The organism is Pseudomonas sp. NCIMB 10586 (genome assembly GCF_023127895.1).
Taxonomy (GTDB): domain Bacteria; phylum Pseudomonadota; class Gammaproteobacteria; order Pseudomonadales; family Pseudomonadaceae; genus Aquipseudomonas; species Aquipseudomonas synxantha_A.
The window spans coordinates 582894-635805 of record NZ_SPKQ01000018.1 but is presented as its reverse complement, the minus strand read 5'-3'; the positions used below and the strand labels follow the sequence as shown (position 1 = coordinate 635805).

Here is a 52912-nt window from a genome sequence, read left to right as displayed (position 1 = left end):
AACCAATACTAATTGCCCGTGAGGCTTGACCATATAACACCCAAGCAATTTGACTACTCTAACGAGCATCAGATTGCGGTGTGTGAAGACGAAGATGAACCGAAAGTTCGACGCTCACAAAACACCGAAAGCTGTCACATACCCAATTTGCTGAAGCGAGGCCAACTGGTCACGACTCAGTACCCGAATTTCTTGACGACCATAGAGCATTGGAACCACCTGATCCCATCCCGAACTCAGCAGTGAAACGATGCATCGCCGATGGTAGTGTGGGGTTTCCCCATGTGAGAGTAGGTCATCGTCAAGATTAAATTCCAGAACCCCTGTTTGCTAACGCAAACAGGGGTTTTGTTTTGGGCGGTCGAAAAGTACCGAGCTATTCAATACCCACAGCTTTTTGCAAAGCCTCAAAGATCAGTCGAACCTTGCAGCGCTTCAGGGTTCACAGCAGGGGCGTCATGTATTTATCTCTATCGTTGTGTACCTACAGACACAGGTGCAACGTCTGAGCTCTTATGCAAAATAATCCCCGGAAACAGGCCGCACCGCCTGTCCGGACCCGACCACCCGGACTATCATGCCGATAGCCCAATCCCTTACCGCAAGGAGCCGCTCGGAACGCCGATGCGCCAGATCTGGAAATCTTTTCGAGCCCTTTATTTCGCCTCTTTGATGATGCTGATTGGCTCCGGCCTGCTCAGTACTTACCTGGCCTTGCGCCTGGCGGCAGACAATGTCGACAGTTTGTGGGTCGGTGCGCTGATGGCCGCCAACTATTTTGGCTTGGTACTGGGCGGCAAGATCGGGCATCGCCTGATTGCCCGCGTTGGACATATTCGTGCCTACGCGACTTGCGCCGGAATCGTCGGCGCGGCAGTGCTGGGTCATGGCTTGATTGATTGGCTACCTGCCTGGATCGTGCTGCGGATAATCGTCGGCCTGGGGATGATGTGCCAGTACATGGTTATCGAAAGCTGGCTCAATGAACAGGCGGATGCCAAGCAGCGTGGCGTAGTGTTCAGCGGCTACATGATCGCGTCCTACCTCGGGTTGGTACTGGGGCAGTTGATCCTGGTTATGCATCCTCACCTTGGGCTTGAACTGCTGATGTTGGTCGCGCTGTGTTTTGCGTTGTGCCTGGTGCCTGTGGCCATGACCCGACGCATTCACCCCGCGCCCCTGCACCCGGCCCCGATGGAGCCCCGTTTTTTTATAAAGCGTGTGCCACAGTCTCTTAGTACGGTGCTGGGCGCGGGCTTGATCGTTGGGTCGTTCTACGGTTTGGCGCCGCTCTACGCGTCTCAGCAGGGGCTGACGACTGAGCAAGTCGGCTTGTTCATGGGGAGCTGCATTTTTGCCGGCTTGGTCGTTCAGTGGCCGCTGGGATGGCTATCGGACCGCTATGACCGCGCGCTGTTGATTCGCTGCTTTGCGTTGTGCCTGGCCGTAACAGCGTTGCCGCTGGCGATCATGACTCAAGTACCGCTGGAAGTGCTGTTTGTGGCAGGCTTCTTCTGTTCGCTGGTGCAATTCTGCCTTTACCCATTGGCAGTGGCTTTTTCCAACGATCATGTAGAAGGTGATCGTCGGGTTTCGCTGACGGCCATGTTGTTGGTGACCTACGGCATAGGCGCCAGTATCGGCCCACTGCTGGCGGGCGTAGTGATGAAGTTGTTCGGCAGCCAGATGCTCTACGCGTTTTTCAGTTTGTGTGCGTTGATCCTGGTATGGCGCATCCGCCCCAAAGCAGTGACCAACCTGCACCAGGTCGACGACGCCCCGCTGCATCACGTGGCGATGCCTGACAGCATGTCCAGTTCACCGCTGGTAGCAGCGCTAGACCCACGGGTGGATGAGCAAGTGGTACAGGAGCAGATGCAGGTCACTGTCCCTGACCCGGAACCCGAGCCAGACCCGGTAACTGATGAGCCAGCCAATGAAGAGCCGCAGGAGCCGGTGGACCCGGATGAACATCCCCATGACTTGAGCAGGGCACGCCCCTGAACGAAAAACGGGCAGTTCCTATCAGGAACTGCCCGTTTTTTATTTCAGCGTCCCAACCTTAAAGATCATCGTCCTTGTCGAAGCGCCGAGCCTCGCGCTGCAGCTGGTAGACAAAACGCTCCACCTGGCGCTGCACCAAACCACTCATGTTGTGAAAGCGCACGCCAGCAAAGGTCGTGTTGATCTTGTCTTCGAAGTGCAGGTAGCGCAGTTCGACGGAGGTGGTCATGCTGCCAAAGGGCAGGGCGGCGATAAAGCGGTCATAGACCTGGCCCAACTGCAGGCGCTCGGAGATATCGCCCTCAAAGCGCAATTTGCAGCCGGTGGCGGAAATGTCCAGAAGTTTGCCGCTGATCGGTGCCTTGAGCTTCTCGCCGCCCAGTTCGATATTCACCAATTGCGCAAGTTTCAGCGCGGCGCGAAATGCATTGCGCCGCTGATGGTAAACCACTTCATCAGGCATGCTGCCGCTATAGATACGGTGGCCGTCTTTTTCGCTGATGTTCAGCGTGCCATTGCTTTCCCAGGCAACCCGTACACCTTCATGGAAGCCTTCGATACGAAAGGGTTCGCCGTTCTCGAGGTAGCGCTCACCGTCTCGGGGGATCATTTCATCCAGGGCCAGCGTTTTGCTGTCCCGATCAATATCCACCAAATAGCTTTGAAAGCGCTGGCTGCGTTCGTGGAAAGTGATGATCAGCGGATCATGGCTTTCTTGCAGCATCCGTAATGTGCTGGCGACTTCCAGAGGCGTAGTGAGCACCTTCGGTGGCTGCGGTGCATCTTCCGCATTAGGGGCGTTGAACACGGTTCTTCCATCTCCAGACAAAGTACGACTACACGCAAGAACCGGCATTTTGCCAGTATGTAGCGCTCCTTGGATAGGTCGCGCTGTAAACCGGTGTCAGGCTTGGCTGCGGGTACTTGGCTTGACCAGGCGAGAGGTGGAGCCTTGGGCGTTGTACAGGGCCGGAGGCTCACCACCGTGCAGTATGCGCAACTGATTGGCGGTCGTGGCTTGCTGAAGCTGGATTGATTGGCCGTTGAGCAGGTTGGCTTCCTGGCACTGGGCAAGCAATTGATTGAGTTCTTTGCTTTGCGCCAGTAGTTGATCACCGACCGAGGAATGGCTGGCCAGTTGTGCCAGGCCTTCGTGATCGGCAGGCAGGCCCAGGCTGATGAGTATCTGGCTGCGCTTCTTGCCGTGTTGTTCGAGCAACACAATCAGCGACTGCTTGCGCGCCAGGATTTCTTCGAGCAAGGGCATGTCCCGGCCGTACAGGGCCAGGGATTCTTCCTTGAGCAGCTCAAGCAACTGGTGCGTGGGCGTCAGATCATCAATGATCAGTTGAAGCAGATGTTCGTCGTGGTGCATGGCTGGCCTTGGGTTTTAAGCGTCCAAAAGCCCTGCGCAGGCTTTTGCCTAGCGCTCGGCTTCGAAGTTAAGCAGCTTACTGGCTACACGGCTGCTGTCGACTTTATAGCTGCCGTCGGCGATGGCCTGTTTCAACTCAGCCACGCGAGCTTTATTGACAACCGGCTGATCACGCAGCGAGTCAGTGACCTTCTGCAACTGTTGAGCCTCATTGCTCAGGTGTACCGATTCCCCGCTCTGGCTGGCGCTGGCCTGCTCTGCCTTGGCGGGCAGGGGCTGGGACTTGGCTTCTACGCTGTCCTTGGCACCGTTGGTGCGCGTATTGCCCGGCAAAGCCTGGGTGCTATTCAAACGACTGAAATCAATGACCATGGTGAAAAAAACCTCTGGGTATTTGGACGCTTGCCATGTTTTCGGCCATACCCGGGCAAACTTTAGGCTCGATTGACAATAAACCTGTACCGCTCGACATCCAATACACAGTGTAGGAAAAGCCGGGCTGTGATTCCAGTGATCTATAAAGCAACTTCGACCTGACCTGGCGCCGTGACCCGCGCCTTGATCACGCGATTGGAGTTGAGGTTCTTGACGCGAATCTGTTCGCTCATGCCGCCGTTGGACAGTGCCTCCCCTGGCATCCTTACGTTCAGCCCGCCACTGCTGGCAGAAATCACCACCTGGTCACCCTTGCGAATCACTTCGGCCTGTTCCAGATGAACCAGTGTGATGACTTGATCGGTGACCATTGGTCGGGTGAGTCTCTGCCCGATAGCCTGGTCCACTGAGGTCAGGTAGCCCTGGTTGATCAGGCTGATATCGCGCTCGCGCAGGGCCACATCCTCGTAGCCGATGATGCCGGTGCGTTTCAACGGTCGCGCGACCACTACCACATCGCGGAACAGCTTGACCTGAGCCGGCACGAATACCGTCCAGGGCGAGGCGCCTTCACAGCGAACTTTTACCGTTACGCGTCCGATGGGCTGGGCAGGGCTTTCCAGCGTGGCTGTCAATTCCTTGTCGCACATCGGCATGCGCAAGCGCGGGTCCAACTGGCTGACCTGAATTTCATAACGTCCCGGGGTCTGCGTGGTCGCCAGATAATCTTCTACAGTGAATTCAAGAAAACCCTGGGTGACGCCGATAAGGAGATCAGGCAGGGTGACATTGTCGGCGCGTGCGGTAGCGCCAATGCTCAAGGCAAGCAGCGCCATCACGGTGCTGAACAGCCTGCGGTGGCTAGGGCGTCGGGAAACTGTCGTTTTAATATCCATGTTTAATAAATAGCAAAGCTCGTGCCGTTTAGTGTTGGGTGCGCGTCGTACCCCCAGGATTTAGGAGTCAGGGCATGGCAGGTGTAATGGATTCAGTAAACCAGCGCACACAGCTGGTAGGGCAGAATCGCCTGGAGTTGTTGCTTTTTCGCCTGGATGGCAAGCAGTTGTACGGCATCAACGTATTCAAAGTGCGGGAGGTGCTGCAATGCCCCAAGCTGACGATCATGCCCAAGTCCAGCCCAGTGGTGTGTGGCGTAGCCAACATCCGTGGTGCAACTATTCCCATTCTTGACCTGGCGATGGCCACGGGCTCGGCGGGTTTGCAAGACCGCCAGAACCCCTTTGTGATCATCACCGAGTACAACACCAAGACCCAGGGTTTCCTGGTGCGCTCGGTGGAGCGTATCGTCAATATGAACTGGGAAGAGATCCACCCGCCGCCCAAGGGCACGGGGCGCGATCACTACCTGACGGCGGTGACGCGGGTCGATAACCAGTTGGTCGAAATCATCGACGTGGAGAAAATCCTCGCCGAAGTGGCGCCCACTTCGGAAACCATCTCTGTGGGTGTGGTGGATGCCGAGACTGCACACAAGGCGGTGTCTCTGCGCGTATTGACCGTGGACGACTCCTCAGTGGCGCGCAAGCAGGTCACACGCTGCCTGCAGACCGTTGGTGTAGACGTGGTGGCACTCAATGATGGTCGTCAGGCCTTGGATTACCTGCGCAAGCTGGTGGACGAAGGCAAGAAGCCCGAAGAAGAATTCCTGATGATGATCTCCGACATCGAGATGCCGGAAATGGACGGCTACACGCTCACGGCCGAGATACGCAACGATCCACGCATGCAAAAACTGCATATCATCCTGCATACTTCGTTGTCGGGGGTATTCAATCAGGCAATGGTCAAGAAGGTTGGTGCTGATGACTTTCTGGCCAAATTCCGTCCTGATGACCTCGCATCCCGGGTAGTCGACCGGATCAAGGCAGCAGATCACGGCTAGGGGATTTCCCCCGGCGATCACACGATTTAAGAGGCGGTATCATTGTCTACGGGTAATTTGGATTTCGAACAGTTCCGGGTCTTCCTGGAAAAAGCCTGTGGCATATTGCTCGGTGAAAACAAGCAGTACCTGGTATCCAGCCGTCTCAACAAACTGATGGAACAGCAGGGCATCAAGTCCCTGGGTGAGTTGGTCCAGCGGATCCAGGGGCAGCCGCGCAGCGGGCTCAAGGAAATGGTGGTCGATGCAATGACCACCAACGAAACCCTGTGGTTTCGCGATACCTACCCCTTTGAAGTGCTCAAGAACAAAGTGTTGCCGGAAGCCATCAAGGCCAGTCCTGGCCAGCGCCTGCGTATCTGGTCGGCGGCTTGTTCCTCGGGGCAGGAGCCGTACTCGATCTCGATGTCCATCGACGAGTTCGAGCGAACCAACATGGGCCAGTTGAAAGCCGGCGCGCAAATTGTTGCTACCGACTTGTCCGGCACCATGCTCACCAACTGCAAGACCGGTGAGTACGACAGCCTGGCCCTGGGCCGCGGTTTATCCCAGGAGCGCCTGCAGCGTTACTTCGACCCCAAAGGCGCCGGGCGCTGGGCGATCAAGGCACCGATCAAGAATCGCGTGGAGTTCCGCTCGTTCAACCTGCTCGACAGCTACGCCAGCCTGGGCAAGTTCGACATGGTGTTCTGCCGCAACGTGCTGATCTATTTCTCGGCCGAAGTGAAGAAAGACATCCTGTTGCGTATCCACGGCACGCTCAAGCGCGGCGGTTACCTGTTCCTCGGTGCTTCCGAAGCGTTGAATGGCCTGCCGGACCATTACCAGATGGTGCAGTGCAGCCCGGGGATCATCTACCAGGCCAAGTAAGTCGCACGCAGTTAAAGTGTGGAAGGGGGCTTGCTCCCGATAGCGGTGGTTCAGTTGATGTCTTTATCACTGATACACCGCTATCGGGAGCAAGCCCCCTCCCACATTTGTTTCTGCGGCAACGTTGAAGAAAGCGGCAACTCCCCATTGCCGCTTTACTGGCGCCACGCGGAAACCCGTTGCCGCTTTTCTGGCATAGTCGCCGGCACCTACTCTCGAAACCCTTGATATACGGGCTCCTGAAAGACTGGCACGCACCTTGCTATAACCCTGCTAACGAACAGCAGGTCAGCCTAAAGGTTTCCGCCATGAGCATCAGCTTCGATAAAGCGCTCGGTATCCATGAACAAGCCCTGGGCTTTCGCGCCCAGCGTGCCGAAGTTCTGGCCAATAACATTGCCAACGCCGATACCCCGAACTACAAGGCTCGGGACCTGGACTTCTCTGCCGTGCTCGCCGCACAGCAAGACAAGACCAAGAACGGCACCTTCGCCTTGAACATGACCAACAGCCGTCATATCGAAGCGCAAGGCCTGAGCAAGGGTGACGAGTCGTTGCTGTATCGCACGCCGATGCAGCCGTCGATCGACCAGAACACCGTCGACGCACAGTTGGAGCAATCGAACTACGCCGAGAACTCGGTGAACTTCCAGGCCAGCTTTACCCTGCTCAACAGCAAATTCAAAGGGCTGATGTCAGCCCTGCGTGGAGAATAAGCCATGTCCCTGTCCAGTGTTTTCAATATTGCCGGCAGTGGCATGAGCGCGCAGACCACGCGTTTGAACACCGTCGCCAGTAACATCGCCAACGCCGAGACCGTCTCTTCGAGCATTGACCAGACTTACCGTGCCCGTCACCCGGTGTTTGCCACCATGTTCCAGGGTGGCCAGGCCGGTGGCAGCGATTCGTTGTTCCAGAACCAGGACGCAGCCGGCTCCGGCGTGCAGGTGCTGGGTGTGGTCGAAGACCAGAGCAACCTGGAGGCCCGTTACGAGCCCAACCATCCGGCCGCGAACGAAAAGGGTTACGTCTACTACCCCAACGTCAACGTGGTCGAGGAAATGGCTGACATGATCTCCGCCAGTCGTTCGTTCCAGACCAATGCGGAAATGATGAACACCGCCAAAGCCATGATGCAGAAGGTCCTGACCCTGGGTCAGTAATAAGGGGCGCCAAATAATGGCCATCGTTGATACGTCAAACAACACGGCAGTCCAGGACCTGTTCAATTCCAAGGTCAAGGACGCTTCGAACAATGTCTCGAATGTTTCCAAAGCGGCCACTGGCAACCAGTCGCTGGGCAAGGACGCATTCCTGCAGTTGCTGGTAACCCAGCTGAAAAACCAGAACCCGCTGTCGCCCCAGGACAACGGCGCGTTCGTGGCCCAACTTGCCCAGTTCAGCAGCCTGGAAGGCATCAACACCCTGAACGACTCGGTGAATAACATCTCCAGCAACTTCAGCTCTTCGCAAGCGCTGCAGGCTTCATCGCTGGTGGGGCGGTCGATCATTATCCAGACCGACAAAGCCATGGTTGATACCAGCAAGAGCATGAACGGTTCGGTAGAGGTGCCATCGGCGGCGGGTAACGTTTCCGTCAAAATCACCGACAAGGACGGCAACGTCGTGCGCACCGTGGATATGGGCGCGCAGAGTGCCGGCAGCCAGAGCTTTATTTGGGACGGCAAGAATGACAAGGGCGAGGTCGCCCCAGCCGGCACCTACACCTTCAATGCCTCCACCAAGAACGACAAAGGTGACGCGGTGGCCCTGGCCACCTCGCTACCGGCCACGGTCACCAGCGTGACCTTGAGCAAGACCGGCGGCGAAATGCTGCTCAACCTTGCAGGCGGCATGGGCAGCGTCAAGCTGTCGCAAATTCAGACTATCGGTACATAGAGCCGGCTAAATACGGCAGAGGGAGAGAAACATGTCTTTTAATATCGGCCTTAGCGGCCTCTATGCGGCCAACAAACAACTGGACGTGACCGGCAACAACATCGCCAACGTCGCGACCACTGGCTTCAAGTCATCCCGTGCGGAATTCGCCGATATCTACGCGGCTTCCAAGTTGGGCACCGGCCAGAACAGTATCGGCAACGGTGTGAACCTGGCGGCAGTGTCCCAGCAGTTCACCCAAGGCGATGTCAATGGTAGCGGTGGCATCCTCGACATGGCGATCCAGGGCGGTGGCTTCTTCGTGCAGAAGGGCAGCGACGGCTCGCTGGAATACACCCGTAGCGGTGCCTTCCGAGCGGACAAAGACGGCTATATCACCAACAATACCGGCACCTCGCGCCTGCAAGGCTATGCCGCGGACGAGAATGGCAAGATCACCAAGGGTGGCCTGGTCGACCTGCAGCTGAACCTGGCCAACCTGCCCCCGAAGGCGTCTACCAAGGTGGACTCTTCCAGCAACCTGAACTCCTCGTCGCCGGTGATCGATCAGTCCAAGAACCCGTTTGATCCAACCAAATCCGAAACCTTCACCACGCAATACAGCACCACCTTGTACGACTCCCAGGGCAACGCGCACCCGATGGTGCAGTACCTGGTGAAAACCGATGCCAACCAGTGGCAGGCCTACACCTTGATCGATGGCCGCAATCCTGATGGTTCGGCGCCTACCGGTACCGGTGCTGACGTGAAGGCGCCTGTGCCGTCGACGTTGAGCTTCGATGGTGCTGGTAACCTCAAGAGCATCGTGACCGGCGGTGTTGCCGGTAACACCTTGACCATCAAGGATTGGGTACCTGGCACGGTGACCGATGGCGTATGGAAGGCTAACGATGCGACGGCGAACAAGGACGGCATCGCCATCAACATGGGCACCGTCACCCAGTACAACTCGGCCAGCTACCGTAACCCGCCGGTCACAGATGGTTACGCCACCGGCCAGATCACCGGCTTGAAGATCGATGGCAGCGGTGTGCTCTTCGCCACCTTCAGTAACCAGCAGAGCAAGGCCATCGGCCAGATTTCTCTGGCCAGCTTCAACAATGAGCAGGGCCTGCAGCCCGCCGGCGGTACGACCTGGAAAGAGACCTTCGCGTCGGGTCAGCCGGGCTTCGACGCACCGGAATCTGGCACTCTGGGGTCGATCAAGGCCACCTCCCTGGAGAACTCCAACGTCAACCTGACCAACGAGCTGGTTGACCTGATCAAGGCCCAGAGCAACTACCAGGCGAACGCCAAGACCATCTCCACCCAAAGCACCATCATGCAGACCATCATTCAGATGACCTGATAGGTTAGTGCTTCAAAATGTGGGAGGGGGCTTGCCCCCGATAGCGGTGTATCAGCCAAGTATCCATTGACTGACACCACCCTATCGGGAGCAAGCCCCCTCCCACATTTGCATCTGCTTCACGCTGCCAATCCAGTTATTGACCGAACCGCAGTACCGCAACAAGGGCTTTATGCCCGCCCAAGAAAAAGCCCCCGATACACCCTAGGTGTATCGGGGGCTTTTCTGCCTTAAGTGGTTAAACCCTCGGCAGGTTCAGCTTATTGGCAAGCTTCGCAATCCGGCTCGTCAATCGCGCAGGCCTTTGGCACAGGTGCCGGACCGGCAGGAGCTGCGAGAACCGAATCATCACCATGGTTGCCGCTGGAAACAGCGTTCAACTTACCGGTGTTGATGGTCGACTTCTCGGTGCTGGTTGCGGCCAGGGCACGGAGGTAGTAAGTGGTTTTCAGGCCACGGTACCAGGCCATGCGGTAGGTCACATCCAGCTTCTTGCCCGAAGCGCCGGCGATGTAGAGGTTCAGCGACTGAGCCTGGTCGATCCACTTCTGACGGCGGCTGGCGGCGTCAACGATCCACTTGGTATCCACTTCGAAGGCGGTCGCGTAGAGCTCTTTGAGTTCTTGCGGGATGCGTTCGATCTGCTGCACGGAACCGTCGTAGTACTTCAGGTCGTTGATCATGACCGAGTCCCACAGGCCGCGGGCTTTCAGGTCGCGAACCAGGTATGGGTTGATCACGGTGAATTCGCCCGACAGGTTCGATTTCACATACAGGTTCTGGTAGGTCGGTTCGATCGACTGCGACACGCCAGTGATGTTGGCGATGGTGGCGGTCGGTGCGATGGCCATGATGTTGGAGTTACGAATACCTTTTTGCACGCGGGCACGAACCGGCGCCCAGTCCAGGGTTTCGTTCAGATCAACGTCGATGTACTTCTGGCCACGGGCTTCGATCAGGATCTGTTGCGAATCCAGCGGCAGGATGCCCTTGGACCACAGCGAACCCTGGAACGTCTCGTAGGCGCCGCGCTCGTCGGCCAGGTCGCAGGACGCCTGGATCGCATAGTAGCTCACCGCTTCCATGGATTTGTCGGCGAACTCGACCGCAGCATCCGAACCGTAAGGAATGTGCTGCAGGTACAGCGCGTCCTGGAAGCCCATGATACCCAGGCCCACTGGACGGTGCTTGAAGTTGGAGTTCTGCGCCTGTGGCACCGAGTAGTAGTTGATGTCGATCACGTTATCGAGCATGCGTACTGCGGTGTTGACGGTGCGTTCCAGCTTGGCGGTGTCCAGCTTGCCGTTGACGATATGGTTCGGCAGGTTGATCGAGCCCAGGTTGCAAACGGCGATCTCGTCCTTGTTGGTGTTCAAGGTGATCTCGGTGCACAGGTTCGAGCTGTGGACCACGCCCACGTGCTGCTGCGGGCTGCGCAGGTTGCATGGGTCCTTGAAGGTCAACCAAGGGTGGCCGGTTTCGAACAGCATGGACAGCATTTTGCGCCACAGGTCTTTGGCCTGGATGGTCTTGAACAGCTTGACCTTGCCTGGGTACTCGGTGAGGGCTTCGTAGTACTCGTAGCGCTCTTCGAAGGCCTTGCCGGTCAGGTCGTGCAGGTCCGGCACTTCGGATGGCGAGAACAGGGTCCACTTGCCGTCATCGAAGACGCGCTTCATGAACAGGTCAGGGATCCAGTTGGCGGTGTTCATGTCGTGGGTACGACGACGGTCATCACCGGTGTTCTTGCGCAGCTCGATGAACTCTTCAATGTCCATGTGCCAGGTTTCCAGGTAGGCACACACAGCGCCTTTGCGCTTGCCACCCTGGTTAACGGCGACGGCGGTGTCGTTCACCACTTTCAGGAACGGTACAACGCCCTGGGACTTGCCGTTGGTGCCCTTGATGTAAGAACCCAGTGCGCGCACCGGGGTCCAGTCGTTACCCAGGCCGCCGGCGAATTTGGACAGCATGGCGTTGTCGTGGATCGCGTGGTAGATGCCCGACAGGTCATCCGGCACGGTGGTCAGGTAGCAGCTCGACAGCTGAGGACGCAGGGTGCCGGCGTTGAACAGGGTCGGGGTCGACGACATGTAGTCGAAGGACGACAGCAGGTTGTAGAACTCGATCGCACGGTCTTCTTTGTTCTTCTCTTCAATCGCCAGGCCCATGGCCACGCGCATGAAGAACACTTGCGGCAGTTCGAAGCGGATACCGTCCTTGTGGATGAAGTAACGGTCGTACAGGGTTTGCAGGCCCAGGTAGGTGAACTGCTGATCGCGCTCGTGGTTGATCGCCTTGCCGAGTTTTTCCAGGTCGAAGGTGGCCAGGATCGGGTTCAGCAATTCGAACTCGATACCCTTGGCGATATAGGCCGGCAGGGCTTTGGCGTACAGGTCAGCCATCTCGTGGTGAGTGGCGCTGTCGGCGACTTTCAGGAAGCCCAGGCCTTCGGCACGCAGGGTGTCCATCAACAGGCGCGCGGTCACGAACGAGTAGTTCGGCTCGCGTTCAACCAGGGTACGGGCGGTCATCACCAGCGCGGTGTTGACGTCGGTCAGGGCCACGCCGTCGTACAGGTTCTTCAGGGTTTCGCGCTGGATCAGGTCACCGTCGACTTCTTCCAGACCTTCGCAGGCCTCGGTGATGATAGTGTTCAGGCGGCCCAGGTCCAACGGGGCAAAGCTGCCGTCAGCCAGGGTGATGCGGATCGACGGGTGCGCTTGTACGGCAGCTTCTTCGGCCGGGGAGCGTACGGCACGTTCCTTGGCGCGCGAATCGCGGTAGATCACGTAGTCGCGGGCCACTTTTTGCTCGCCGGCACGCATCAGGGCCAGTTCAACCTGGTCCTGGATTTCTTCGATGTGGATGGTGCCGCCCGAAGGCATGCGACGCTTGAAGGTCGCGGTGACCTGTTCGGTCAGGCGGGCAACGGTGTCGTGGATGCGCGACGAGGCAGCAGCGGTGCCGCCTTCAACTGCAAGAAACGCTTTGGTGATGGCGACGGTGATTTTGTCATCGGTATAAGGAACGACAGTGCCGTTACGCTTGATCACGCGCAGTTGGCCAGGTGCGGTGGCGGACAGATCCAGATTCGAATCAGCGGCCTGCGGCACGGAGCCTTGCGGGTTCTCGCGAGTTGTGTCGGTTTGCATGGGGGGTTGTCTCCACATTCTATATTTATTTGGGCACCATCAAGGTGCCCACCGTTCCGTCCTGAAGCACTTACAGCAGGCCAGGGCCTGGCATAACAACTTCGGGACAGGAGGAAGGGAGCTCATCGCGCCGCTTCCATGCCGAAGTCTTTGGCTTGGGGCCGGGAGCCCTTCGCCGTATTCCTGCTGGGTGACAGTGGCCTGGTTCAAGCCCTGCAACACCCGTACCGTCTTCAGCCAAGCGGGCTTGAAAACGGCTGCCATCCGCGTGCGCGGTTTGGGCTTTGAAAAAATGCTTTGGCTCAACCAAACGTGAGCAAGAAAGCGCTTGAGTTTCTGGTCTGACTTGTGTTTGGTTTTTTCGCTTAAAACCCTACATGTAGGGTTTTTTTAGCGCCGAGGTACAAGATAATGCGTTTTTGGGGGGTTAGCAACGCACTACCTGTGGATAACGCTGTGAGTAAAATGTGTATGAATCGTGGAACACCCGTGTAGGCCGCATTACTACTGGATCACACCGTTTGTCACCGAATATTCCGAGGTGCAAACCGTTGGTTGGAATTTTGAGGGCGCGAACCCTATCACAAAAAAACGCCATCACCGAATGGAATTCCTGGCTTGTATTTAAGGGTTGGGGCATGGCTACAATCGGGCTTTGTTATGCCCTTAAAACATGACAAACAGGGTATGGGCGGTGGAGGCCGCGTGAGCCAAAGAATTTCTAATAATAATGAGGTGGCGCGTGGAGCAAGATGCCTGGCAGATACTGATCATCGAGGACGACGAGCGACTCGCCGAGTTGACCCGTGAGTACCTGGAAAGCAACGGCCTGCGCGTGTCGGTGGAAAGCGATGGCGCCCAGGCTGCGGCGCGCATCATCGCCGAGCAGCCGGACCTGGTGATCCTCGACCTGATGCTGCCCGGCGAAGATGGCCTGAGCATCTGTCGCAAAGTTCGCGAGCGCTATGAGGGCGTGATCCTGATGCTTACCGCGCGTACCGACGACATGGACCAGGTGCAGGGCCTGGACATGGGCGCTGACGACTATGTGTGCAAGCCCGTGCGCCCGCGCCTGTTGCTGGCGCGTATCCAGGCGCTATTGCGGCGCAGCGAGCCGGCGTTACCGGCGGCGGGGGAAAACCAGCGCCGCCTGCAGTTCGGCCCGCTGGTGGTGGACAACGCGCTGCGCGAAGCCTGGCTGCACGATGGCGGGATCGAACTGACCAGCGCCGAATTCGACCTGCTGTGGCTATTGGTCGCAAATGCCGGGCGCATCCTGTCCCGGGAAGAAATCTTCATTGCCCTGCGCGGCATTGGCTACGACGGCCAGGACCGCTCCATTGATGTGCGCATCTCGCGCATTCGGCCGAAAATCGGCGACGACCCGATCCACCCGCGCCTGATCAAGACCATCCGCAGCAAAGGCTACCTGTTCGTCCCCGAAGCCGCTGCCGACATGCCGCTGTGAATTCGATCTTCCTGCGCATCTACGGCGGCATGTGCGCGGCGCTGATCCTGGTGGCGTTGCTCGGCGCCCTGGCGTTGCATCTGCTCAACGATGTGCGCAGCGGCCAATACCGCGAAAGCCTGGCCCACGGCACCTTTGCCTTGATGGGCGATAACCTGCAAGCCATGAACGCCATCGAACGGCTGCGTGCCTTGGCGGTATGGGAGCGTTTGCTGGGCATTCCGCTGGAGCTGCGCACGTTTACAGAGGCGCAACTGGACCTGGGCCAGCGCAACCGCTTGCAACGCGGCCAGGTGCTGGTGGAACAGACCGGCCCTCATGCGGCGCGGGTACTGCGATTGGTCAGCGAGCAGGAACAGCTGGTGCTCACCGGTGAAGTGCAGCAGATCAGCGAGCAATTGGCCCGTGCAACTATCTACCTGCTGGCCGACGAACTGGTGCGTTTTCCGGTGGCTGAGCAGCCACAACGCCTGGCCGACATCAAGCAGGCCAAGGGCTTTGGTTTTGAGATGCACTTGATGGCCCTCGACCAGGCCGATATGGACGACGACCAGCGCCGTCGCGTGGCGGAAGGCGATACGGTGATGGCTCTGGGCAAGGGTGGCGATTCGATCCGCGTATTTGCCGGCATGGTCGGTACGCCGTGGGTGCTGGAAATCGGCCCGCTCTATCAAATGAACCCCTATCCGGCACAGTGGCTGATTCTGATCACCTTGATCGGCCTGACCCTGATCGGCTTGATCGTTTATCTGCTGGTGCGCCAGCTGGAGCGCCGGCTCAAAGGCCTGGAGGCGGCAGCAACGCGGATCGCCAAGGGCAACCTGGAGGTGCGCGTGCCGGCCCGGGGCGCCGATTCGGTAGGGCGCCTGGCTGCCGCGTTCAATGGCATGGCCGAGCACTTGCAGCAATTGCTGGCGATTCAGCGCGAACTGGTGCGTGCGGTGTCCCATGAGCTGCGCACGCCGGTAGCGCGCCTGCGTTTTGGCCTGGAGATGATTGGTGACGCCGCCACTCCCGAGGCGCGGCGTAAATACCTGGAAGGCATGGACGGCGATATCCAGGACCTCGATGGCCTGGTGGATGAAATGCTCACCTATGCGCGCCTGGAGCAGGGCGCGCCGGAGTTGAATTTCCAGCGAGTGGACCTCGATGCACTGCTTGACCAAGTCATTGGCGAATTGTCGCCACTGCGCCCGCAGGTCACCGTGACTCGCGGTGTCTGCCTGTCATCGGCCCACTGGGAGGACGCCTGGGTCGACGCTGAGCCGCGTTACCTGCACCGCGCCCTGCAAAACCTTGTCAGTAACGCCATGCGCCACGCCAAGGGCCAGGTGCTGATCAGTTATCAGGTCGGCCAGCTGCGCTGCCGTATTGATGTGGAAGACGATGGCCCCGGCGTGCCGGAGAGTGCCTGGGAGCGAATTTTCACGCCGTTCCTGCGCCTGGACGACAGCCGTACCCGCGCCTCGGGGGGCCATGGCCTTGGCCTGTCGATTGTGCGGCGGATCATCTATTGGCACGGCGGGCGGGCGTTGATCAGCAAGAGCAACAACCTGGGCGGGGCATGCTTCAGCCTGAGTTGGCCAAGGGATCAAGACAAACCCTGACACCGCTATCGGGACCAAGTCTACCTAGCGCCGATGGCCACCAGGCTCAACAACTGCTCCCCTTCCACCCCAAACTGGCCCTCCAACTCTTTGCCATCACCCCATTCTTCAGAAAGATCCGTGAGCAACCGCAGCCGCACATGGCCCGTCTGTGACCACTCCAACAGCTCGGCATGTTCAAAATAAAAGCGCTTTTGCACGATGGGGTAGAGCGCCTTGAACAGACTCTCCTTGATCGAAAACGTCAGCGTCACCAGCAACCCATGCAGCTCACGCGGTATGGTCGCCATACGCTGCAGCTCGTTGGCTGTCAGAATTTCCCCGGCCAGGCGCTCCGCCCGCTCCAGAGTCAGCACATTCTCCAGGTCCATGCCCAGCCCGCGCCATTGCGCCTTATGCCCGACAATCGCTGCGGCGTGCCCGGTGCTGTGGGTGATGGAACCACTGATATGCCCTGGCCAGACCGGCGCGCGGTCTTCACCGATGGCTGGAATGCAGTTGAGGTTATCCAGGCGTTGCAGCGCTTCTCGGGCGCACAGGCGCCCTGCGAGAAACTCCGCCTGACGCTTGGCAACCGAGCGCTGGATGCTCGCCGGCGGCGGCACAGCGCTGCGTTGGAAATCGCCTGCGTCCAATAAGGCCGGATCAAATCGGGTGCTCAAAAACACCGTGCCAGGTAAGGCGACAGGCAGCGGCCAACGGGCATCGAGCGGGGTGCAGCAAGAGGGTAGGGGCGTCATGCGCGGTATTTTGCCGAGTTGGCGCGCCAGTGGATAGTCCGGCGCGGTTCAGGTGTGGTTAAGAGCCTGTTCAGGGGGAGTTCAGGGGCGCCTGCGTAGTCTGAACCTCACAGGCCAAACGCATATGAGGTAATGACCATGACTGCGATCAAGAAGCTGATGTTGGCGTTAACCATGCTCGGTGCCACCGCGGGCGTGCAGGCCAGCGATGGCGCCTTTGCGGCCTTTGGCGGCGAAAAAACCAGGAAATCCGGCAACCTGATCCATCGTGTCAGCTTCGAAGACGTCGGCACCCAGGCCGCGCCGTGGGGTCAGGCCCTGGGCGTTACCGCTGCGCAACCCGACTATCGCAGCGGCTACACGCACCTGACGGGCCAGTACAATGGCATTAAACTGCGCCCGCAAGACGTGCAGGGCCGCTATGATATCCCTCTGTCGGACAGTTGAATTGCCTTGGAGAGCCTTATGAAATTGCTGGTGGTGGAAGATGAGGCGCTGCTGCGTCATCACCTGTTTACCCGCCTGACCGACAGTGGGCATGTGGTCGAAGCTGTGGCCAATGCCGAGGAAGCCCTGTACCAGACCGGCCAGTTCAACCATGACCTGGCGATCATCGACCTTGGCCTGCCCGGCATGGGCGGCCTGGACCTGATCCGCCAATTGCGTACCCAGGCCAAGACTTTCCCGATCCTGATCCTGACCGCTCGCGGCAACTGGCAGGACAAGGTCGAAGGCCTGGCGGCCGGTGCCGACGACTACGTGGTCAAACCCTTCCAGTTCGAAGAGCTGGAGGCGCGCATGAATGCCTTGTTGCGCCGCTCCAGCGGCTTTACCCAGTCCACTATCATCGCCGGGCCGTTGCTGCTGGACCTCAACCGCAAGCAGGCCTCCCTGGATGAACAGCCGCTGGCGTTGACCGCCTACGAATATCGGATCCTTGAGTACTTGATGCGTCATCATCAACAGGTGGTGGCCAAGGATCGCTTGATGGAGCAGCTCTACCCTGATGATGACGAGCGCGATCCGAACGTGATCGAAGTGCTGGTCGGTCGCCTGCGCCGCAAGCTGGAAGGCCCCGCCGGGTTCAAGCCGATCGATACCGTGCGCGGCTTGGGTTACCTGTTCAATGAGCGCTGCCGTTGATTCGCTCGCTACGTGTACGCCTGATGCTGGCGGCCGCCACCCTGGCCGTGCTGTTTATGCTCGGCCTGTTGCCGGCCATGCAAGGCGCCTTCAGCCTGGCCCTGCAGGATTCCATCGAGCAGCGTCTGGCGTCGGATGTGACCACTTTGATTTCTGCGGCGCGGGTGGAAAATAACCGCCTGCTGATGCCGGCGCAGTTGCCTGACGAACGTTTCAACCTTACCGACAGCCGCCTGCTCGGCTATATCTACGACCGCGAAGGCCATCTGGTGTGGCGTTCGCGGGCAACCCAGGAAGAAAACATCAACTACAAACCGCGTTACGACGGGCGCGGTAATGAGTTTGCGCGCATCCGCGAGGCCAATGGCCAGGAATTCTTCGTGTATGACGTCGAGGTCCGGTTGCTGGGGGGCAAGAGCGCCGCCTTCAGTATCGTCGCCCTGCAACCGGTGCGTGAGTACCAGTTGACCCTCGAAGGCTTGCGCGAGAACCTTTATCTTGGATTCGGCGCGGCCCTGCTGGTGCTGTTGACGCTGCTGTGGCTGGGCCTGACCTGGGGCCTGCAAGCCTTGCGGCGCCTGAGCCAGGAACTTGACCAGATCGAAGGCGGTACCCGCGAAAGCCTCAGTGAAGAACACCCCCGCGAACTGTTGCGCCTGACCGGCTCGCTCAACCGTTTGCTGCACAGTGAGCGCGAACAGCGTACGCGCTACCGTGACTCCCTTGATGACTTGGCCCACAGTTTGAAAACCCCGCTGGCGGTCTTGCAGGGGGTGAGCGAAGACATGGCCCAGCGTCCCGAAGAGCGCAGCCAGGCGTGGGTATTGCAATCGCAGATTGAGCGCATGAGCCAGCAGATCGGCTACCAATTGCAGCGTGCGAGTCTGCGTAAAAGCGGACTGGTGCGTCACCAGGTACGTCTGGAGCCCGTGCTGCAAAGCCTGTGCGATACATTGGAGAAGGTTTACCGCGACAAGCGTGTCACCGTCACCTTTGATCTGCCACCTGAGTGCGACGTGCCCATCGAGAAAGGCGCGCTGCTCGAAATGCTCGGCAACCTGCTGGAAAACGCCTATCGCCTGTGCCTCAAGCAAGTGCGAATCAGCTTGGTGGAAAACCTGGACGGCCTTGAGCTGTGTATCGAAGATGATGGCCCAGGCGTGCCACCGGACCAGCGCGCCCGGATCCTGCAAAGGGGCGAACGTCTGGACCGCCAGCACCCGGGGCAGGGCATCGGGTTGGCGGTGGTCAAGGACATCATCGAAAGCTATCACGCGCGTTTGACGTTGGGGGATTCAGCGTTAGGGGGGGCCGCGTTCAGGATTCATTTTCCGGCCTTGTGATCTGCACTGGCCTCTGAATGTATTCACACATCAGATTTTGTAAACCCGATCAACTGTGGGAGCTGGCTTGCCTGCGAAGAGGCCCTCCCAGGCGCTATACCTTTAACTCTCCTGCGCCCTGTAGGCCCCCGGCGTCAACCCCGTCCATTTCTTGAACGCCCGATGAAACGCCGACGGTTCGGAGAACCCCAACTGTTCGGCAATTTCCTGCAAAGACAAATCCGCCCGCCCCAGGTGGTAGATGGCGATGTCTCGCCGTAACTCATCCTTCAGAGCCTGAAAGCTGCTGCCTTCTTCGCGCAGATGCCGGCGCAGGGTTTGCGGGCTGATGTGCAAATGCTGGGCGACGGCTTCCAGGTCCGGCCAGGGCGTGCGGTCGCGGCTGAGCAAGCGGCGCAACTGGCTGCTCAGGCTGTCGCCTTCATCCGGCCGCGACAGCAAGTCGGCAGGGGAGCGCTGCAAAAAATGCTTGAGAGTGCGTTCATCCTGCAACAACGGCAGGCTCAGGTAGCGGCTGGGAAACACCAGGCTGCTGGTCGGCGCACCGAACACCAAGGGGCAGGGGAACAGCAGGTCGTACTCGCCAGCATGGTCCGGCATCGGGTAACTGAAGGTGGCCTGTTGCAGCCGGATTCGCTGGCCGATCAGCCAACTGCCCAGGCGATGCCAGATCACCAGCAGGCATTCACTGAGGAAGTGATCCGGGTCCCATAGCTGCGAGTCATCCAGGCTCAGCCGCGCCATATCGCCTTCTTTCGTCAGCTGCCAGCGCGGGCCCTGTGGGAATAGGCTATAAAACAATAAGCCGCGTTCCAGAGCCTTTTCCAGCGTGCGGCAGTGGATCAGGGCGTGGCACATCATGGCGAAGGTGCCACGCTTGCTCGGGCCTTCGGCGAACCCCAGGTATTCGTCATCCAGCTCCAGCCAGAGCATTTGCAGCAACCGCGTAAATTGCTCCGGAGCGATACGGGCGCGGGGCTCGGTCAGCAGTTCGGGGCTGATGCCCACCTGCTGCAACAGCCCTGAGTAGTCGTAACCCACACGACGCGCACCGCCGAGGGCGGCTCGGGCGTAGTGACTGGCGATGGTACGTTCACGCATGAAAGGGCCTCATCCATGGAGTGGCGGATGGTAGTCAGACCCCGGCGCGACGGCAAGGCGGATATCCGCCAAATTGTAGGACGAGACGGGGTGGGCGGGCGGAAATCCGCCACCTTGTTCCACGGCTCAAGCGCGTCAATAAACGCCAAGCCCCGATGTTGAAGGGCCTTCAGGGTGTTTAAGCAAAGTGGCACGCTGTTTGCGATAGGGATTGCAGCGCAGGCTCTCTCCTACAGGCTTCGCAAACAACAAATCCCTCCAGTGCAGGAGGGTTCGCAATTCAAGTGTCGTGGGCAATGGCGGATATTTGCCACACGGGACGATTGAGGAACTTTGCAATGACGACTCGTCAGCCAATCTACAAATCCCTGTATTTCCAGGTGATCGTTGCAATCGTTATCGGTATTTTGCTCGGCCACTTCTACCCGCAGACCGGCGTGGCCCTCAAGCCACTGGGTGACGGCTTTATCAAGCTGATCAAAATGGTCATCGCCCCCATCATCTTCTGCACCGTTGTCAGCGGTATCGCTGGCATGCAAAGCATGAAATCGGTCGGCAAAACCGGTGGCTACGCACTGCTGTACTTCGAAATCGTGTCCACCATCGCCTTGCTGATCGGCCTGGTCGTGGTCAACGTTGTGCAGCCGGGCGCCGGCATGCACATCGACGTCGCCACCCTGGACGCTTCCAAAGTGGCGGCCTACGTCACCGCTGGTAAAGACCAGAGCATTGTCGGCTTTATCCTCAACGTCATCCCGAACACCATCGTCGGCGCCTTTGCCAACGGCGACATCCTGCAAGTGCTGATGTTCTCGGTGATCTTCGGTTTCGCCCTGCACCGCCTGGGTGCCTACGGCAAGCCGGTGCTGGACTTCATCGATCGCTTCGCCCACGTGATGTTCAACATCATCAACATGATCATGAAGCTCGCGCCAATCGGTGCCCTGGGCGCCATGGCGTTCACCATCGGTGCCTACGGTGTGGGTTCGCTGGTGCAGCTGGGCCAGCTGATGATCTGCTTCTACATCACCTGCATCCTGTTCGTCGTGCTGGTGCTGGGCGCAATCTGCCGCGCTCACGGTTTCAGCGTGTTGAAACTGATTCGCTACATCCGTGAAGAGCTGCTGATCGTACTGGGTACTTCGTCTTCCGAATCCGCACTGCCGCGTATGCTGATCAAGATGGAGCGCCTGGGTGCGAAGAAGTCCGTCGTCGGCCTGGTGATCCCAACCGGTTACTCCTTCAACCTCGACGGTACGTCGATCTACCTGACCATGGCTGCCGTGTTCATCGCTCAGGCGACCGACACCCACATGGACATCACCCACCAGATCACCCTGCTGCTGGTGCTGCTGCTGTCCTCCAAAGGCGCTGCAGGTGTGACTGGCTCGGGCTTTATTGTCCTGGCTGCCACCCTGTCGGCTGTCGGCCACCTGCCGGTTGCCGGCCTGGCGCTGATCCTGGGTATCGACCGCTTCATGTCCGAAGCCCGTGCCCTGACCAACCTGGTGGGTAACGCCGTAGCCACCATCGTTGTGGCCAAGTGGGTCAAGGAGCTGGACACCGACAAGCTGCAAAGCGAGCTGGCATCCGGTGGTACCGGTATCTCCGAAACTCGCGAGCTCGATGACCTGGGTGTGGCCGAAGGCCCTGCTCCTGTGGTCAAGTAAGCCGCTGATGGCGTGATCTGACGCTTAGGCAATTGGCAAACGCCCCGACTGGTTCGGGGCGTTTGCGTTTGTGCGCGGCCACTTTTTGATTATTTTGCTTTACAGTAAACGACGATTTTTCAACGCTGGCAGGAAGGTTTGATGGACAGTGTGGATTTGAATGTCCTGCGTAGCGTCCTGGAATGGCGCCGCGCCGGGCAGCGCGTGGTGCTGTACAGCGTGGTACAGACCTGGGGCAGCGCGCCGCGCCCTCCGGGGGCGATGCTGGCCTTGCGTGGCGACGGTGTGGTCATTGGTTCTGTGTCCGGAGGCTGCATCGAAGATGACTTGATCGCACGCCTGCAGGACGGGCGGCTGGCGGACGACGGACCACCAGTGCAGCTGGTGACCTACGGCGTCACCCGCGACGAAGCGGCACGTTTTGGCTTGCCGTGTGGCGGCACGCTGCGCCTGACCGAAGAGCGGGTGGATGATTGGGCCTGGGTCGAGCAACTGTTGGCGCGCTGTGAAGACCACCAGGTCGTCGCACGTGAATTGAACCTGGCCACGGGCGCGGTAACCCTGAGCGCTGCGAGCAAGACTGATGTGGTGAGCTTCGACGGCGAACGCCTGCGCGCCATTTACGGCCCGCGCTGGCGGCTGCTACTGATCGGCGCCGGGCAACTGTCGCGCTACGTCGCCGAAATGGCGCGCTTGCTGGATTTCGAAGTGCTGATCTGCGACCCCCGCGAAGAGTTCGTCTACGGCTGGGAAGAGCAACATGGCCGCTTTGTACCTGGTATGCCCGACGAGGCGGTGTTGAACATCCACACCGATGAGCGCACGGCCATCGTTTGCCTGACCCATGATCCGCGTTTGGATGATATGGCGCTGCTGACGGCGCTGAACTCCGCTGCGTTCTACATCGGCGCCCTGGGTTCGCGGGTCAATACCCAGAAGCGCCGGGAGAACCTGGCGGCGCTGGGCTTGTCGGCGGATGCGATTGCGCGCTTGCACGGGCCGATTGGTTTGCATATCGGCAGCCATACACCGGCGGAGATTGCCCTGTCGTTGATGGCGGAAATTGTCGCGATCAAGAACGGCGTGGCACCGATGCAGAAAAAGCCCCTGGCGGTAGCGGCGCAGTGACCGTTACAGCGATTGTGCTGGCAGCGGGGCAGGGCAGTCGCTTTCGCGCCGAAGCCGGGGCGGATCAAGACAAGTTACTGGCTGCTTGCGTGGGGCTGGATGGCGTTATCCGGCCGGTCATCGAGCAGGTGCTGCGCAACTTGCCTGAGCGTGTTGTAACGCGCTGGCTGGTGACGTCGCCGGGGCGCGGGGAGGTTATCCGCCTGGCAGAGGCTTATGGCTGTCAGGTTGTACTGCTGGACTCGAGCGGGATGGGCGACAGCATTGCGGCCGCGGTCAAGGCCAGCGGTGCAGCGGATGGGTGGCTGGTGGTGTTGGGGGATATGCCGTTTATCCAGTCATCGAGTATCGAGCGGGTTATTGCCAGCGTGGAGGGCATCACTGTGCCGGTATCTGCCGGGCAGTATGGGCACCCGGTGGCTTTCGATCACACGTTTGGGCCGGCGCTGATGGCTCTGAGTGGGGATCGTGGGGCCAAGCCGTTGTTTGCACAAACACAGGTGCGAGAGGTGCAGGTAGATGATCCTGGTGTGCTTTGGGATGTCGATGTGCCGCAACGGTTGAGTTTTACTGCAGGTTAAGTGTGGGAGCTGGCATTCCAAGTAGCCATAAAAAAGCCCCGCCTGATTGCTCAGGCGGGGCTTTTTAGTGGCGGATGGAATCAGACGAGGGGTTTAGGCTCTTCTTCCACGGCCTTGTGCTCTACCGCCTGGGCAGCCGCTGCGGCAGCTGCTTCGGCTTCCTTGCGACGACGACGCACTTCACGCGGGTCGTTCGGCGCACGGCCATTTTCGGTAAGGGCGCTGGCAGGTGCAGCTTCAACCACTGGGGCTTCAACTTCAACCACGGGTGCGGGCTCCACAACCGGCGTCGGCTCAACCACTGGGGCTGGCTCGGCGACGACTTCAGCAACCGGCGTCGGCGCTTCTTCTACCGCAGGGGCAGGCGTTGGCGCTTCAACCGGGGCAGCTGGCTCAGCGGTCCACTGGAAGGCGGTCTGTTCTTCGCGAACTTCACGCACAACCGGGGCGGCTTCTTCGGCAACCGGTGTTTCTACAGCCACTTCAACCACTGGCGCAGGCTCGATAACCGGTGCGGGCTCAACAGCAACCACTTCGGTTTCTGGCTGTGCGTCGCGAACCGGAGCAACTTCCACTTGCGCAACCACTGGGGCTTCGATAGGGGTCGTGGCTTCAACAACTGGCGCTTCCACAACCGGCGCTTCAACCACTGGGGTCTGGACAACGGGTGTTTCTACGGCAGCAGTTTCTTCGACAGCGGCGGTAGCACGCTCGGCTTGCTCGTGAGCCTGGGCTTGCGCAGGTGCGCTGATGACCGAGCTGGCGACGGCAGCGGTAACGGCCAAGCCGGCAGCCAGTTCGGCGCCCGTTGGTTCGTTGCTGGCCGCTTCTGCGTTTTCGCCGGCTTCTTCCGCGCCTTCGATCACGTTGCCGTTGGCGTCACGCTGACGCTCACGACGGTTGCTGCGACGACGCTGGCCACGGGAGCGGCGGCGTGGACGATCGCCTTCGGCGTTGTCCTGGCCGTCTTCCTGCAGTTGCTCTTCGCCGGTCAGTACTTCTTCTTCGCTGGCGGCAGCGGCTTGCTCGGCGCGTGGTTGACGCTCTTCACGCGGCGGGCGCGGCTGGCGCTCTTCACGTGGGGCACGCTCTTCACGCGGCTGGCGCGCCGGGCGTTCTTCGGTGGTTGCGGCAGTGGCAGCAGCGACGGCAGGTGCCGCATCCAGCGGCTCGCGCAGTTCACGCACACGCTCTTCACGCTCGCCACGCGGCTTGCGATCTTCGCGCGGAGCACGCGGGGTACGTGGTGCGCGCTCTTCACGCGGTGCACGTTCTTCACGGGCTACGGCCGGGGCTTCTTCACGGGCTTCGCGAGGAGCGCGCTCTTCACGGGGGGCGCGTTCTTCACGCGGTGCACGTTCTTCGCGTGGCTTGCGTTCTTCGTCACGGCGGCCGTTGCGGTTGCGGCTCTGCTGGCGGCCGTTGCGACGCTCTTCGTTGCGCGCCGGGCGCTCGGTGGCAGGCTTTTCAACCACAACCGGGGCGGCAGGCTCTTCCTTGGTGGCGAACAGGCTGACCAGCGACTTCACCAGGCCCTTGAACAGGCTTGGCTCAGGCAGGGCGGCCGGTGCGGCAACCGGTGCGGCGGCTTCGGTCGGGACCGGTGCGTTGGCACGTGCCGGTGCAGTCTTGACGGCGGCTTCCTGGCGAACCAGGGTGCGGGTCGCGGCGGCTGGCTGAACTTCTTCCACTTCGGCCGCGGCAGCAGCGATTTCATAGCTGGACTGCCCGCTATGGGCTTCCGGGCTGTCATCACGCAGGCGCTGTACTTCGAAGTGCGGCGTCTCGAGGTGATCGTTCGGCAGGATGACGATACGAGCACGGGTGCGCAGTTCGATCTTGGTGATCGAGTTGCGTTTTTCGTTGAGCAGGAAGGCGGCAACCGGAATCGGCACTTGTGCGCGAACTTCGGCGGTGCGGTCTTTCAGGGCTTCTTCTTCGATCAGGCGCAGGATCGCCAGGGACAGCGATTCAACGTCACGGATGATGCCGGTGCCGTTGCAACGCGGGCAGACGATGCCGCTGCTCTCGCCCAGGGATGGACGCAGGCGCTGACGGGACATTTCCAGCAGGCCGAAGCGCGAGATACGGCCCACTTGTACGCGGGCACGGTCGGCTTCCAGGCACTCGCGGACTTTCTCTTCCACGGCGCGCTGGTTCTTGGCAGGGGTCATGTCGATGAAGTCGATCACGATCAGGCCGCCGATGTCACGCAGGCGCAGCTGGCGGGCGATTTCTTCAGCCGCTTCCAGGTTGGTCTGCAGGGCGGTTTCTTCGATGTCGCTGCCTTTGGTGGCGCGCGCCGAGTTGATGTCGATGGACACCAGGGCTTCGGTCGGGTCGATGACGATGGAGCCGCCGGAAGGCAGTTCGACCACGCGCTGGAAGGCGGTCTCGATCTGGCTTTCGATCTGGAAACGGTTGAACAGCGGAACGCTGTCTTCGTACAGCTTGATCTTGCTGGCGTACTGCGGCATCACCTGGCGGATGAAGGTCAGGGCTTCGTCCTGGGCTTCAACGCTGTCGATCAGCACTTCGCCGATGTCCTGGCGCAGGTAGTCGCGGATGGCGCGGATGATCACGTTGCTTTCCTGGTAGATCAGGAATGGCGCGGAACGATCCAGGGACGCTTCCTTGATAGCGGTCCACAGTTGCAGCAGGTAGTCGAGGTCCCACTGCATTTCTTCGCTGCTGCGGCCCAGGCCTGCAGTGCGAACGATCAGGCCCATGTCGGCCGGTGCGATCAGGCCGTTCAGCGCTTCGCGCAGTTCGTTGCGCTCTTCGCCTTCGATGCGACGGGAAATACCGCCGGCACGCGGGTTGTTCGGCATCAGGACCAGGTAACGGCCAGCGAGGCTGATGAAGGTGGTCAGGGCGGCGCCCTTGTTGCCACGTTCTTCTTTCTCGACCTGGACGATGACTTCCTGGCCTTCGCTCAGGACGTCCTTGATGTTCACGCGGCCTTCGGGGGCTTTCTTGAAGTATTCGCGGGAGATTTCTTTGAGGGGCAGGAAGCCGTGGCGCTCGGAGCCGAAATCGACAAAGGCAGCCTCAAGGCTTGGTTCGATGCGAGTAATACGGCCTTTATAGATGTTGGCCTTCTTTTGCTCGCGTGCACCGGATTCAATGTCCAGGTCGTAGAGGCGTTGGCCATCTACCAGTGCAACACGCAACTCTTCGGGTTGAGTTGCGTTAATCAGCATTCTTTTCATGTTGTACCGTCGGTTTCCGGGCTGCCGGAAACGGCGTTCGGCACACACGACTTCTCACGGTCGGTGTCAGGTGCGTCAAGAGTGGTTGGCCACTCCAGTGTCCAGCAAAACCTGCCAATTGGGCCGGTATCGCGACGGACGCGTCCTGCTCGTTAGCGGTGGTGACAAAGGCACCACTTCAACAAAAGCTAAGGTCAGGAGGAGGAATCAACCGGCGACTGTGGACGAGATGAAGCGTCTGAAACAAGCCTAGTGCTACACAGTCCGACGGTTGTGCATCTCCACCCTACACGTATCCCTGATAATTCGGGTGCTGCCGCGCGCAGAATCCGCAGCGGGTTGGCATTTACCGTGGGCTCCAATGGGGAGTCCACGCTCATGGCTAAACAAGACTAGGTGTGGGCGACTGCGCTCTCACTCAGCTCTTAACAGGCGTTGTTTCCGAAGCATCTGCCATGGTCTGGCTCAAGACTGACTGCACTTTGTGAACTGGCCGTAAATATCGGCGCAAAACGCGAGTATTCACTCTGCTTTTTGCACTCGCTTCAGGCCTCATGTCACCTGCGCTTGTTACAATCCCGAGCCTTCCAAGGTGGCCGAAGCCCCGTAGGACGGCCTCGCGTCCTGATGAATTGCGATGGTCAGGGCCGGCAATTTGCCGCATGTCCTCTGCCCAGGCCGCTTTTGGCGGCGTTCGCGACTATAGCAGCAATGATTAAGTGCTTCAATTCCATAAAAAATTGTTATCATCGCGGCCATGACGACTACCACCCCCCCGACCCCCAGCGTCCAGCTGCTTGAGGTCTCGCCGGAATATGCCGGCCAACGCATCGACAATTTTCTCCTGGCCCGGCTCAAAGGCGTGCCCAAGACCTTGATTTACCGCATTTTGCGTAAAGGCGAAGTGCGCGTGAACAAGGGGCGGATCAAGCCTGAGTACAAGTTGCAGGCGGGCGATATCGTCCGTGTGCCGCCCGTGCGCGTGCCTGAGCGCGACGAGCCTGTGCCCCTGGCCCAGGGGCTGTTGCAGCGCCTGGAAGCCTCGATTGTCTTCGAAGACAACAAACTGATCGTGATAAACAAGCCGTGCGGCATCGCAGTTCACGGCGGCAGTGGCCTGAACTTCGGCGTGATCGAAGCCTTTCGCCAGTTGCGCCCGGATGCCAAGGAGCTGGAGCTGGTCCATCGCCTGGACCGTGACACCTCCGGCCTGTTGATGATCGCCAAGAAGCGAAGCATGTTGCGCCACCTGCACACCGCCCTGCGTGGCGACGGTGTGGACAAGCGCTACATGGCGCTGGTGCGTGGCAATTGGGCCAGCTCGATCAAGAGCGTTCGTGCACCGCTGCAAAAGAGCAACCTGCGTTCCGGTGAGCGTATGGTCGAGGTGGACGAGGAGGGCAAAGAAGCCCTGACCCTGTTCAAGGTACTGCGCCGCTTCGGCGACTTCGCCACCATGGTCGAAGCCAAACCGGTCACTGGTCGTACTCACCAGATACGCGTGCACACCCTGCACGCGGGGCACTGCATTGCCGGTGACACCAAGTACGGTGATGAGGGTTTCTCCAAGGAGATCCGCGATCTGGGCGGTAAGCGTCTGTTCCTGCACGCCTACATGCTCACTGTGCCGCTGCCCGATGGTGGCGAGCTGAAATTGCAGGCGCCGGTCGACGAGATGTGGGCCAAGACCGTGGAGCGTTTGAGTGTCGCACCTTGACTACAAACTGCTGATCTTCGATTGGGATGGGACGCTGTGCGATTCCATTGGTCGGATTGTCGAGTCGATGCATATGGCTTCGACTCGCTCGGGTTTTGAGTTGTGCAGCGACATCGCGGTCAAGGGCATCATTGGCCTGGGCTTGCCTGAAGCAATCCGCACGCTTTACCCGCAAATTGCCGACGACGAGCTGATAGCGTTCCGCGAGCACTATGCCGATCACTACATTGCGCTGGAGGCCGAGCCTTCGCCGCTGTTCGACGGTGTGGTGCAGTCGCTGGAGGCTTTGCGTGCCGAGGGCTTTCAGCTGGCGGTCGCCACCGGAAAAGCCCGTCGCGGGCTGGATCGGGTGCTCAAGGCGCATGGCTGGGAAGACTATTTCGACATTACCCGTGCGGCTGATGAAACCGCCAGCAAGCCCCATCCTCTGATGCTGGAGCAGATCCTGGATCATTGCGGTGTATCGCCGCGCCAGGCATTGATGGTGGGTGATGCGTCTTTCGACCTGATGATGGCGCGCAATGCTGGCATGGACAGCGTGGCGGTCAGCTATGGCGCCCAGGCTGCCGAGGCGTTGCAGCAATACGAGCCGAGGCTCACGATTGATCATTTTTCTGAATTGCAGGCCTGGCTCAGCCGGGCCCGATAAGTCTTTGCTGGGGTTGATGGCATGAGTGACGAGTGGAAAGCGCCCGAAAAGGCCGAAAGCAGTGATGATAAAAGCTGGAAGCTGCTGGAGAAGACCCTCCTGGCCAGTGTCCAGGAACAGCGTCGTTCGCGGCGCTGGGGGATTTTTTTCAAGCTGCTGACCTTTGTTTACCTGCTTGGGATGCTGGCGCTGTTCAGTCCGCTGATGGATATGGAAAAAAGCGCTACCCGCGGTAGTCACTACACCGCCCTGATTGAGGTGCGCGGTGTGATTGCCGACAAAGAGCCCGCGAGTGCCGACAATATCGTCACCAGCCTGCGCGCCGCCTTCGAAGACCCCAAGGTCAAGGGCGTGATCCTGCGTATCAACAGTCCTGGCGGCAGCCCTGTGCAGTCGGGCTATGTGTATGACGAGATTCGCCGGCTGCGCGCACTCCATCCGGATACCAAGCTCTACGCGGTAATTTCCGACCTGGGCGCCTCGGGGGCTTATTACATCGCCAGTGCCGCTGACCAGATCTATGCCGATAAGGCCAGCCTGGTGGGCTCCATTGGTGTGACGGCGGCCGGTTACGGTTTTGTCGGCACCATGGAGAAGCTGGGGGTGGAGCGTCGCACCTACACCTCGGGTGAGCACAAGGCGTTCCTGGATCCTTTCCAGCCGCAAAAGGCGGATGAAACCGCGTTTTGGCAGAGCGTGCTCGATACCACTCATCGCCAGTTCATTGCCAGCGTCAAGCAGGGCCGTGGTGACCGGTTGAAGGATAAGGATCATCCGGAGTTGTTCTCCGGGTTGGTGTGGTCGGGCGAGCAGGCATTGCCGCTGGGCTTGATTGACGGATTGGGTAGTGCCAGCTCGGTGGCGCGGGATGTGGTTGGCGAGAAGGAGTTGGTGGATTTTACGGTCGAGGAATCGCCGTTTGATCGCTTCTCCAAAAAGCTCGGCGCCAGCGTGGCTGAGAAGCTTGCGCTGTACATGGGCTTCCAAGGCCCGACGCTACGCTGATACCCCGAGCCTGCTGTAGATCAAAAGGTGGGAGGGGGGCTTTCTCCCTCCCACATTTGGCCGGTGGTGTATTTAAGGGATTTGCACGCCCTCAGCGAGCAGCATATCCACCAGCCGAATCAGCGGCAGCCCGACAAGGCTGGTCGCATCCGGCCCTTCGGTGCTTTGGAACAGGCTCACGCCCAGCCCCTCGGCCTTGAAGCTGCCCGCGCAGTCATAGGGCTGCTCGATCCGCAGGTAGCGCTCAATACGCTCTGCATCCAGCTCGCGCATGGTTACCGTGAAAGGCACGCAGTCGACCTGGCAATGCCCTGTGTTGCTGTTGAGCAGTGCCAGCCCGGTAAGAAAGCTCACACGCTTGCCACTGGCCACCAACAACTGTTCGCGGGCGTTTTCAAAGGTGTGAGGCTTGCCGATGATCCGGCCTTCCAGTGCAGCGACCTGGTCAGAGCCAATGATTAAATGGCCAGGATGGCTGGCGGCGAGGGCGCGGGCTTTTTCTTCGGCCAGGCGCTTTACCAGTTCGATGGCGGATTCGTCCGGGCGGTGGCTTTCGTCGATATCCGGCGAGCTGCAGGTGAAAGGCAGGTGCAGGCGGCTCAGTAATTCCCGGCGATAAACCGAGCTGGACGCGAGTAATAAAGGCAGCATATACGTCTCCTCAAGGCAGTCACCGATTCTAGCGACGCGACCGGCTGACGCACAGGGCTGAATTTCCTTTGACATGGCTGGGTGCATCCCTATAATGCTGCGCCTATGTTGAATGACCCGATTCCACCTCACGTTGACCCGCGCAAATTGGCTGATCGTGGCACCACCCTTCAAGGTGAAGTGCTGCTGGCCGATTTGGAGAGACTCTGCGACCCGCTTTCCGACACTGTCGGTACGGTGCAGGCTAAATTCGTTTTTGAACGAGATGAACGTAAGTCTGTGGTAATCCACAGCTTTATCGACACCGAAGTCAAAATGGTTTGCCAGCGTTGTCTTGAGCTGGTCACCCTGCCGATCCACAGCGAATGCAGTTATGCTGTGGTGAAAGAGGGTGCGAATACCCAGTCGTTGCCGAAAGGTTATGACGTGCTGGAACTGGGCGAAGATCCATTGGATCTGCATGCACTGATCGAGGAGGAGCTTTTGCTCGCCTTGCCCATTGTGCCTGCTCATCATCCGGAAGAATGCCAGCAGCCGGAGGGTCTCGATGACGAGGCCGAGCCGAGCGAGGACGAGGTAACGCGGTCCAACCCGTTCAGTGTATTGGCGCAGTTAAAGCGTGACCCAAACGTTTAGGAGTTAATCAATTATGGCTGTTCAGCAGAACAAAAAATCCCGCTCCGCCCGTGACATGCGCCGTTCGCACGACGCTCTCGAGGCTAGCACCCTGTCCGTGGAAAAGACCACTGGTGAAGTTCACCTGCGTCACCACGTATCGCCAGAAGGCGTATACCGTGGCCGTAAAGTGATCGACAAGGGCGCTGACGAGTAATCACTTGTCTGCCCAAGTCATCGCGATTGACGCAATGGGCGGGGACTTCGGTCCCCGCAGCATTGTTCAGGCCTGCATTGCCAGCCTGTCTGCTACGCCCTCGCTGCACCTGACCCTCGTCGGTCAACCTACCCTTCTTGAAGAACTGATTGCCAGCCATCCGGCGGTGGATCGCGCGCGCCTGACCATTACCCCTGCCAGCGAAACCATCGGCATGGATGAAAAGCCGGCCGCAGCCTTGCGCGGCAAGCCCGACTCTTCAATGCGTGTGGCCCTTGAGCTGCTGCGTGATGGCAAGGTGCAAGCCTGTGTCAGTGCGGGTAATACGGGGGCGTTGATGGCCTTGTCGCGGCATGTGCTCAAGACCTTGCCGGGTATCGACCGCCCGGCGATGGTGGCGGCGATCCCGACGCAGAAGGGCTATTGCCAGTTGCTGGACTTGGGCGCCAATGTCGATTGCAGTGCCGAGCACCTGTTGCAGTTCGCCGTGATGGGCTCGGTGGCCGCTGAAGCGCTGGGCGTAGCCCGGCCAAGGGTCGCCCTGCTGAATATCGGCACCGAGGACATCAAGGGCAACCAGCAGGTCAAGCTGGCCGCCACGTTGTTGCAAGGCGCGCCGGGCTTGAACTACATAGGTTTTGTCGAAGGTGACGGCTTGTACCGTGGTGAAGCCGACGTGGTGGTGTGTGACGGGTTTGTCGGCAACATCCTGCTCAAGTCGAGCGAGGGCTTGGCAACCATGATTGCCACGCGTATCGAAGCCTTGTTCAAGCAGAGCCTGGTATCGCGCATGGTCGGTGCCCTGGCGCTGCCGTTGATGCGCCGCTTGCAGGCCGACCTGGCACCGGCACGGCACAACGGAGCGAGCTTTCTCGGCTTGCAGGGCATTGTGGTCAAAAGCCACGGCTCGGCCGGCGTGCAGGGGTTTCAAAGTGCGATTGCGCGGGCGTTGATCGAGATACAGGAAAACCTGCCGCAACGCCTGCACGGCCGTCTTGAGGATCTGTTGCCTTAGGCGAATTGGCCCGGGAGTGCTTAAATGTGACCGGCCAGTTCAATTGACCATCCAATCTGTCAGTTTCGCGCGCTCTCACCGTTGGAGTGCGCATTTTTGACGACCAGATCATTAGGGGCTTGTTACATGTCTACATCCCTCGCATTCGTCTTTCCAGGGCAGGGTTCGCAGTCCCTCGGCATGTTGGCCGAGCTGGGCGCGCAATACCCGCTGGTCCTGGATACCTTCAAGGAAGCTTCCGATGCCCTGGGTTACGACCTGTGGGCGCTGACCCAGCAGGGGCCGGAAGAGCAGCTCAATCAAACCGATAAAACCCAGCCGGCCATTCTGACCGCGTCGATCGCCCTGTGGCGCTTGTGGCTGGCAGAAGGTGGGGCGCGTCCGGCATTTGTTGCCGGGCACAGCCTGGGCGAATACAGCGCCCTGGTGGCGGCGGGCAGTCTGACCCTTGGTGAAGCGGTCAAGCTGGTCGAGCGTCGTGGCCAGTTGATGCAAGAAGCCGTTCCGGCCGGGCAGGGCGGCATGGCCGCGATCCTGGGCCTGGATGATGCGGTGGTAATCGAGGCCTGCGCCGAAGCGGCGCAAGGTGAGGTGGTCAGCGCGGTGAACTTCAACTCCCCGGGGCAGGTGGTGATCGCCGGCGCCAAGGCGGCTGTTGAGCGCGCCATCGAAGGCTGCAAGGCCCGGGGTGCCAAGCGTGCACTGCCGTTGCCGGTGAGCGTGCCGTCCCACTGCGAACTGATGCGCCCGGCTGCCGAGCGCTTTGCCGAGTCTATCGCGGCCATCAACTGGCAGGCGCCGCAGATCCCGCTGGTGCAGAACGTCAGCGCGGCCGTGGCTGCCGACCTCGACACCCTCAAGCGCGACCTGCTGGAGCAACTGTACAAGCCGGTGCGCTGGGTTGAATCGGTCCAGACCCTGGCTGCCAACGGCGCCAACGAGTTGGTCGAGTGTGGCCCGGGCAAAGTCCTGGCCGGCCTGAACAAGCGCTGCGCCGACGGTGTGTCGACCGCCAACCTCAATACCCCTGAAGCCTTCGCTGCCGCTCGCGCGGCACTGGCCTGAATCCCGTACTTAGGAGAAGCCTGCATGAGTCTGCAAGGTAAAGTTGCACTGGTTACCGGCGCCAGCCGTGGCATTGGCCAGGCCATCGCCCTGGAGCTGGGCCGTCAGGGCGCCGTTGTGATCGGCACCGCCACTTCCGCCTCGGGCGCCGAGCGTATCGCCGCGACCCTGAAGGAAAACGGCGTGCAGGGTACCGGCCTTGAGCTGAATGTGACCAGCGATGAGTCCGTGGCTGCCGTATTGGCCGAGATCACTGCACAGTTCGGTGCGCCGGCGATTCTGGTGAACAACGCCGGTATCACCCGTGACAACCTGATGATGCGCATGAAAGACGACGAGTGGTACGACGTGGTCGATACCAACCTGAACAGTCTGTTCCGCCTGTCCAAGGGTGTTTTGCGCGGCATGACCAAGGCGCGTTGGGGCCGAATTATCAATATTGGCTCCGTAGTGGGTGCCATGGGCAACGCAGGCCAAGTAAACTACGCTTCCGCCAAGGCCGGTCTGGAAGGTTTCAGCCGTGCACTGGCACGTGAAGTCGGTTCGCGGTCGATTACGGTCAACTCGGTGGCCCCAGGGTTCATCGACACCGATATGACCCGCGAACTGCCGGAAGCACAGCGTGAAGCGTTGCTGACGCAGATTCCGCTGGGCCGTCTGGGCCAGGCTCAAGAGATCGCGAATGTGGTCACTTTCCTGGCATCCGACGGTGCGGCATACGTGACTGGGGCTACAATCCCGGTGAACGGCGGGATGTACATGAGTTAAATTGTGACGGATCGCTTCAAAAAAATGTCATACGAGCTGTCTAAAATCCGTTATAAAGCTGCAACTTAATTTATAGGCAGGTGGCCGACCGGGTACAGGGTGAAGCTTTCAGTTGAAAAGCTGAAATGGCTTTCTATACACTTACCCACTGGCCAGCTGCCTGAATTTGTCCATTAGGAGTTAAACAAGGTATGAGCACCATCGAAGAGCGCGTCAAGAAAATCGTTGCCGAGCAACTGGGCGTTAAGGAAGAAGAAGTGGTCAACACTGCTTCCTTCGTAGAAGACTTGGGTGCCGATTCCCTTGACACCGTTGAGCTGGTGATGGCTCTGGAAGAGGAATTCGAGACCGAAATCCCGGACGAAGAAGCTGAAAAAATCACTACTGTTCAAGCTGCCATCGACTACGTTACCAGCCACCAGGCGTAATAGTTTGTAGTCGTCGCTTGCTGTCAGGGAAAAACCGCACTGCTGTAACGGCGTGCGGTTTTTTCTTTAGGCGGTGATGAAAAGTAAGCTGCGAATCGAAGTGTCGTCATTAGAAAAAGGAGAGTGCTGTGTCGCGTAGACGCGTCGTAGTCACCGGTATGGGTATGTTGTCGCCACTGGGTACGGATGTGCCGAGCAGTTGGCAGGGCATTCTGGCTGGCCGCAGTGGTATTGGTCTGATCGAACACACGGACCTTTCTGCCTATTCCACCCGTTTTGGCGGCTCGGTAAAGGGCTTCAATGTCGAGGAATATCTCTCGATCAAAGAATCCCGCAAGCTCGACCTGTTCATTCAATACGGCTTGGCAGCCGGTTTTCAGGCGGTGCGCAACGCCGGCCTGGAAGTCACCGACGCCAACCGTGAGCGCATCGGCGTGGCCATGGGTTCGGGGATTGGCGGTTTGACCAATATCGAAGAAACCAGCCGCACGCTGCACGATTCCGGCCCGCGTCGAATTTCACCGTTCTTCGTGCCCGGCTCGATCATCAATATGATTTCCGGCTTCCTGTCCATCCACCTGGGTGCACAAGGGCCTAACTACGCCATCGCAACGGCGTGCACCACGGGCACCCACTGCATCGGCATGGCGGCGCGCAACATCGCTTATGACGAAGCGGATGTGATGATCGCCGGTGGCGCTGAAATGGCCGCCTGCGGCCTGGGCATGGGTGGCTTCGGTGCATCCCGTGCGTTGTCGACCCGCAATGACGAGCCCACCCGAGCCAGCCGTCCGTGGGACAAGGGCCGTGATGGCTTCGTGCTGTCTGACGGCGCCGGTGCCCTGGTGCTGGAAGAGTTGGAGCACGCCAAGGCGCGTGGCGCCACCATCTACGCCGAGTTGATCGGCTTTGGCATGAGCGGCGATGCCTATCACATGACGTCGCCACCGTCCGACGGTGCCGGTGCTGCGCGCTGCATCACCAATGCACTGCGCGATGCGAAGGTCAACCCTGACCAGGTGCAGTACATCAACGCCCATGGTACTTCGACGCCGACCGGCGACCTGGCGGAAGCCGAAGCCATCAAGTCGGTGTTCGGTGAACATGCCTACAAGCTGGCGGTCAGTTCCACCAAGTCCATGACCGGCCACCTGTTGGGTGCGGCGGGCGCGGTCGAGGCGATCTTCGGTGTAATGGCGATCAAGGATCAGGTCGCTCCGCCGACCATCAACCTTGATGAGCCGGACGAAGGCTGCGACCTGAACTTCGTGCCCCACGAAGCGCAACCGATGCCGATCGACGTGGTGATCTCCAACTCGTTCGGGTTTGGTGGCACCAACGGCTCCCTGGTGTTCCGCCGGTTTGCCGAGTGATGCACAGCTGGGTCGACGGTCAGCCGGCGGGCAGCGTGCCCCTGAAAGATCGTGGCCTGGCGTATGGCGATGGGATATTCGAGACCATCGCCGTCAAGGCCGGGCAGCCGTTGCTGCTCGACCGTCACCTGCAACGCCTGGAAGAGGGTTGCAGGCGCTTGGCACTGGTGGCCGATCACGGGTTGATTCGCAACGAAGTGCTTGGCTTCGCCGCCGCGCTGGGTGACGGTGTCCTCAAGTTGATCCTCACCCGTGGCGACAGCCTGCGCGGTTATGGCATCAACCCTGGCGCCCCGGTGCGTCGTATCTTGCAGGGCAGTGCGCCCGCTATTTACCCGCCCGCCCATGCAATCGAAGGCATCCGCCTGTTCCCCTGTACCACGCGCTTGGCTGAGCAGCCGCTGCTGGCCGGTCTCAAGCACCTCAACCGCCTGGAGCAAGTGATCGCCCGTGCCGAATGGCAAGATACCGAACATGCCGAAGGCCTGATGCTGGATATGTCCGGGCGGGTGATCGAAGGCGTGTTCAGCAACCTGTTCCTGGTGCGCAACGGCTTGTTACTAACCGCTGATCTGACCCGTTGCGGCGTGGCCGGGGTGATGCGCGCCGAACTGCTGGCCCAGGCACATGCGCTGGGCGTCCCGGTGGTCGTGGCCGACATCAATATTGAGCAGTTGCAGCAGGCCGATGAAGTCTTTGTCTGCAACAGCGTATATGGCATTTGGCCGGTGCGTGGATGCGCTGCGATGAGCTGGCCGGTTGGGCCGCTCACCCGTAAACTGCAGGGTATTGTTCGCGCGCTATTGGATATTTGAGTTGATACGAAAACTGGTGTTACTGCTGCAGATCAGCCTGGTCTCGGCAGCGTTGCTCGTGGGCTTTTCGGCCTGGAAACTCGACTCTGCCCTCAAGCAGCCCCTGAAGCTGCCCCAGGAGCAGTTGCTCGACGTGCCGGCTGGCGCTACCCCGACGGGTACTTTCAATCGTCTGGAAGCCGACGGTGTACTCGACGATGCATTCTGGTTACGCCTGTACTGGCGCTTCAACCTTGAAGGCCAGCCACTGCACAGCGGCGAATACCGCATGACACCCGGCCTCACTGCCGAAGGCTTGATCGGCCTGTGGCAGCGCGGCGAGGTGGTGCAATACAGCCTGACCCTGGTGGAGGGCTGGAATTTCCGCCAGGTGCGCACCGCCCTGGCCAAGCATGAAAAAATCGTTCAGACCCTTCCTGGCCTGACTGACAGCGAAGTGATGGACAAGCTCGGCCATGCGGGTGAGTTTCCGGAAGGGCGTTTCTTCCCTGACACCTACCGTTTTGTACGCGGCATGACCGATGTCGAATTCCTGAAAAAAGCCTACAACCGCCTGGACGATGTGCTCGCCCAGGAGTGGAGCAAGCGTGCCGACGATGCGCCGTACACCGACCCTTATCAGGCACTGATCATGGCGTCCCTGGTGGAAAAGGAGACCGGCGTGCCGCAAGAGCGTGGGCAGATTGCCGGTGTGTTCGTGCGCCGCATGAAGATCGGCATGATGCTGCAGACTGATCCCACCGTGATTTACGGCCTGGGTGAGCGCTACAACGGCAAGTTGACCCGCGCCCACCTCAAGGAAGCCAACCCCTACAACACCTATATGATCGCCGGCCTGCCGCCCACGCCTATTGCGATGGTCGGTCGCGAGGCGATCCATGCAGCGCTGAACCCGGTGCCGGGCAGCAGCCTGTATTTTGTCGCCCGTGGCGACGGTAGCCATATTTTCTCGGATAACCTGGATGCCCATAATGCCGCCGTGCGCGAGTTCCAGCTCAAGCGGCGTGGCGATTACCGCTCCAGCCCGGCGCCGGTGGTGAAACCGCTGGAAGATGCAACCGCACCTGCCGAGGCACCGATTGAGCCCGCGCCGGACAGTACCGCGCCGCAAAGCCCGCAATGACTCTGACTAAGGACTGCCTGTGACTGGCTTGTTTATTACCCTGGAAGGCCCGGAAGGTGCCGGTAAAAGCACGAACCGCGACTACCTGGCCGAGCGCCTGCGTGCGCAGGGCGTCGAAGTGGTGCTGACCCGCGAGCCGGGCGGTACGCCGCTGGCCGAGCGTATACGCGAAGTGCTGTTGGCCCCGGGTGATGAGCCAATGAACCCGGACACCGAGCTGCTGCTGGTATTTGCCGCCCGAGCCCAACACCTGGCCGAAGTGATTCGCCCCGCGCTGGCACGCGGCGCCGTGGTGATTTGTGATCGGTTCACGGATTCCACCTACGCCTACCAGGGCGGTGGCCGAGGCTTGTCAGTAGAGCGTATCGCCACCCTTGAAACCTTCGTACAGGGCGATGTGCGTCCGGATTTGACCCTGCTGTTCGATCTGCCCGTGGAAGTGGGCATGGCCCGCGCCAGCGCTCGCGGTCGCCTGGATCGTTTCGAACTGGAAGGCCCGGTATTTTTCGACGCGGTGCGCAGCGCTTTCCTGCAGCGCGCCAAGGCTGAGCCGGCGCGTTATCACCTGCTCGATGCGGCGCAGCGGTTGAACCAGGTGCAACAGGCCATCGATGCGCTGTTGCCGACTCTGCTGGAGCGCACTCGTGGCTGAGTCCTACCCGTGGCAGGACAGCTTGTGGCAGCAACTGGCCGGTCGTGCCCAGCACGCCCATGCCTATTTGCTGCATGGCCCCGTGGGCATCGGTAAACGTCACCTCGCCGAGCGCTTGATGGCTAGCCTGTTGTGCCAGCGCCCGGTCAATCTGCAGGCGTGTGGCGAGTGCAAATCCTGCCTGCTGCTCAAGGCTGGCAGTCACCCGGACAACTATGTGCTGGAGCCCGAGGAAGCCGACAAGGCGATCAAGGTCGACCAGGTACGCGACCTCGTCAGCTTCGTAGTGCAGACCGCGCAGATGGGCGGGCGCAAAGTGGTGCTGATCGAGCCAGTCGAGGCGATGAACATCAACGCCGCCAACGCCTTGCTCAAAAGCCTTGAAGAACCGTCCGGCGACACCGTGCTCTTGCTGGTGAGCCATCAGTCCAGCCGTTTGTTGCCGACGATTCGCAGCCGCTGCGTACAGCAGGCGTGCCCGTTGCCGAGCGAGGCCATGAGCCTGCAATGGCTGGCGCAGGCGTTGCCGGAGTGCACCGAGCAGCAACGGGTCGAGTTGTTGACCCTGGCGGCCGGTTCACCCCTGGCAGCCGTGAAGCTGCAAGCCCAGGGCGTGCGTGAGCAACGAGCACTGGTTGTGGAGGGTGTGAAGAAGCTGCTCAAGCAGGAGCTGTCCGCCACGCAACTGGCCGAAAGCGCCTGGAAGGATATTCCCCTGCTGCTGTTGTTCGACTGGTTCTGCGACTGGTCCAGCCTGATCCTGCGCTACCAACTGACCCAGGATGAAAACGGCCTTGGCCTGGCGGATATGCGCAAGGTGGTGCAATACCTCGCGCAGAAAAGTGCCCAGGACAAAGTGCTGAACATCCAGGACTGGATTCTTGCTCAGCGCCAGAAGGTACTCGGCAAGGCCAACCTCAACCGCGTGCTGTTGCTTGAGGCGCTGCTGGTGCAGTGGGTTGGCCTGCTCGGGCGCCGTTAATTTCCGGGGCCGACAGGTGTATGGTTGGCCAGACCCTTTTCGTGAATTAAGCCCTGACTCCCTATGCTCGTAGATTCCCATTGCCATCTTGATCGCCTTGACCTTGCCCAGCACGGCGGCTCCCTCGACGCCGCCCTTGAAGCTGCACGCCAGCGTGGGGTAGGGCACTTTCTGTGCATCGGCGTCAGCGCTGAAAACGCCGGCGACGTCAAAGCCCTGGCTGATCGCTACGCCGATGTGGATTGCTCGGTGGGCATCCACCCGCTGGACCTCAAGCCCGGCGAAGCCCCGGCTCTGGATTGGCTATTGGGCGAACTCAACCATCCACGGGTGGTGGCCATTGGCGAAACCGGCCTGGACTACCACTACGAGCCTGAAGCCGCCGAGTTGCAGCAGGCCTCTTTCCGCCTGCACTTGCAAGCCGCCCGGCAGACCGGCAAGCCGGTGATCGTCCACACCCGGGGTGCCCGCGCCGATACCTTGACCTTGCTGCGCGAAGCCGCGCTGCCGCAGGCCGGTGTGTTGCACTGTTTTACCGAAGACTGGGACATGGCCAAGGCTGCTCTGGACCTGGGGTTCTATATTTCCCTGTCGGGTATCGTCACCTTTCGCAACGCCGACGCGCTGCGCGACGTGGCTCGCCAAGTGCCAGCCGATCGCCTGCTGGTGGAAACCGACTCGCCGTACCTGGCACCTATTCCCCATCGCGGCAGGCCAAACCTGCCTGAATATGTGCGTGACGTGGCCGATTACTTGGCGATGCTGCGCGGCGAGTCGTACGAGCGCTTCGCCGAGCAGACCACCGAAAACTTCAAACGCCTGTTTCCGTTGGCCCATGTAGCCGGATAGTACGGCTGAATCGCAGGCAAAAAAAACCCGGGTTCTGGGGGGTGAATCCGGGCTAAGACCATTAGGAGTAAAACAAGGGCACGCAGTCCGTCGGTACCCAGGTCGTCGCGTCACTTGGGGGAGATGTCGCGGCGACAGTTGAAGTATTGATCAGTATCCGATTCAGTCCAGTCAGATCTGATCGTTTTTTAAACAGATTTGGAATACGCCCGCTTAGCTTGAGTTCTCATTGAGCAGGTGGGCAGCTTCAGGCGGCGCGTCTATTTCTGACTGATATCGATAAAAACGTTGGCGTATTGAAAGTTAAGTGCATTGCGGGTTCACATAGACATTGCCCAACGACCGTTCAGTCGGGATAATCCCTCGCATCGGGTAAATCGTATCGCCACGTATCTGTGGCCCTGCGCAACCCTCCCTATTCCGACCTTTGCAGACTTCTTCCTCATGCACAAAGAACCCCGTAAGGTCCGTGAGTTTCGCCGCCGTGAGCAGGAAATTCTCGACACCGCACTCAAGTTATTCCTCGAACAGGGCGAAGACAGCGTCACGGTAGAGATGATTGCGGATGCCGTGGGTATCGGCAAGGGCACCATCTACAAGCACTTCAAATCCAAGGCCGAGATCTACTTGCGTCTGATGCTCGACTACGAGCGCGACTTGAACGAGCTGCTGCACTCGGCCGATGTCGACAAGGACAAGGAAGCGCTGTCTCGCGCTTACTTCGAGTTCCGTATGCGTGACCCGCAGCGCTACCGCCTGTTCGACCGCCTGGAAGAGAAGGTGGTCAAGGGGCACCAGGTGCCGGAAATGGTCGAGGAGCTGCACAAGATCCGCGCCTCGAACTTCGAACGCCTGACCCTGCTGATCAAGGGGCGCATCAGTGAAGGCAAGCTTGAAGACGTGCCTCCGTATTTCCACTACTGCGCCGCCTGGGCCCTGGTGCATGGCGCCGTGGCGCTGTATCACTCGCCGTTCTGGAGCAATGTGCTGGAGGACCAGGAAGGTTTCTTCCAGTTCCTGATGGACATCGGCGTGCGCATGGGCAACAAGCGCAAGCACAGCACTGAACTGCCTGGCCCTGAAAAAGGTGATGAGACCCCGGCTACGTAAGTTATTCGCCGTAGTGATGGGGCAATGATTTACTGCCAGGGGTATTAACCCAGGAATATACTCAGGCAAGGACCTTGCTAAAAGCTGATTTATGAGTCAGTTTTTAGTGCGCCCGAATTATCTTCTGCCGGAGTGATCCATGATCGTTGATCGTCAAGGCAGGCGTTTTCGCAATTTGCGGATCAGCCTGACCTCAGCCTGCAATTACGCGTGTACCTACTGCGTGCCTGACGGCAAGCGGCTGGTGGCTGCCCAGGACGAACTCTCGGCCGCGGCCATGGCCCGGGGCGTGGCTTACCTGATTGAAGCGGCGGGCATCGAACGCCTGCGCATCACTGGCGGCGAACCGCTGGTGAGCCCCAAGCTGGAAGCGTTCATGGACGCGGTAGGGCAGATGGGCCTCAGCGACATCAGCCTCACGACCAACGGCCAATTGCTGGCGCGCAAACTGCCGTTGCTGGTGGATGCCGGCATTCGGCGTATCAATGTCTCCCTCGATACCCTGGATGCCGATGCCTTTCGCAGCATCGCCCGTGGCGGCGACCTGGCCACCGTGCTCGATGGTATGGACCAGGCCAGCGCGGCCGGCATCAAGATCAAGGTCAACATGGTGCCATTGCGTGGCCAGAACCTGGATCAGGTGATGCCTCTGCTTGATTACTGCCTGGAGCGTGGGTACGAGTTGCGCTTTATCGAATTGATGCGCATGGGGCACCTGGCGAAAGACTCCAACGCGTTCCTCCAGCAATTTGTCAGCTTGCAGCAATTGCTCAGCCTGATCGGTGAGCGCCACGAATACCTGCAAGCCAACGCGCCCGTTGACGCTACCGCCGTACGCTACGAAGTACCGGGCAAAGGCTTCTTCGGCGTGATCGCCAACGAAAGTGTACCGTTCTGTCGTACGTGTTCGCGGTTGCGGTTGTCCTCCACGGGCTGGCTGCATGGTTGCTTGTCCTCAAGCAATCGCCACTACGTCGGTGACTTGCTTGATCAACCGCGCCATCAGGCATTGCCGGCCTTGCAGGGCTTGTTGATGAAGGCGCTGGGCGACAAGCAGGAAGTGGCCTTTTCGGGCGGCGCGACGATCATGAAGATCATTGGCGGCTAAGGTCGCGCATGCCTCAATGTGTTGTCCTTCAAGCTGGCGCAGAACCTGCATCTCACGCCCATTCGCCGGTTTTCCGTCACCGGCTTCTGGAGGATTAGGATGCGTAGTCTGGTTTTACTGCTGGCGGCGTTGGCCCTGAGTGGTTGTATGACCGTCAGCGATATGGCCGAAGGCACTCGCTATCAGATGAGCGATGCCGGGCTGCTGGACCATAGCGACACCCGGCGTACGGCCTCGGTGCGCATACAGCCGGATTCCTTTGTATTTATCGCCCAGGGCGCCTTCGTGCCGCCGGGCAGCGCGTACCCGCGACCCAACGTGGTCGCCGAGGAAGCGTTCAACGGTTTCGTCGAATATTTCCCCATGGTCCGTCGTGCCCGCCAACCCGAAGGTCTCGAGCAGGCCATGGCCGAAGCCCGCGAGGCGGGGGCTCACTACCTGCTGTATTGCCGTTTTGCGGCAGCCGATGACCGTATCGGCAATGCCGATGAGTGGACCGACCAGCAAGCTCTGGACCGCCTGGGGCTGGACAGCGGTGTGATCCAGGTCATGTTGATCGAGACCAGCACCCAGTATTTGATTGATACTGCACGTATTCGCAGTCGTGGCGGTTTACTGACGTTCCACGACACATCGCCACAAGATCTGATTGCCCGCCCCCTGGCGCAATACGCCCGAGGCTTGCTGGGCATGAGCAATCAGTAGACCTGAGGAGAACCCCCATGACCGATTCCGCCAAGGCCAATGACCTATTGGCCCAACTGCCCAAGGGCAAGGGGCCGGCACCGGTGCATCTGTGGAATCCGGATTTTTGCGGCAACATCGACATGCGCATTGCCCGCGACGGCACCTGGTTTTACCAGGGCACGCCTATCGGGCGAAAACCGATGGTCAAACTGTTTTCCAATATCCTGCGCCGAGACGGCGATGATTATTTCCTGGTGACGCCGGTAGAGAAAGTCGGCATCAGCGTTGACGATGCGCCATTTGTGGCGGTAACCCTGGACGTGCAAGGGCAGGGCGAAAGCCAGGTATTGCGCTTTACCACCAACGTCGACGAGCAGGTCGAGGCCGGCCTCGAACACCCCTTGCGGGTGGTGACGGACCCTGTCACCCAGGAACCTGCACCCTACGTGCGAGTTCGCACCAACCTTGAAGCCCTCGTGCATCGCAACGTGTTCTACCAATTGGTGGAGCTGGCGGTGACTCGTCCGATCAACGGTCAGAACTGGCTTGGCGTATGGAGTGCAGGGGAGTTTTTCCCCATCGGCCTGGAACCCTGAGGCTGATTTTGCCTTCACCCTGAAATAATCTCCTTGCTGTAAATGCCTGCTTTCGGTTATCAATTTGTACATGATTAGACATGTTCGATTTGATAAGAAAAAACGCGTCGTCGACGAGCTCATCCGCCGTATCGAAGGTGGGGTCATGGCCGACGGTTTGCTATTGCCAGGTGAGCACCAGTTGGCCGAGGAGTTTGCGGTCAGCCGTGGCACGCTGCGCGAAGCGCTGGCCGAGCTCAAGCGCCGTAACTATATCGCCACCCAGAGTGGCGTCGGCTCCATCGTCACCTTTGATGGCATGGTCCTCGACCAACGCAGCGGTTGGGCCCAGGCCCTGGCAGACACGGGGGCTCAGGTGAGCACCGACGTGCTGCGTTTCGAAGCGGTGACGCGCCCGGACTTGTTCAGCCGTTTCGGCACCGATCAATTTATTGCCCTGGATCGCCGCCGGAACACGGCCGATGGCGTTGCGGTGTCTCTGGAGCGTTCGTTGATGCCAGCAGTGGGCGGCCTGGAAAGCCTGCCCCGCATTGGCCTGATCGATGATTCCCTGACTATCACCCTGGCGGCCTACGGTTATGTGGGCGCCGAAGGTGACCAGTGGATCGGCGCCGAGCCCCTGAGCGATGAAGATGCTCAATTGCTCGGGCGCGCTGCCGGCACGGTATTTCTCAAGGCTTCGCGCACCACCTACGACCGTCGCGAACGCTTCATGGAGCATGTCGAAAGTTTGCTCGACCCGCTGCACTTTCGCCTGCATCTGCAGTTTGGAGCTGCCAAATGACCCGGGAAGACCGCGCACTCGGTGCCTTCTACGGCTTGGCCCTGGGCGACGCCCTGGGTATGCCCACACAATCCTTGAGCCGCGAACAGGTGAAAGCGCGCTTCGGAACCATCACCGCCCTGGAAGACGCCGACGCCGACCAGCCTATCGCACCGAACATGCCCGCCGGTTCCATTACCGATGACACCGAGCAGGCCATCCTGGTCGCTGAGTTGCTGGTGCAAGGCCAAGGCCAGATCGAACCTGCCGTGCTTGCCCGGCGCCTGATCGACTGGGAAGCGGGAATGCGCGCCAAGGGTTCCCAGGACCTGCTCGGGCCGTCGACCAAACGGGCGATCGATATGATCCTGGCTGGCCATACGCCGCAAGAGTCCGGACGCTACGGCACCACCAATGGTGCGGCCATGCGCATCACCCCGGTGGGCATCGCCGCCGATGTCAGCGAGACAGCCTCGTTTATCCAGGCGGTGATCCAGGCTTGCCAGGTCACCCATAACACCAGCCTGGGTATCTCCAGTGCCGCGGCCGTGGCGGCGGTGGTCTCCGCCGGCATCAATGGCGTGGACCTCGGCGAAGCCTTGAACATCGGCATTCAGATTGCCCAGCAGGCTGAAAGCCATGGCCACTGGGTGGCCGGTGGACGCATTTCCACTCGCATCAGTTGGGCTCGCACCCTGAGTGTCGGCAGCGATGACAAGGCCCTGTTTGCCGATTTGCTCTACGAATTGATCGGGACGTCTGTTGCCTCGCAGGAGTCGGTGGTGGTGTCGTTCGCCCTGGCGCAGCAAGTCGCGTCCGGCGATATGAATGCCTTCGAAGCACTGTGCCTGGCCGCCAGCCTGGGGGGCGACACCGACACGATCGCCGCGATCCTGGGGGCCATGCTCGGCGCGTGCCTGGGGATGCAGTGCTGGCCAGAGGCGCTGATCGAGCAGGTCAAGCAGGTCAATGGCCTGGACTTGCAGCCGCTGGTCCAAGCGTTATTGGCCTTGCGATAAACACGGAACTAAATGTGGGAGCTGGCTTGCCTGCGACAGCGGTTTTCCAGTGGCTGCTGGGCTGGTTGACACACCCCAATCGCAGGCAAGCCAGCTCCCACATTAAAAAGCGTTGAGTCAGGAAGACTGCATAAAGATTCGACTCGCTGCCACAACCACAACAATACAGGCACCAGGAGCACCCCTTCATGAGCAGCACCTCTAGTGGCCAAAGCGCCGGGCAGTTGGAAACACGCGGTATCGAGCCGGTCCCGGAAGGCGAGTGCAACGGCCATCCGCTGCAACTGTTCTGGGTATGGTTTGCCGCCAATATCAGCATCCTCGGCTTGCCGCTCGGCGCAACGTTGGTCGCGTTTCGGGGCCTGGCCATCTGGCAGGCGATCATCGTCGCAATCCTTGGCGCAGCGGGTTCCTTCGCGGTAGTGGGCATCATCTCCATCGCCGGCCGCCGTGGTCGCGCGCCCAGCCTGACGTTATCCCGCGCTATCTTTGGCGTACGCGGCAATATCGGCCCGACGGTGGTCTCGCTGATGTCGCGCCTGGGTTGGGAAACCGTCAACACCACCACGGCCGCCTTTGTGTTGCTGTCCTTGTGTTCGATCCTGTTCGGTTCGGCGGTAGAGGCGAAAAGCGCCCCCGTACTCACGTTGATCTTCATCGCCATCTTTGTACTGCTGACCCTGGCGGTATCCGGCCTCGGCCACGCCACGCTGCTGGTGATCCAGAAGTGGGCCACCTATGTATTTGGCGGTTTGAATATCCTGGTGGGCGGCTTTCTGTGTGCCACTATCGACTGGAGCGCGGTGTTCAATGCCACACCTGCGCCGTTGAGCGCGATGATCATCGGCGTCGGCACCATGGCCGCCGGCACCGGCATTGGGTGGGCCAACGCCGGTGCCGATATGTCGCGCTACCAGCACCGCAGCGTCAAGGCTGTGCGCCTGGTGGCCAGCGCCGCCTTTGGCGCGGGCATCCCGCTGGTGTTGCTGATTACCCTTGGTGGCCTGCTGTCGGTGGGTAACGACGACCTGGCGTCGGCCACCGACCCCATCATCGCGATCCGCGACATGCTGCCCACCTGGATGGCGGTGCCTTACCTGATCACCGCATTCGGCGGGCTGTTGCTGTCGAACAATCTGTCGGTATATTCGGCCGGCCTTACCACCCTGACCCTGGGTCTGAAGGTCAAGCGCGTGCACGCGGTGATTGTCGATATCGTGGCGATCTTCGCCGGTTCCATCTATTTCATGCTGATCGCCGACAGCTTCTATGGCCCGTTCATCACCTTCATTTCGTTGCTGGCGGTGCCGATTACGGCGTGGGTCGGGATCTTCGTGGTCGACCTGATACACCGGCATTACTACAGCCCCAAGGACTTGCTGGATGTCAGTCCGAGCAGCGCTTACTGGTATCGCGGCGGTGTGGAGTGGCGTGCCTTCGGCGCCTGGGCCGTGGCTATCGTGCTGGGGTTCTGCTTCACCACCATCGGCACCACCGCGCAAAATATCTGGTTCGCCGGGCCGCTGTCCGACTCCTGGTTGGGCCACAACGGCCTGGGCTGGGTCGTCACCTTCCTGGTCGCAGGCGGCCTTTATGCGGTACTGGGCGGCGCGGCTGATCGTCGCCCGGCTTTGGTAGAGGGTACCCATGCCTAGATTGCTGCATACCGGCCAGGTCATTGTCGACCTGGTCATGGCCCTCGACACCCTGCCGGCAACTGGCGGTGACGTACTGGCCAAATCTGCCAGTTTCGAAGCGGGCGGTGGCTTCAACGTCATGGCGGCGGCGCGGCGCAATGGGATGTCGGTGGTCTACCTTGGGCGCCACGGCAATGGCCGGTTTGGTGACTTGGCTCGCGCCGCGATGCAGGCTGAAAAGATTGAAATGGCATTGACTGCGAGCAACGAGAAGGACACTGGTTTGTGTGTGTCCCTGACCGAGGCCACCACTGAGCGTACGTTCATTTCCCATATCGGCGCCGAAGGCGAATTGAGTGCCGAAGATTTGGCCAGGATCGTCCCGCTCGCCGATGACTACGTGTACGTCAGTGGCTACAGCCTGCTCCTTGAGGGCAAGGCGCAGCCGTTGATCGACTGGCTGCTGGCGCTGCCGCGAGAGATCGTGGTGGTGTTCGATCCGGGACCGCTGGTCAAGGCGCCGGATTCAGTCTTGATGCGGGCGTTATTGCCACGTATCGATATCTGGACCAGCAATGGCCCGGAAGTTCTGGCGTTTACCGGTGCCCTTGAGATCGCCGCGGCGTTGCCTGCGTTGAGTCGACATCTGCCTGCGCAAACCTTGCTGGTCGTACGTGATGGGCCCAATGGTTGCTGGGTAGGGCGCACGGCTGAAATTGAACATGTACCCGGTTTCAAGGTGCAAGCGGTCGACAGCAACGGTGCGGGGGATGCGCACGCAGGGGTGTTTATTGCCGGCTTGGCGCAGGGCTTGAAACCTGTCGAGGCGGCGCGTCGAGCGAATGCTGCGGCGGCGTTGGCGGTGACGCGTTGGGGGCCGGCCACATCACCTGCCACTGCCGAGGTCGAGGCACTACTCAGGGAATAAACACACGTCAAAATGTGGGAGGGGGCTTGCTCCCGATAGCGGTGTATCAGCCAGCTTATCTATAGCTGGCCCACCGCAATCGGGGGCAAGCCCCCTCCCACATTTTGAATCTATGTTTAGCCTGCTTTTTTCAACGCCTGGATCAATTCATGTTTACGCATGGTCGAGCGGCCCGGAATGTTCTTGGCTCGCGCCTCCTTCATCAGGCCCTCCTTGGTTTGCGTACCCAACGAAGCCCCACTGCTGCGCGGGTGCCCCTCACGGCTAGCTGCCGCACGCTTGGCCGACTCCTGCCGGTCCTGGGATTTCTTCGCCGGCGCTTTATGCTGGCCCGAGCCGCCGGCCTTTTCACCGCCGCCGGACTGCTTGTTGACGGTGGCCCAGGCCCGGGCTTCGGCTTCTTCCTTGGACAATCCCTTGTGCTCATAACTGTCTTCGATATGAGCGGCCTTGCGTTTCTGTTCGGCGGTGTATTTGGCTTTGCTTCCACGAGGCATCGCTAAAACTCCTTCTGGCCCCGGTCGCAGGGCCAGACCAGAAATGACTTACCGAGGGCCTGCACCGTCGAGCTTGCGGGCCTCATCCACACCCGAGGCGGTGAGCTTGATCGGCAGGTTCAACGAGTATTCACCGGCGTCGTCGGTGGTCACATGCCCATCCTTGATCAGCCCGCGGTCTTGCAGAAACGCCAAGACACTGGCGACTTCTTTCTCACCGCGGTAGTTGTCCAGTACCTCCTTGCCCAAGCCCTGGGGATGAGCGTGCAGCAGGCGGGTGAGGACTTCTTTTTCAAGGTTTCTATCGACGTTCATGCGAACCTCTTCACTGGGAAATGATCGGGTGTCGGTGTTGCCAGGGATGTATCAAGGCGCTGGTTGTTTCGGTGCACCTGGCAGATTCGAGTCGTCGCCTTTATTGATCTTCGGCTCATTGACCGAGGGGCCCATTTTGCCGTTACCGACCGCAGCCGGGGCCTGGCGCTGGGTATCATGGCCCTGGGTGTGAGGGTCGGCGCCGTTGGTGTTGTCGATGATCGCGCCGCCGTTTGTATCCAGGCCAGTGCCCATGGATTTCTGCGATTCAGTCGTCGCGTCGGGCGTCGGGTCGGTGGGGCCGGTCGACGAAGTCGCCGCAAAGGCGCTCAGGGACGCAGCGGACAGCAGGCCGGTGAGGGCGAGGGCAGCAAATTTGGAGTTTTTCATGAGGGTGTCTCCATATGATTAATGTCCTTACCCTTTATTGGTCAGCCACCCTTTGCTGTTCGTGCCTTGATGGCGACGAACGGTATCAGTTCACCTGTATCACTTTATGTATCGATACTCGCCGCACGATCAAGCGCGCCACGGTGATCGACCAGTTCAGTGCGGCGATGACCAGTACGCTCAACAGCATCGTCGACAGGCCGAATTCGACAATCATTTTGCCCGCGAGCCATGGAAACCCGAAGACGCCGATAAAGTACGCCAGGCTGAACAGCAATAACGCCTGGGACATGGTGCCGCTGGGTGCTTCACTGGCCACCAGCCCATTGATCACCGAGTACGTCAGGCCATACCCGACCCCCAGCGTGGCAGCGGCCACCAGATAGCTGAAGTTACCGCTCACCTCGAACGCGAATAGCGCAACCGCGCCAAACATGACGCCGGACAATACGCACGCAGCCTGATAGGCATCACGCTTGACCACAAAGCCGGCGATCAACAGCCGGCTGGTAATCGCAGCAGTCAGGAAACCTGCGAAGAACAGTGAATAATCCAGCTGATGGGCCAGCGCATAGCTGGTCTGGAATGACGACAACCCACCAAACACGCAGCCACCCAGGCCGACCATCAAGATCGCGAACGCTGCCTTGGACGTCAGCACGCGGCGGCTTGCTGTCCAGGTAATCTTCGACGCCGGCACGTTTGCGTGCTGTTTGAACTGCGCGCCCATGCGCCAGAACATCACAACCCCGGCAAGGCTGGCCAACCCGGCAATGTAGAACGCTGTCGTCAGGGGCAAGCCCAGCGCGGTGGCGGCGCGCCCCAGCAACGGGCCGGAACCGATCCCGCTCAACATGCTGCCGGACAGCAGGGCAAAATACTTGGCGCGCTGCTGGGGTTGCACCAGCAGCGTCACGATGATCGGCCCCAGGGTATAGAACACGCCCCAGCCCAAGCCCAGGGATAACCCGAACAGCATCAGGCCCTGGCCAAACCCGGGGGACAGGGCAAACCCGAGGCAGGCCACCACCAGCATCACACCCGTGCCCGCAATCGCTCGCGCTGCGCCCAGCGCATCCGCCAGGTGCCCGGAAACGACCACCGCCACAAAAGTGCTGAGCATTGCCGTGGCAATGATACTGCCGGCGTCGTGCTCGTTGCCGCCGCGTGAATGAATCAGCAGCGACAGCAAAAAGGTCGAGCCGTAGGACAGCGACAATAAGAAACTGGCGAGGCAGAACAGCGCGAATGTCTTCGCGCCAACTGCAGACGTGGTGGGCATGAGCAGGACCTGAATGTTGGAATTATGCCGCTTGTTTACCATGGGCGCTCATGGGGATTGTTCTGTGATTACTGGTGCTGGCATTACTCTGGGGCGGAGTAAAAACACTTCGGTCGGCATGAAATTGCGCTGCAATCGGTCATCAAACCGCCTTAGTATGTGGGCTTTGAAATTGCCCAAGGCGCGCCCATGACCATCGAGATTCGCCCCGCCGTACCTAGCGATGCTGCGCAGATCCTGAGTTTCATCACCGAGCTTGCCGAATATGAGAAAGCCCGGCACGAAGTGATCGCCAGCGTGGTGGATATCGAGCGCAGCCTGTTCAGCGAGGGCGCTACCGCCCATGGCCTGATCTGCCTGCGCGACGGTTTGCCGATTGGTTTTGCCGTGTTCTTTTTCAGCTACTCCACCTGGCTGGGCAGCAACTGCCTGTACCTGGAAGACTTGTATATCAACCCGGAACAACGCGGCGGCGGAGCGGGCAAGAAGCTGTTGCGCCACCTGGCGAAGATCGCCTGCGATAACGGCTGTGGGCGTTTCGAGTGGAGCGTGCTGGACTGGAATGAACCAGCGATTGCCTTCTACAAATCCATCGGTGCCCAGCCTCAGGAGGAGTGGGTGCGCTATCGCATGGAAGGCGAGGCGCTGAGGGATTTTGCCCAAGGCTGACCGACATTCCAAACCGGCTATCAATGGCCGGTTTTTTTTGCTTTCGCTCACAATATGGGATGCAAATTTATATATTGAGATATTTCAAGGTCTGGGTTTATAGTCGCCTGCATCAGCACTCACTACCAAAAATAAAACAGGTGAAGCGATGCAGGCACAACCGTTGTCCCTACCTGCCGTGCCCGAGCCGACTTACGGCGAGCGGCTGAAGAACAAGGTGGTGATCATCACCGGCGCTGCGCAAGGTATTGGCGAGGCGATCGTGGCTTGCTTCCAGGCCCAGCAGGCGCGACTGGTGATTGCGGACATCCAGGGTGAAAAAGTCGAGAAAGTCGCCGCCTGTTGGCGCGAACGTGGCGCCGAGATTTGCGCACAACCTGTAGATATCACCTCCAAAGAGCAATGGCAGGCGCTGGTCAATCTCGCCATCGAGCGCTTTGGCCGGGTGGACGTACTGGTCAACTGCGCCGGGGTCAATGTGTTTCGCGACCCGCTGGAAATGACCGACGAGGATTGGCGCCGCTGTTTCGCCATCGACCTTGATGGCGCCTGGTTCGGTTGCCGTGCGGTACTGCCGCACATGATCGAGCAGGGCATCGGCAACATCATCAATATTGCCTCCACCCATTCCAGCCACATCATCCCCGGCTGCTTTCCTTATCCTGTCGCCAAGCATGGCCTGCTCGGCCTCACTCGCGCCCTGGGCATCGAATACGCGCCCAAGGGTATCCGCGTAAACGCTATCGCCCCGGGCTATATCGAAACCCAGCTTAACGTCGACTACTGGAACGGCTTCCCCGACCCCCACGCCGAACGCCAGCGCGCGTTTGACCTGCACCCGCCCAAGCGCATCGGCCAACCCATTGAGGTGGCGATGACCGCGCTGTTCCTGGCGACCGACGAGGCACCCTTTATCAACGCCACGTGCCTGATGATCGATGGCGGGCGTTCGGTGATGTACCACGACTAAATCGTTTTCCAATAACAAGAAAGAGGTGGTTCATGTTCAAGAAGACTCTTGGCGCTGTGGCGCTGGCGATGGTGTTCAGCGGCTTTGTATCGGCT

53 protein-coding genes and 1 rRNA gene are annotated in these 52912 nt (G+C 59.9%); 41 read left to right on the top strand and 13 right to left on the bottom strand.

Features of this window, described 5'->3' with window-relative positions; genetic code table 11:
* Positions 1-191 precede the first annotated feature (191 nt).
* Positions 192-307, top strand: a 5S ribosomal RNA gene (gene rrf, locus E4P01_RS10930).
* Between the two features lie 317 nt (positions 308-624).
* On the top strand, positions 625-2004 hold the full coding sequence (locus E4P01_RS10925; protein WP_005790600.1) for an MFS transporter: 1380 nt from the start codon (positions 625-627) through the stop codon (positions 2002-2004).
* 58 nt (positions 2005-2062) lie between these two features.
* Here E4P01_RS10925 and E4P01_RS10920 read toward each other — a convergent pair whose 3' ends face one another.
* The 4 genes from E4P01_RS10920 to flgA form a co-directional block, all read right to left on the bottom strand.
* Positions 2063-2812 carry a flagellar brake protein gene (locus E4P01_RS10920; RefSeq protein ID WP_005790597.1) on the bottom strand — a complete coding sequence of 250 codons (750 nt, stop codon included), beginning with the start codon at positions 2810-2812 and terminating at the stop codon, positions 2063-2065.
* A 96-nt stretch (positions 2813-2908) separates the two neighbouring features.
* Positions 2909-3379, bottom strand: coding sequence for a flagellar protein FlgN (locus E4P01_RS10915; RefSeq protein ID WP_216091990.1), 471 nt, complete (start codon positions 3377-3379; stop codon positions 2909-2911).
* A 48-nt stretch (positions 3380-3427) separates the two neighbouring features.
* Positions 3428-3751: a flagellar biosynthesis anti-sigma factor FlgM gene (gene flgM, locus E4P01_RS10910; protein WP_032879838.1), complete on the bottom strand. Its 324-nt coding sequence runs from the start codon at positions 3749-3751 to the stop codon at positions 3428-3430.
* A 143-nt stretch (positions 3752-3894) separates the two neighbouring features.
* Positions 3895-4650, bottom strand: a complete 756-nt coding sequence (gene flgA / locus E4P01_RS10905) for a flagellar basal body P-ring formation chaperone FlgA (RefSeq protein ID WP_032879840.1) — start codon at positions 4648-4650, stop codon at positions 3895-3897.
* 74 nt (positions 4651-4724) lie between these two features.
* Here flgA and E4P01_RS10900 point away from each other — a divergent pair, with 74 nt between their 5' ends.
* The 6 genes from E4P01_RS10900 to flgE all read left to right on the top strand — a co-directional run bounded on the left by E4P01_RS10900 (position 4725) and on the right by flgE (position 9774).
* On the top strand, positions 4725-5657 hold the full coding sequence (locus E4P01_RS10900; RefSeq protein WP_005790590.1) for a chemotaxis protein CheV: 933 nt from the start codon (positions 4725-4727) through the stop codon (positions 5655-5657).
* A gap of 42 nt (positions 5658-5699) precedes the next feature.
* Entirely contained in the window at positions 5700-6527 is an 828-nt protein-coding gene (cheR, locus tag E4P01_RS10895; protein ID WP_005790588.1) for a protein-glutamate O-methyltransferase CheR, read from the top strand.
* Positions 6528-6835: 308 nt separating this feature from the next.
* Positions 6836-7243 carry a flagellar basal body rod protein FlgB gene (flgB, locus tag E4P01_RS10890; RefSeq protein ID WP_003193573.1) on the top strand — a complete coding sequence of 136 codons (408 nt, stop codon included), beginning with the start codon at positions 6836-6838 and terminating at the stop codon, positions 7241-7243.
* Positions 7244-7246: 3 nt separating this feature from the next.
* Positions 7247-7690, top strand: coding sequence for a flagellar basal body rod protein FlgC (gene flgC / locus E4P01_RS10885; protein ID WP_005790586.1), 444 nt, complete (start codon positions 7247-7249; stop codon positions 7688-7690).
* Between the two features lie 16 nt (positions 7691-7706).
* The gene (flgD, locus tag E4P01_RS10880; protein ID WP_032879841.1) at positions 7707-8426 is read left to right on the top strand and encodes a flagellar hook assembly protein FlgD; all 720 of its coding nucleotides are present in this window, start codon (positions 7707-7709) and stop codon (positions 8424-8426) included.
* Between the two features lie 31 nt (positions 8427-8457).
* The gene (gene flgE / locus E4P01_RS10875; protein ID WP_032879842.1) at positions 8458-9774 is read left to right on the top strand and encodes a flagellar hook protein FlgE; all 1317 of its coding nucleotides are present in this window, start codon (positions 8458-8460) and stop codon (positions 9772-9774) included.
* Positions 9775-10034: 260 nt separating this feature from the next.
* On the opposite strand, the gene E4P01_RS10870 is transcribed toward flgE, so the two are convergent.
* Positions 10035-12929, bottom strand: a complete 2895-nt coding sequence (locus E4P01_RS10870) for a ribonucleoside-diphosphate reductase subunit alpha (protein ID WP_032879843.1) — start codon at positions 12927-12929, stop codon at positions 10035-10037.
* Positions 12930-13671: 742 nt separating this feature from the next.
* Here E4P01_RS10870 and E4P01_RS10865 point away from each other — a divergent pair.
* Positions 13672-14397 carry a response regulator gene (locus E4P01_RS10865; RefSeq protein ID WP_032879844.1) on the top strand — a complete coding sequence of 242 codons (726 nt, stop codon included), beginning with the start codon at positions 13672-13674 and terminating at the stop codon, positions 14395-14397.
* Positions 14394-16004, top strand: coding sequence for an ATP-binding protein (locus E4P01_RS10860; protein ID WP_032879845.1), 1611 nt, complete (start codon positions 14394-14396; stop codon positions 16002-16004). The genes E4P01_RS10865 and E4P01_RS10860 overlap by 4 nt, the downstream gene beginning before the upstream one ends.
* Positions 16005-16024: 20 nt before the next feature.
* Here E4P01_RS10860 and E4P01_RS10855 read toward each other — a convergent pair whose 3' ends face one another.
* Positions 16025-16744: a 4'-phosphopantetheinyl transferase superfamily protein gene (locus E4P01_RS10855; protein ID WP_216091989.1), complete on the bottom strand. Its 720-nt coding sequence runs from the start codon at positions 16742-16744 to the stop codon at positions 16025-16027.
* Positions 16745-16882: 138 nt separating this feature from the next.
* Between E4P01_RS10855 and E4P01_RS10850 the strand changes: the two genes are divergently transcribed.
* The 3 genes from E4P01_RS10850 to E4P01_RS10840 are packed head-to-tail and all read left to right on the top strand — an operon-like array spanning position 16883 to position 19230.
* The gene (locus E4P01_RS10850) at positions 16883-17191 is read left to right on the top strand and encodes a hypothetical protein (protein WP_005790571.1); all 309 of its coding nucleotides are present in this window, start codon (positions 16883-16885) and stop codon (positions 17189-17191) included.
* A gap of 18 nt (positions 17192-17209) precedes the next feature.
* Positions 17210-17887, top strand: coding sequence for a response regulator (locus E4P01_RS10845; RefSeq protein ID WP_005790569.1), 678 nt, complete (start codon positions 17210-17212; stop codon positions 17885-17887).
* Positions 17884-19230: an ATP-binding protein gene (locus tag E4P01_RS10840; RefSeq protein ID WP_005790567.1), complete on the top strand. Its 1347-nt coding sequence runs from the start codon at positions 17884-17886 to the stop codon at positions 19228-19230. The genes E4P01_RS10845 and E4P01_RS10840 overlap by 4 nt, the downstream gene beginning before the upstream one ends.
* A 102-nt stretch (positions 19231-19332) precedes the next feature.
* Here E4P01_RS10840 and E4P01_RS10835 read toward each other — a convergent pair whose 3' ends face one another.
* The gene (locus E4P01_RS10835; protein WP_216091988.1) at positions 19333-20331 is read right to left on the bottom strand and encodes an AraC family transcriptional regulator; all 999 of its coding nucleotides are present in this window, start codon (positions 20329-20331) and stop codon (positions 19333-19335) included.
* A 338-nt stretch (positions 20332-20669) separates the two neighbouring features.
* Between E4P01_RS10835 and E4P01_RS10830 the strand changes: the two genes are divergently transcribed.
* From E4P01_RS10830 to E4P01_RS10820, 3 genes are all read left to right on the top strand, one after another.
* Positions 20670-22001 carry a dicarboxylate/amino acid:cation symporter gene (locus E4P01_RS10830; RefSeq protein ID WP_003189258.1) on the top strand — a complete coding sequence of 444 codons (1332 nt, stop codon included), beginning with the start codon at positions 20670-20672 and terminating at the stop codon, positions 21999-22001.
* 141 nt (positions 22002-22142) lie between these two features.
* Complete coding sequence (locus tag E4P01_RS10825) at positions 22143-23129, top strand: XdhC family protein (RefSeq protein WP_078822099.1); 987 nt, start codon at positions 22143-22145, stop codon at positions 23127-23129.
* Positions 23126-23710: a nucleotidyltransferase family protein gene (locus E4P01_RS10820; RefSeq protein ID WP_032879853.1), complete on the top strand. Its 585-nt coding sequence runs from the start codon at positions 23126-23128 to the stop codon at positions 23708-23710. Before E4P01_RS10825 ends, E4P01_RS10820 begins: the two co-directional genes overlap by 4 nt.
* 80 nt (positions 23711-23790) lie before the next feature.
* Here the strand turns inward: E4P01_RS10820 and rne are convergent, their stop codons facing one another.
* Positions 23791-26913, bottom strand: a complete 3123-nt coding sequence (gene rne, locus E4P01_RS10815) for a ribonuclease E (protein WP_216091987.1) — start codon at positions 26911-26913, stop codon at positions 23791-23793.
* Positions 26914-27679: 766 nt separating this feature from the next.
* Between rne and rluC the strand changes: the two genes are divergently transcribed.
* The 3 genes from rluC to E4P01_RS10800 are packed head-to-tail and all read left to right on the top strand — an operon-like array spanning position 27680 to position 30293.
* Positions 27680-28639, top strand: a complete 960-nt coding sequence (gene rluC / locus E4P01_RS10810; protein WP_005790558.1) for a 23S rRNA pseudouridine(955/2504/2580) synthase RluC — start codon at positions 27680-27682, stop codon at positions 28637-28639.
* Positions 28626-29288 (top strand): HAD-IA family hydrolase, encoded by a 663-nt coding sequence (locus E4P01_RS10805; protein ID WP_078822096.1) that lies wholly within the window; start codon positions 28626-28628, stop codon positions 29286-29288. The genes rluC and E4P01_RS10805 overlap by 14 nt, the downstream gene beginning before the upstream one ends.
* A gap of 21 nt (positions 29289-29309) precedes the next feature.
* Positions 29310-30293, top strand: a complete 984-nt coding sequence (locus E4P01_RS10800) for a S49 family peptidase (RefSeq protein ID WP_078822095.1) — start codon at positions 29310-29312, stop codon at positions 30291-30293.
* Between the two features lie 72 nt (positions 30294-30365).
* Here E4P01_RS10800 and E4P01_RS10795 read toward each other — a convergent pair whose 3' ends face one another.
* A complete protein-coding gene (locus E4P01_RS10795; protein WP_216091986.1) occupies positions 30366-30944 on the bottom strand; it encodes a nucleoside triphosphate pyrophosphatase in 579 nt (192 codons plus the stop codon).
* A gap of 105 nt (positions 30945-31049) precedes the next feature.
* Here E4P01_RS10795 and E4P01_RS10790 point away from each other — a divergent pair, with 105 nt between their 5' ends.
* The 20 genes from E4P01_RS10790 to E4P01_RS10695 all read left to right on the top strand — a co-directional run bounded on the left by E4P01_RS10790 (position 31050) and on the right by E4P01_RS10695 (position 48694).
* Positions 31050-31580, top strand: a complete 531-nt coding sequence (locus tag E4P01_RS10790) for a YceD family protein (RefSeq protein WP_005790551.1) — start codon at positions 31050-31052, stop codon at positions 31578-31580.
* 13 nt (positions 31581-31593) lie between these two features.
* Positions 31594-31776 (top strand): 50S ribosomal protein L32, encoded by a 183-nt coding sequence (gene rpmF, locus E4P01_RS10785; protein ID WP_003179396.1) that lies wholly within the window; start codon positions 31594-31596, stop codon positions 31774-31776.
* Between the two features lie 4 nt (positions 31777-31780).
* Entirely contained in the window at positions 31781-32791 is a 1011-nt protein-coding gene (plsX, locus tag E4P01_RS10780) for a phosphate acyltransferase PlsX (protein WP_216091985.1), read from the top strand.
* A gap of 126 nt (positions 32792-32917) precedes the next feature.
* Entirely contained in the window at positions 32918-33856 is a 939-nt protein-coding gene (fabD, locus tag E4P01_RS10775; protein WP_032879861.1) for an ACP S-malonyltransferase, read from the top strand.
* 24 nt (positions 33857-33880) lie between these two features.
* Positions 33881-34624, top strand: coding sequence for a 3-oxoacyl-ACP reductase FabG (gene fabG / locus E4P01_RS10770; RefSeq protein WP_005790544.1), 744 nt, complete (start codon positions 33881-33883; stop codon positions 34622-34624).
* A 191-nt stretch (positions 34625-34815) separates the two neighbouring features.
* Entirely contained in the window at positions 34816-35052 is a 237-nt protein-coding gene (acpP, locus tag E4P01_RS10765; RefSeq protein ID WP_003175607.1) for an acyl carrier protein, read from the top strand.
* A 128-nt stretch (positions 35053-35180) separates the two neighbouring features.
* Positions 35181-36425, top strand: coding sequence for a beta-ketoacyl-ACP synthase II (gene fabF, locus E4P01_RS10760; RefSeq protein WP_216091984.1), 1245 nt, complete (start codon positions 35181-35183; stop codon positions 36423-36425).
* Entirely contained in the window at positions 36425-37240 is an 816-nt protein-coding gene (gene pabC, locus E4P01_RS10755) for an aminodeoxychorismate lyase (protein WP_032879862.1), read from the top strand. Before fabF ends, pabC begins: the two co-directional genes overlap by 1 nt.
* A 1-nt stretch (position 37241) precedes the next feature.
* Entirely contained in the window at positions 37242-38363 is a 1122-nt protein-coding gene (mltG, locus tag E4P01_RS10750; protein ID WP_032879863.1) for an endolytic transglycosylase MltG, read from the top strand.
* Positions 38364-38382: 19 nt separating this feature from the next.
* Complete coding sequence (gene tmk / locus E4P01_RS10745) at positions 38383-39015, top strand: dTMP kinase (RefSeq protein ID WP_216091983.1); 633 nt, start codon at positions 38383-38385, stop codon at positions 39013-39015.
* Entirely contained in the window at positions 39008-39997 is a 990-nt protein-coding gene (locus E4P01_RS10740) for a DNA polymerase III subunit delta' (protein WP_216091982.1), read from the top strand. The genes tmk and E4P01_RS10740 overlap by 8 nt, the downstream gene beginning before the upstream one ends.
* Before the next feature lie 63 nt (positions 39998-40060).
* On the top strand, positions 40061-40846 hold the full coding sequence (locus E4P01_RS10735; RefSeq protein ID WP_216091981.1) for a TatD family hydrolase: 786 nt from the start codon (positions 40061-40063) through the stop codon (positions 40844-40846).
* 444 nt (positions 40847-41290) lie between these two features.
* A complete protein-coding gene (locus E4P01_RS10730; RefSeq protein WP_032879867.1) occupies positions 41291-41956 on the top strand; it encodes a TetR/AcrR family transcriptional regulator in 666 nt (221 codons plus the stop codon).
* A gap of 139 nt (positions 41957-42095) precedes the next feature.
* The gene (locus E4P01_RS10725) at positions 42096-43064 is read left to right on the top strand and encodes a radical SAM protein (RefSeq protein WP_005790516.1); all 969 of its coding nucleotides are present in this window, start codon (positions 42096-42098) and stop codon (positions 43062-43064) included.
* 99 nt (positions 43065-43163) lie between these two features.
* Positions 43164-43769, top strand: a complete 606-nt coding sequence (locus E4P01_RS10720) for a DUF4823 domain-containing protein (protein WP_005790515.1) — start codon at positions 43164-43166, stop codon at positions 43767-43769.
* A 17-nt stretch (positions 43770-43786) separates the two neighbouring features.
* Entirely contained in the window at positions 43787-44347 is a 561-nt protein-coding gene (locus E4P01_RS10715; RefSeq protein ID WP_032879868.1) for a DUF1285 domain-containing protein, read from the top strand.
* 70 nt (positions 44348-44417) lie between these two features.
* Positions 44418-45131: a GntR family transcriptional regulator gene (locus E4P01_RS10710; protein WP_078822091.1), complete on the top strand. Its 714-nt coding sequence runs from the start codon at positions 44418-44420 to the stop codon at positions 45129-45131.
* Positions 45128-46129 carry an ADP-ribosylglycohydrolase family protein gene (locus tag E4P01_RS10705; RefSeq protein ID WP_078822090.1) on the top strand — a complete coding sequence of 334 codons (1002 nt, stop codon included), beginning with the start codon at positions 45128-45130 and terminating at the stop codon, positions 46127-46129. Before E4P01_RS10710 ends, E4P01_RS10705 begins: the two co-directional genes overlap by 4 nt.
* A gap of 188 nt (positions 46130-46317) precedes the next feature.
* The gene (locus E4P01_RS10700) at positions 46318-47784 is read left to right on the top strand and encodes a cytosine permease (protein ID WP_216091980.1); all 1467 of its coding nucleotides are present in this window, start codon (positions 46318-46320) and stop codon (positions 47782-47784) included.
* Entirely contained in the window at positions 47777-48694 is a 918-nt protein-coding gene (locus E4P01_RS10695; RefSeq protein WP_216091979.1) for a PfkB family carbohydrate kinase, read from the top strand. The genes E4P01_RS10700 and E4P01_RS10695 overlap by 8 nt, the downstream gene beginning before the upstream one ends.
* Before the next feature lie 116 nt (positions 48695-48810).
* On the opposite strand, the gene E4P01_RS10690 is transcribed toward E4P01_RS10695, so the two are convergent.
* The 4 genes from E4P01_RS10690 to E4P01_RS10675 form a co-directional block, all read right to left on the bottom strand.
* On the bottom strand, positions 48811-49191 hold the full coding sequence (locus tag E4P01_RS10690) for a hypothetical protein (RefSeq protein WP_032879873.1): 381 nt from the start codon (positions 49189-49191) through the stop codon (positions 48811-48813).
* Between the two features lie 48 nt (positions 49192-49239).
* Positions 49240-49506, bottom strand: coding sequence for a hypothetical protein (locus E4P01_RS10685; RefSeq protein ID WP_005790502.1), 267 nt, complete (start codon positions 49504-49506; stop codon positions 49240-49242).
* 51 nt (positions 49507-49557) lie between these two features.
* On the bottom strand, positions 49558-49896 hold the full coding sequence (locus E4P01_RS10680; RefSeq protein WP_005790501.1) for a hypothetical protein: 339 nt from the start codon (positions 49894-49896) through the stop codon (positions 49558-49560).
* Positions 49897-49981: 85 nt separating this feature from the next.
* Positions 49982-51178 (bottom strand): MFS transporter, encoded by a 1197-nt coding sequence (locus E4P01_RS10675; RefSeq protein ID WP_216091978.1) that lies wholly within the window; start codon positions 51176-51178, stop codon positions 49982-49984.
* Positions 51179-51367: 189 nt separating this feature from the next.
* Between E4P01_RS10675 and E4P01_RS10670 the strand changes: the two genes are divergently transcribed.
* Positions 51368-51847: a GNAT family N-acetyltransferase gene (locus E4P01_RS10670; protein ID WP_005790497.1), complete on the top strand. Its 480-nt coding sequence runs from the start codon at positions 51368-51370 to the stop codon at positions 51845-51847.
* Positions 51848-51995: 148 nt separating this feature from the next.
* Positions 51996-52817: an SDR family oxidoreductase gene (locus tag E4P01_RS10665; protein WP_216091977.1), complete on the top strand. Its 822-nt coding sequence runs from the start codon at positions 51996-51998 to the stop codon at positions 52815-52817.
* Positions 52818-52912 lie beyond the last annotated feature (95 nt).

Coding starts and splice junctions, on each gene's coding strand:
- E4P01_RS10855 (WP_216091989.1), bottom strand. CDS start 16,744: ATGACGCCCCTACCCTCTTGCTGCACCCCGCTCGATGCCCGTTGGCCG.
- acpP (WP_003175607.1), top strand. CDS start 34,816: ATGAGCACCATCGAAGAGCGCGTCAAGAAAATCGTTGCCGAGCAACTG.
- flgM (WP_032879838.1), bottom strand. CDS start 3,751: ATGGTCATTGATTTCAGTCGTTTGAATAGCACCCAGGCTTTGCCGGGC.
- E4P01_RS10725 (WP_005790516.1), top strand. CDS start 42,096: ATGATCGTTGATCGTCAAGGCAGGCGTTTTCGCAATTTGCGGATCAGC.
- flgC (WP_005790586.1), top strand. CDS start 7,247: ATGTCCCTGTCCAGTGTTTTCAATATTGCCGGCAGTGGCATGAGCGCG.
- rluC (WP_005790558.1), top strand. CDS start 27,680: ATGACGACTACCACCCCCCCGACCCCCAGCGTCCAGCTGCTTGAGGTC.
- E4P01_RS10900 (WP_005790590.1), top strand. CDS start 4,725: ATGGCAGGTGTAATGGATTCAGTAAACCAGCGCACACAGCTGGTAGGG.
- E4P01_RS10795 (WP_216091986.1), bottom strand. CDS start 30,944: ATGCTGCCTTTATTACTCGCGTCCAGCTCGGTTTATCGCCGGGAATTA.
- flgD (WP_032879841.1), top strand. CDS start 7,707: ATGGCCATCGTTGATACGTCAAACAACACGGCAGTCCAGGACCTGTTC.
- E4P01_RS10850 (WP_005790571.1), top strand. CDS start 16,883: ATGACTGCGATCAAGAAGCTGATGTTGGCGTTAACCATGCTCGGTGCC.
- fabD (WP_032879861.1), top strand. CDS start 32,918: ATGTCTACATCCCTCGCATTCGTCTTTCCAGGGCAGGGTTCGCAGTCC.
- flgE (WP_032879842.1), top strand. CDS start 8,458: ATGTCTTTTAATATCGGCCTTAGCGGCCTCTATGCGGCCAACAAACAA.
- rne (WP_216091987.1), bottom strand. CDS start 26,913: ATGCTGATTAACGCAACTCAACCCGAAGAGTTGCGTGTTGCACTGGTA.
- E4P01_RS10830 (WP_003189258.1), top strand. CDS start 20,670: ATGACGACTCGTCAGCCAATCTACAAATCCCTGTATTTCCAGGTGATC.
- rpmF (WP_003179396.1), top strand. CDS start 31,594: ATGGCTGTTCAGCAGAACAAAAAATCCCGCTCCGCCCGTGACATGCGC.
- pabC (WP_032879862.1), top strand. CDS start 36,425: ATGCACAGCTGGGTCGACGGTCAGCCGGCGGGCAGCGTGCCCCTGAAA.
- E4P01_RS10690 (WP_032879873.1), bottom strand. CDS start 49,191: ATGCCTCGTGGAAGCAAAGCCAAATACACCGCCGAACAGAAACGCAAG.
- E4P01_RS10925 (WP_005790600.1), top strand. CDS start 625: ATGCGCCAGATCTGGAAATCTTTTCGAGCCCTTTATTTCGCCTCTTTG.
- fabG (WP_005790544.1), top strand. CDS start 33,881: ATGAGTCTGCAAGGTAAAGTTGCACTGGTTACCGGCGCCAGCCGTGGC.
- flgA (WP_032879840.1), bottom strand. CDS start 4,650: ATGGATATTAAAACGACAGTTTCCCGACGCCCTAGCCACCGCAGGCTG.
- E4P01_RS10835 (WP_216091988.1), bottom strand. CDS start 20,331: ATGCGTGAACGTACCATCGCCAGTCACTACGCCCGAGCCGCCCTCGGC.
- E4P01_RS10670 (WP_005790497.1), top strand. CDS start 51,368: ATGACCATCGAGATTCGCCCCGCCGTACCTAGCGATGCTGCGCAGATC.
- E4P01_RS10870 (WP_032879843.1), bottom strand. CDS start 12,929: ATGCAAACCGACACAACTCGCGAGAACCCGCAAGGCTCCGTGCCGCAG.
- E4P01_RS10800 (WP_078822095.1), top strand. CDS start 29,310: ATGAGTGACGAGTGGAAAGCGCCCGAAAAGGCCGAAAGCAGTGATGAT.
- E4P01_RS10845 (WP_005790569.1), top strand. CDS start 17,210: ATGAAATTGCTGGTGGTGGAAGATGAGGCGCTGCTGCGTCATCACCTG.
- E4P01_RS10685 (WP_005790502.1), bottom strand. CDS start 49,506: ATGAACGTCGATAGAAACCTTGAAAAAGAAGTCCTCACCCGCCTGCTG.
- E4P01_RS10915 (WP_216091990.1), bottom strand. CDS start 3,379: ATGCACCACGACGAACATCTGCTTCAACTGATCATTGATGATCTGACG.
- E4P01_RS10730 (WP_032879867.1), top strand. CDS start 41,291: ATGCACAAAGAACCCCGTAAGGTCCGTGAGTTTCGCCGCCGTGAGCAG.
- E4P01_RS10675 (WP_216091978.1), bottom strand. CDS start 51,178: ATGCCCACCACGTCTGCAGTTGGCGCGAAGACATTCGCGCTGTTCTGC.
- E4P01_RS10720 (WP_005790515.1), top strand. CDS start 43,164: ATGCGTAGTCTGGTTTTACTGCTGGCGGCGTTGGCCCTGAGTGGTTGT.
- flgB (WP_003193573.1), top strand. CDS start 6,836: ATGAGCATCAGCTTCGATAAAGCGCTCGGTATCCATGAACAAGCCCTG.
- E4P01_RS10665 (WP_216091977.1), top strand. CDS start 51,996: ATGCAGGCACAACCGTTGTCCCTACCTGCCGTGCCCGAGCCGACTTAC.
- E4P01_RS10715 (WP_032879868.1), top strand. CDS start 43,787: ATGACCGATTCCGCCAAGGCCAATGACCTATTGGCCCAACTGCCCAAG.
- E4P01_RS10825 (WP_078822099.1), top strand. CDS start 22,143: ATGGACAGTGTGGATTTGAATGTCCTGCGTAGCGTCCTGGAATGGCGC.
- E4P01_RS10735 (WP_216091981.1), top strand. CDS start 40,061: ATGCTCGTAGATTCCCATTGCCATCTTGATCGCCTTGACCTTGCCCAG.
- E4P01_RS10700 (WP_216091980.1), top strand. CDS start 46,318: ATGAGCAGCACCTCTAGTGGCCAAAGCGCCGGGCAGTTGGAAACACGC.
- E4P01_RS10790 (WP_005790551.1), top strand. CDS start 31,050: ATGTTGAATGACCCGATTCCACCTCACGTTGACCCGCGCAAATTGGCT.
- E4P01_RS10705 (WP_078822090.1), top strand. CDS start 45,128: ATGACCCGGGAAGACCGCGCACTCGGTGCCTTCTACGGCTTGGCCCTG.
- E4P01_RS10680 (WP_005790501.1), bottom strand. CDS start 49,896: ATGAAAAACTCCAAATTTGCTGCCCTCGCCCTCACCGGCCTGCTGTCC.
- E4P01_RS10695 (WP_216091979.1), top strand. CDS start 47,777: ATGCCTAGATTGCTGCATACCGGCCAGGTCATTGTCGACCTGGTCATG.
- E4P01_RS10710 (WP_078822091.1), top strand. CDS start 44,418: ATGATTAGACATGTTCGATTTGATAAGAAAAAACGCGTCGTCGACGAG.